46 protein-coding genes and 1 tRNA gene (1 of these 47 only partly in view) are annotated in these 45,000 nt (G+C 64.6%); 27 read left to right on the top strand and 20 right to left on the bottom strand.

Annotation, left to right across the window (positions count from 1 at the left end; translation table 11 throughout):
* From EH240_RS16620 to EH240_RS16640, 5 genes are all read right to left on the bottom strand, one after another.
* On the bottom strand, window positions 1-312 hold a 312-nt coding region (locus EH240_RS16620; protein WP_425374806.1), incomplete at its 3' end, for an electron transfer flavoprotein subunit beta/FixA family protein.
* Window positions 313-488: 176 nt separating this feature from the next.
* Window positions 489-1,298, bottom strand: a complete 810-nt coding sequence (locus tag EH240_RS16625) for a rhomboid family intramembrane serine protease (RefSeq protein WP_125000025.1) — start codon at window positions 1,296-1,298, stop codon at window positions 489-491.
* Between the two features lie 26 nt (window positions 1,299-1,324).
* The gene (locus EH240_RS16630; RefSeq protein WP_125000027.1) at window positions 1,325-1,906 is read right to left on the bottom strand and encodes a cob(I)yrinic acid a,c-diamide adenosyltransferase; all 582 of its coding nucleotides are present in this window, start codon (window positions 1,904-1,906) and stop codon (window positions 1,325-1,327) included.
* A gap of 18 nt (window positions 1,907-1,924) precedes the next feature.
* Window positions 1,925-2,116 (bottom strand): twin transmembrane helix small protein, encoded by a 192-nt coding sequence (locus tag EH240_RS16635; protein ID WP_125000029.1) that lies wholly within the window; start codon window positions 2,114-2,116, stop codon window positions 1,925-1,927.
* Between the two features lie 24 nt (window positions 2,117-2,140).
* Window positions 2,141-3,007, bottom strand: a complete 867-nt coding sequence (locus EH240_RS16640; protein WP_125000031.1) for an SDR family oxidoreductase — start codon at window positions 3,005-3,007, stop codon at window positions 2,141-2,143.
* Window positions 3,008-3,065: 58 nt separating this feature from the next.
* On the opposite strand from EH240_RS16640, the gene EH240_RS16645 reads away from it, so the two are divergent.
* Window positions 3,066-3,917, top strand: coding sequence for a YihY/virulence factor BrkB family protein (locus tag EH240_RS16645; protein WP_125000033.1), 852 nt, complete (start codon window positions 3,066-3,068; stop codon window positions 3,915-3,917).
* Here EH240_RS16645 and EH240_RS16650 read toward each other — a convergent pair.
* A complete protein-coding gene (locus EH240_RS16650) occupies window positions 3,880-4,788 on the bottom strand; it encodes a DMT family transporter (RefSeq protein WP_125000035.1) in 909 nt (302 codons plus the stop codon). The genes EH240_RS16645 and EH240_RS16650 overlap by 38 nt on opposite strands.
* Window positions 4,789-4,948: 160 nt before the next feature.
* On the opposite strand from EH240_RS16650, the gene EH240_RS16655 reads away from it, so the two are divergent.
* Window positions 4,949-5,236, top strand: a complete 288-nt coding sequence (locus EH240_RS16655) for a hypothetical protein (protein WP_125000037.1) — start codon at window positions 4,949-4,951, stop codon at window positions 5,234-5,236.
* A 157-nt stretch (window positions 5,237-5,393) separates the two neighbouring features.
* Here EH240_RS16655 and gluQRS read toward each other — a convergent pair whose 3' ends face one another.
* Window positions 5,394-6,269, bottom strand: coding sequence for a tRNA glutamyl-Q(34) synthetase GluQRS (gluQRS, locus tag EH240_RS16660; protein WP_125000039.1), 876 nt, complete (start codon window positions 6,267-6,269; stop codon window positions 5,394-5,396).
* A 92-nt stretch (window positions 6,270-6,361) separates the two neighbouring features.
* On the opposite strand from gluQRS, the gene EH240_RS16665 reads away from it, so the two are divergent.
* Both EH240_RS16665 and EH240_RS16670 read left to right on the top strand, forming a co-directional pair.
* On the top strand, window positions 6,362-7,021 hold the full coding sequence (locus tag EH240_RS16665; protein WP_125000040.1) for a DNA-3-methyladenine glycosylase family protein: 660 nt from the start codon (window positions 6,362-6,364) through the stop codon (window positions 7,019-7,021).
* 204 nt (window positions 7,022-7,225) lie between these two features.
* Window positions 7,226-7,783, top strand: a complete 558-nt coding sequence (locus EH240_RS16670; RefSeq protein WP_125000194.1) for an HNH endonuclease — start codon at window positions 7,226-7,228, stop codon at window positions 7,781-7,783.
* A 160-nt stretch (window positions 7,784-7,943) separates the two neighbouring features.
* Here EH240_RS16670 and EH240_RS16675 read toward each other — a convergent pair whose 3' ends face one another.
* Together EH240_RS16675 and EH240_RS16680 are read right to left on the bottom strand one after the other, a co-directional pair.
* Entirely contained in the window at window positions 7,944-8,462 is a 519-nt protein-coding gene (locus tag EH240_RS16675; protein ID WP_125000042.1) for a disulfide bond formation protein B, read from the bottom strand.
* 25 nt (window positions 8,463-8,487) lie between these two features.
* The gene (locus EH240_RS16680; RefSeq protein WP_125000044.1) at window positions 8,488-9,078 is read right to left on the bottom strand and encodes a YqaA family protein; all 591 of its coding nucleotides are present in this window, start codon (window positions 9,076-9,078) and stop codon (window positions 8,488-8,490) included.
* 279 nt (window positions 9,079-9,357) lie between these two features.
* On the opposite strand from EH240_RS16680, the gene EH240_RS16685 reads away from it, so the two are divergent.
* Window positions 9,358-9,442 (top strand) — tRNA-Leu (locus EH240_RS16685).
* Window positions 9,443-9,486: 44 nt separating this feature from the next.
* On the opposite strand, the gene EH240_RS16690 is transcribed toward EH240_RS16685, so the two are convergent.
* From EH240_RS16690 to secA, 4 genes are all read right to left on the bottom strand, one after another.
* Entirely contained in the window at window positions 9,487-10,653 is a 1,167-nt protein-coding gene (locus tag EH240_RS16690) for a YncE family protein (RefSeq protein ID WP_125000046.1), read from the bottom strand.
* A 71-nt stretch (window positions 10,654-10,724) separates the two neighbouring features.
* Window positions 10,725-12,005 (bottom strand): GNAT family N-acetyltransferase, encoded by a 1,281-nt coding sequence (locus EH240_RS16695; RefSeq protein WP_125000048.1) that lies wholly within the window; start codon window positions 12,003-12,005, stop codon window positions 10,725-10,727.
* Window positions 12,005-13,408, bottom strand: coding sequence for a lipopolysaccharide biosynthesis protein (locus EH240_RS16700; protein WP_125000050.1), 1,404 nt, complete (start codon window positions 13,406-13,408; stop codon window positions 12,005-12,007). The genes EH240_RS16695 and EH240_RS16700 overlap by 1 nt, the downstream gene beginning before the upstream one ends.
* A 361-nt stretch (window positions 13,409-13,769) precedes the next feature.
* On the bottom strand, window positions 13,770-16,502 hold the full coding sequence (secA, locus tag EH240_RS16705; RefSeq protein WP_125000052.1) for a preprotein translocase subunit SecA: 2,733 nt from the start codon (window positions 16,500-16,502) through the stop codon (window positions 13,770-13,772).
* Between the two features lie 276 nt (window positions 16,503-16,778).
* On the opposite strand from secA, the gene EH240_RS16710 reads away from it, so the two are divergent.
* Window positions 16,779-17,696 carry a peptidylprolyl isomerase gene (locus tag EH240_RS16710; protein ID WP_125000054.1) on the top strand — a complete coding sequence of 306 codons (918 nt, stop codon included), beginning with the start codon at window positions 16,779-16,781 and terminating at the stop codon, window positions 17,694-17,696.
* Between the two features lie 52 nt (window positions 17,697-17,748).
* Here the strand turns inward: EH240_RS16710 and EH240_RS16715 are convergent, their stop codons facing one another.
* The gene (locus EH240_RS16715) at window positions 17,749-18,342 is read right to left on the bottom strand and encodes a TetR/AcrR family transcriptional regulator (protein ID WP_125000056.1); all 594 of its coding nucleotides are present in this window, start codon (window positions 18,340-18,342) and stop codon (window positions 17,749-17,751) included.
* A 113-nt stretch (window positions 18,343-18,455) separates the two neighbouring features.
* Between EH240_RS16715 and EH240_RS16720 the strand changes: the two genes are divergently transcribed.
* From EH240_RS16720 to EH240_RS16745, 6 genes are all read left to right on the top strand, one after another.
* Window positions 18,456-18,695 carry a putative antibiotic biosynthesis monooxygenase gene (locus EH240_RS16720; protein ID WP_125000058.1) on the top strand — a complete coding sequence of 80 codons (240 nt, stop codon included), beginning with the start codon at window positions 18,456-18,458 and terminating at the stop codon, window positions 18,693-18,695.
* Between the two features lie 156 nt (window positions 18,696-18,851).
* The gene (argJ, locus tag EH240_RS16725) at window positions 18,852-20,093 is read left to right on the top strand and encodes a bifunctional glutamate N-acetyltransferase/amino-acid acetyltransferase ArgJ (protein ID WP_125000060.1); all 1,242 of its coding nucleotides are present in this window, start codon (window positions 18,852-18,854) and stop codon (window positions 20,091-20,093) included.
* On the top strand, window positions 20,093-20,872 hold the full coding sequence (locus tag EH240_RS16730; protein WP_206075277.1) for a GNAT family N-acetyltransferase: 780 nt from the start codon (window positions 20,093-20,095) through the stop codon (window positions 20,870-20,872). Before argJ ends, EH240_RS16730 begins: the two co-directional genes overlap by 1 nt.
* Window positions 20,869-21,291 carry a (deoxy)nucleoside triphosphate pyrophosphohydrolase gene (locus tag EH240_RS16735; protein WP_125000062.1) on the top strand — a complete coding sequence of 141 codons (423 nt, stop codon included), beginning with the start codon at window positions 20,869-20,871 and terminating at the stop codon, window positions 21,289-21,291. Before EH240_RS16730 ends, EH240_RS16735 begins: the two co-directional genes overlap by 4 nt.
* 195 nt (window positions 21,292-21,486) lie before the next feature.
* The gene (locus tag EH240_RS16740; RefSeq protein ID WP_125000064.1) at window positions 21,487-21,804 is read left to right on the top strand and encodes a hypothetical protein; all 318 of its coding nucleotides are present in this window, start codon (window positions 21,487-21,489) and stop codon (window positions 21,802-21,804) included.
* 111 nt (window positions 21,805-21,915) lie between these two features.
* Complete coding sequence (locus EH240_RS16745; protein WP_125000066.1) at window positions 21,916-22,098, top strand: Flp family type IVb pilin; 183 nt, start codon at window positions 21,916-21,918, stop codon at window positions 22,096-22,098.
* A gap of 29 nt (window positions 22,099-22,127) precedes the next feature.
* Here the strand turns inward: EH240_RS16745 and EH240_RS16750 are convergent, their stop codons facing one another.
* Window positions 22,128-23,000 (bottom strand): methyltransferase domain-containing protein, encoded by an 873-nt coding sequence (locus EH240_RS16750; protein WP_125000068.1) that lies wholly within the window; start codon window positions 22,998-23,000, stop codon window positions 22,128-22,130.
* Between the two features lie 64 nt (window positions 23,001-23,064).
* On the opposite strand from EH240_RS16750, the gene EH240_RS16755 reads away from it, so the two are divergent.
* The 4 genes from EH240_RS16755 to EH240_RS16770 all read left to right on the top strand — a co-directional run bounded on the left by EH240_RS16755 (window position 23,065) and on the right by EH240_RS16770 (window position 25,496).
* Window positions 23,065-23,865, top strand: a complete 801-nt coding sequence (locus EH240_RS16755; RefSeq protein WP_125000069.1) for a ComF family protein — start codon at window positions 23,065-23,067, stop codon at window positions 23,863-23,865.
* 76 nt (window positions 23,866-23,941) lie between these two features.
* Window positions 23,942-24,211, top strand: coding sequence for a glutaredoxin 3 (gene grxC, locus EH240_RS16760; RefSeq protein ID WP_125000071.1), 270 nt, complete (start codon window positions 23,942-23,944; stop codon window positions 24,209-24,211).
* A 2-nt stretch (window positions 24,212-24,213) separates the two neighbouring features.
* Entirely contained in the window at window positions 24,214-25,074 is an 861-nt protein-coding gene (locus EH240_RS16765) for a carbon-nitrogen hydrolase family protein (RefSeq protein ID WP_125000073.1), read from the top strand.
* Window positions 25,071-25,496: a DUF1178 family protein gene (locus tag EH240_RS16770; protein ID WP_125000075.1), complete on the top strand. Its 426-nt coding sequence runs from the start codon at window positions 25,071-25,073 to the stop codon at window positions 25,494-25,496. Before EH240_RS16765 ends, EH240_RS16770 begins: the two co-directional genes overlap by 4 nt.
* 140 nt (window positions 25,497-25,636) lie before the next feature.
* On the opposite strand, the gene EH240_RS16775 is transcribed toward EH240_RS16770, so the two are convergent.
* Window positions 25,637-26,122, bottom strand: coding sequence for a MarR family winged helix-turn-helix transcriptional regulator (locus EH240_RS16775; RefSeq protein WP_125000077.1), 486 nt, complete (start codon window positions 26,120-26,122; stop codon window positions 25,637-25,639).
* A gap of 102 nt (window positions 26,123-26,224) precedes the next feature.
* Here EH240_RS16775 and EH240_RS16780 point away from each other — a divergent pair, with 102 nt between their 5' ends.
* Complete coding sequence (locus tag EH240_RS16780; protein WP_125000079.1) at window positions 26,225-27,139, top strand: DMT family transporter; 915 nt, start codon at window positions 26,225-26,227, stop codon at window positions 27,137-27,139.
* Window positions 27,140-27,163: 24 nt separating this feature from the next.
* On the opposite strand, the gene ubiG is transcribed toward EH240_RS16780, so the two are convergent.
* The gene (gene ubiG / locus EH240_RS16785) at window positions 27,164-27,913 is read right to left on the bottom strand and encodes a bifunctional 2-polyprenyl-6-hydroxyphenol methylase/3-demethylubiquinol 3-O-methyltransferase UbiG (RefSeq protein ID WP_125000081.1); all 750 of its coding nucleotides are present in this window, start codon (window positions 27,911-27,913) and stop codon (window positions 27,164-27,166) included.
* 213 nt (window positions 27,914-28,126) lie between these two features.
* On the opposite strand from ubiG, the gene EH240_RS16790 reads away from it, so the two are divergent.
* Window positions 28,127-28,690, top strand: a complete 564-nt coding sequence (locus tag EH240_RS16790; RefSeq protein WP_167484045.1) for a putative glycolipid-binding domain-containing protein — start codon at window positions 28,127-28,129, stop codon at window positions 28,688-28,690.
* 25 nt (window positions 28,691-28,715) lie between these two features.
* On the opposite strand, the gene EH240_RS16795 is transcribed toward EH240_RS16790, so the two are convergent.
* Window positions 28,716-29,015 carry an antibiotic biosynthesis monooxygenase family protein gene (locus EH240_RS16795; RefSeq protein WP_125000083.1) on the bottom strand — a complete coding sequence of 100 codons (300 nt, stop codon included), beginning with the start codon at window positions 29,013-29,015 and terminating at the stop codon, window positions 28,716-28,718.
* A 222-nt stretch (window positions 29,016-29,237) separates the two neighbouring features.
* On the opposite strand from EH240_RS16795, the gene EH240_RS16800 reads away from it, so the two are divergent.
* The 8 genes from EH240_RS16800 (at window position 29,238) to EH240_RS16835 (ending at window position 41,270) form a co-directional block, all read left to right on the top strand.
* Window positions 29,238-30,491 (top strand): aspartate kinase, encoded by a 1,254-nt coding sequence (locus tag EH240_RS16800; protein WP_125000085.1) that lies wholly within the window; start codon window positions 29,238-29,240, stop codon window positions 30,489-30,491.
* 83 nt (window positions 30,492-30,574) lie between these two features.
* A complete protein-coding gene (ptsP, locus tag EH240_RS16805; RefSeq protein WP_125000087.1) occupies window positions 30,575-32,845 on the top strand; it encodes a phosphoenolpyruvate--protein phosphotransferase in 2,271 nt (756 codons plus the stop codon).
* Between the two features lie 9 nt (window positions 32,846-32,854).
* A complete protein-coding gene (gene prfA / locus EH240_RS16810; RefSeq protein ID WP_125000089.1) occupies window positions 32,855-33,934 on the top strand; it encodes a peptide chain release factor 1 in 1,080 nt (359 codons plus the stop codon).
* Window positions 33,927-34,796 carry a peptide chain release factor N(5)-glutamine methyltransferase gene (prmC, locus tag EH240_RS16815; RefSeq protein WP_125000091.1) on the top strand — a complete coding sequence of 290 codons (870 nt, stop codon included), beginning with the start codon at window positions 33,927-33,929 and terminating at the stop codon, window positions 34,794-34,796. The genes prfA and prmC overlap by 8 nt, the downstream gene beginning before the upstream one ends.
* A gap of 320 nt (window positions 34,797-35,116) precedes the next feature.
* Window positions 35,117-36,112 (top strand): DUF4167 domain-containing protein, encoded by a 996-nt coding sequence (locus EH240_RS16820; protein ID WP_125000093.1) that lies wholly within the window; start codon window positions 35,117-35,119, stop codon window positions 36,110-36,112.
* A 422-nt stretch (window positions 36,113-36,534) separates the two neighbouring features.
* Window positions 36,535-39,141, top strand: coding sequence for an ATP-dependent chaperone ClpB (gene clpB / locus EH240_RS16825; RefSeq protein ID WP_125000095.1), 2,607 nt, complete (start codon window positions 36,535-36,537; stop codon window positions 39,139-39,141).
* A gap of 120 nt (window positions 39,142-39,261) precedes the next feature.
* Window positions 39,262-39,621, top strand: coding sequence for an MmcQ/YjbR family DNA-binding protein (locus EH240_RS16830; protein WP_125000097.1), 360 nt, complete (start codon window positions 39,262-39,264; stop codon window positions 39,619-39,621).
* A gap of 137 nt (window positions 39,622-39,758) precedes the next feature.
* Window positions 39,759-41,270 (top strand): L,D-transpeptidase family protein, encoded by a 1,512-nt coding sequence (locus EH240_RS16835; protein WP_125000099.1) that lies wholly within the window; start codon window positions 39,759-39,761, stop codon window positions 41,268-41,270.
* A gap of 23 nt (window positions 41,271-41,293) precedes the next feature.
* Here the strand turns inward: EH240_RS16835 and EH240_RS16840 are convergent, their stop codons facing one another.
* Window positions 41,294-41,788, bottom strand: coding sequence for a TMEM175 family protein (locus EH240_RS16840; protein WP_245436119.1), 495 nt, complete (start codon window positions 41,786-41,788; stop codon window positions 41,294-41,296).
* A 249-nt stretch (window positions 41,789-42,037) separates the two neighbouring features.
* Between EH240_RS16840 and EH240_RS16845 the strand changes: the two genes are divergently transcribed.
* Entirely contained in the window at window positions 42,038-43,591 is a 1,554-nt protein-coding gene (locus EH240_RS16845) for an MFS transporter (protein WP_125000101.1), read from the top strand.
* A gap of 56 nt (window positions 43,592-43,647) precedes the next feature.
* Here the strand turns inward: EH240_RS16845 and EH240_RS16850 are convergent, their stop codons facing one another.
* On the bottom strand, window positions 43,648-45,000 hold the 3' portion of the coding sequence (locus tag EH240_RS16850; protein WP_125000202.1) for a M23 family metallopeptidase. Its footprint extends 627 nt past the window's final position; only the last 1,353 of its 1,980 coding nucleotides appear in the window; its start codon lies off the right edge, out of view; it ends in the stop codon at window positions 43,648-43,650.

Genomic DNA, 45,000 nt, shown 5'->3' on the forward strand with positions numbered 1-45,000 from the left:
GACGCCCTTCAGCACCTTGGCGACACCCAGCGGCTCGGTCTGCTCGTCGGTCTTGACCAGGATCGCGCGGTCGGCGCCCATGGCGAGCGCGGTGCGCAGCGTCTCCTGCGCCTGCTGCGGGCCGATCGACACGACGATGATCTCTTCGGCCTTGCCGGCTTCCTTGATCCGGAGCGCTTCCTCGACTGCGATCTCGTCGAACGGGTTCATCGCCATCTTGACGTTGGCAAGCTCCACGCCCAGTCCGTCGGCCTTGACCCGGACCTTGACGTTCGCATCCACAACCCGCTTCACGGGCACAAGGATCTTCATTTTCCTGTCACCTCTCCTGAGATAGTCGGGCGCGCTATAGCAGTGTGCGCCTTGTCAGAGTTGTCGAAAGCCGACATCCCCGGACGGAATATCCGTCCAGTGTGGTGGCGTTTCCGTAGTGGCGGCAATCCGGCGCGTCAATATACCAAGACATACCAAGACGCACTCAAATCGGTTCAGTCCTGCGGCGAAGAGGCTCCGCGACCCCATTGCGGCGCCGGCTGCGCCGCCGTCGCATTGTCCGCGGCAGGTTCGGTCGGAACGGGCACCTGCTGGACATCCGGTGTGGGATCAGGCTCGCCGTCGGCGCCGGCAAGCAGCGGCACGCCGCGGCTGCGCAGCACCAGAACCAGAACGGCGCCGGCGATGATGCCGCCGATATGGCAGGCCCAGGAAACCTGGTCCTCGCCGCCCGCGGCAAACATCACGATCTGGAACAGGATCCAGAGGATGAGCGGGATGAAGGCGGGGATACGGAGCGGGATGCGGGCGAAGGCCAATACCCACACCTTAACCCTCGGATAGAGGATCAGGTAGGCGGCAACGACGCCGGCGATGGCGCCGGAGGCGCCGATCAGCGGCACCTGCGAATCCCAGGCCACCAACCCTTGAAAGAAGGCGCCGGCGACCGCGCAAGCCAGATAGAAGATCAGATAGCGGATATGGCCGAGCGCGTCCTCGACGTTGTCGCCGAACACCCACAGGAACAGCATGTTGCCGCCGAGATGGAAGATGTCGGCGTGCAGGAAGGAATAGGTGAGATAGCTGAGGCTTTCGGGAATGACGACGAATTCGGGCGACAGCTCGACCTTGTCGTGGACGACCGAGGGGATGAAGCCGAGGCCGAGCACCGCGGCGTTGGTGAAGTTCTCGCCGCCGAGCGTGGTCGCGAGATAGATCAGGGCATTCGCAGCGATCAGCCCGATCGTCACATATTGCAGGCGGATGTGGCGCAGCCTGTTGGTGTCGTAGAGCGGGATAAACATCGGACCCTCCCGCCATTACCCGATCGTCAGCGGTTCTTGCCGGGAACCCATAGCACGTCGGCATTTCCGTTGTCATTGACCGCTCGCGCGGCGACGAACAGGAAGTCGGAGACGCGGTTGATGTATTTCAGCGCCTCGCGGTTGACGTGCTCGGCCGGGTCCTGCGCCAGCGCCACCATGAGGCGCTCGGCGCGCCGTGCCACCGTGCGCGCCAGATGCAGGGCTGCCGCTGCCGGCGTGCCGCCATTCAGCACGAAGGACCTCAGCGGCTGCAGATCCTTGTTGAGCAGGTCGATATCCTTTTCGACGCGCTCGGTCTGCGCGGCGACGATGCGCAGCGGCTCGTAGTCGAGCGGCTTGCCCTCGTCCGGCACCGCAAGATCCGCGCCGAGGTCGAAAAAGTCGTTCTGGATGCGGGAAAGCATGGCGTCGATCGCCGGATGATCCTTCCCGGTGTGGAGGCGGGCCATGCCGATGCAGGCATTGGCCTCGTCCACCGTGCCGTAGGCTTCGACACGCAGATCGGACTTCAGCCGCCGCGCGCCGCTGCCGAGACCGGTGGTGCCGTCGTCGCCGGTGCGGGTGTAGATCTTGTTGAGCTTGACCACGCTCTCCTCCCCCGCCCGTTACTTGCGGGTGAAATAGACGGTCAGCATGATCAGCACCAAGGCTATGAACTGCAGCAGCACGCGGGTCTGCATCAGCTTGTTCGAGGTGAAGCCGGAGCCGCCGCGCATCATGTTGATGAGGCCGCGAATCAGCACAATCACGACGCCGGCCATGACGACGATGGCGAGGATGTTGAAGACGGTTGCCATGGGCGGGCTCCAGTTGGGTTTCGGTCAGGCGCGCCTGGCGAGCACGCGGTAGAGCATCGAGGCCGGCAGGATGCGCTTGAGCACCACGCCGATTCTGGCCGGCACCGTTACCACATAGTGCGGGCGCGGGCGCTGTGACAGAAGCGCGTGGCGCAAGGCAACATGGACGACTTCCGGCCCGGGCTTCAGCCGCGAGACGCTGCCGCCGGCCTGCAGCCGTGCAAGCTGCGCCTTGTAGTCGACGCGGTGGACGGAGTTTTCGATGTCGATGTTTTTCAGGAACCACGCCAGGCCGTTGCTGGCGATCTTCGAGGTCACCGGCCCCGGCTCGATCAGCGAGACATGGATGCCGCTGCCTCCGAGTTCCTGGCGCATGCACAGCATCAAGCCTTCGACGGCATGTTTCGACGCCGAATAGGCGCCGCGAAAGCGGACGGGGGCGAGGCCCAGTATCGAGGAGCAATGGACGAGGCGGCCGTGACCCTGGCGTCGCATGACCGGCACGACGCGGCGGCTCAGATCGTGCCAGCCGAAGAAGTTTGCCTCGAACTGCTCGCGCAGCGCCTCCACCGGCAGGTCCTCGACGGCGCCGGGCTGCGCGTAGGCACCATTGTTGAACAGCGCGTCGAGCGTGCCGCCCGTGCGCTCCAGCACGGCATCGACCAGGGCGGCGATGGACTCCGGCTCGCGATAGTCGAGATAGAAGGCCTCGATGCCGTCCGCCTCGAGAGCGGCGATGTCGGCAGCTTTCCGCGCCGTGGCGAGCACGCGCCAGCCTTCCGCCTTCAATGCCCGCGCGCAATAGGCGCCTATGCCGGAAGAGGCGCCGGTGACGATGATGGTGCGCAACTGTTCAGCGGTGGGCAACGTTGTGTGACCCGGGGTTGCCATTTGCCGCAATCACTTCCCATATTCGCGGCGTCGACACAATCGAGCGGAGCGCGGGTCCTTGCTCAGGAATATCGTCGCCGTCAAGCGCGTGCTCTACGATGCGATCGGCCATTTCAACACCGACGACGGCTGGGCCATGGCCAGCCATCTGGCGATCACCTCGCTGATGGCGCTGTTTCCGTTCCTGATCTTCGCCACGACGCTGGCCAGCTTCCTCGGCGCGCGCGCCTTCGCCGACACGGCCGTGCATCTGGTCTTCGACACCTGGCCGGAGCAGATCGCCAAGCCGATCGCGCGCGAGGTGCTGAACGTACTCACGGTCCGGCGCACCGACCTTTTGACCTACGGCGTGCTGCTTGCCGCCTATTTCGCCTCGAACGGCATCGAGGCGCTGCGCACCTCGCTCAACCGCGCGTATCGCGTCACGGAGACGCGCGGCATCATCCACCGCCGGGTGCAGAGCATCATTTTCGTGCTGATCGCGACGGCCTGCTTTCTCGCCGTCAGCGTGCTCCTGGTGTTCGCGCCGCTGCTCGCGCGGCTGGCCGAAGCGCATCTGGAATGGATCAAGCCCTATATGGGCACGATCACGATATGGCGTTACGTGATCGCCTCGACGGTCATCGTCATTGGCCTGTTCGCCGTGCATATCTGGCTGCCAGCCGGCAAGCGCCGCTTCGTCTCGATCATTCCCGGCATCGTCTTCACTCTGGTCGCGTGGCTTGCCGGCTCGACCATCTTCGCCGCCTATCTCGAGCATTTCTCATCCTATGTGACGACCTATGCGGGGCTGGCCTCGATCATGATCGCGGTGGTGTTCCTCTACATCATCTCGGCCATCTTCATCCTCGGCGGCGAGCTCAATGCCGCGATCAGCCGTTATCTCGAGGCGCGCGCCCGCGTCGGCTGAGCTCCGCCCTGACGGCAGTCGCGAGCCCAACTCCCAGCGTGGCGATCGCCATACCGGCGATCTGCAGCGCATTGAGCTGCTCGCCGAACAAGGCCCAGGCGATGACGGCGGTGACGGCCGGCACCAGATAGAACAGCGACGCGACCTTCGACATCTCGCCGTCCCTGATCATCACCATCAACAGGAAGATGGCGCCGACCGACAGCACCAGGACCAGCCATGCGAGTGCGAAGATAAGCTCGCCGTTGACGGTCATGGTGCGCGCCTCAAAAGCGAGCGCTCCGAGGATCGTCACGACGGAGCCGCCGACATATTGCCACATCGTCGCCGAGACGAGGTCGCCGCCGGAGGCGAAGCGCTTTTGCCAGATCGTGCCAGCGGCCATGCCGAGCACCGAGACCAGCGAGGCCGTCAGCGTTGCCGCGGTGACGCCGCCGCCAATCGTGCCGAGCTTCGGCCAAAGCACGATCACGACGCCCAAAAGCCCGACGGCGAGGCCCGCCCAATGGCGCGGCAGGATCGCCTCGCTGAGGAATTTGCCGGCAAGCACCGCCGTGATCAGCGGCTGCAGGCCGACGATCAGCGCCGAAAATCCGGCCGGCATGCCCCGGTGGATCGCCCAGAACACGCCGCCCAGATAGACGCCGTGCATGAGGACGCCGGCCACCGTCGCGTGAAGCGCCTCCTTGCGGGTCGCTCGGCGCGCGCCGATGAGCACGGTCAGCCCCGCAAACAGGACCGCCGCCAGCACGAAACGGATGGCGAGGAAGGTGAAGGGCTCCGCCCACGGCATGGCATAGCGGGCGCCGATGAAGCCGGTCGCCCACAGGACGACGAAAGAGGCGGGGATGAACCGCTTGATGCTGTGCATTGGGAGGGAGTGCCCTGGCTACGGGTGAAACGTTGATGACGGCAATTGCTCTAATGCCGTTCAATTCGGCAAGCAAAACGAAACGGTTGATCCATAAGCTCATTCGAATTCAACAAACGGTGCCAGAGGGGCATGGCGGTAAGGCACGCCATGGGGAGGCATGCTTTTGCATCTCGGTACGACTTGGCTCCTGTTCGCGGTTGCGACCGTCGCCGTGTTCGGTTTCTTCTTCGGCACCGCGCTCGACGCCATCATGAAGGACGACGGTTTCGGTTCGACCGGCAACACGCTGCTGTTCACGCTGGGCTTCTTCGTCGCGGTGATGGTCGCCAACGAGCACGGCATCACCTTCAGGGACCTCAAGCTTGCCGTGGCATGGGGTTTGAGCGGCGCCTTCGTCCTCATCAGCGTGATGGCGCTGATCAAGGCCGGCCTGGCCCGGCTGTAACCAAACCAGTGTGTCGATATTCAGGTGATGCCGGTCTGCAAATGCCAGGCTCCTGCGCTTCCGGTACTCACGTACGTTAAGTACGCTCCGTTCCGGTTCTCGGAGCCCGCCATTTTCGACTCGGCCTGACCTGAATCTCGACACACTGGAAACCGAGCTAAAGCCCAAGCAGCTGCCTGACATCTTGCGGCGACATGCCTGCCTGCCTCAGCGCGGCGAGGCCGGTGTCCTTGAGACTCTTCGACAATTTCCGGCCGTCTGGCCCCAAGATCAGTCGATGATGGAAGGAGCGCGGCGGCTGGAGGCCGAGCAATTCCTGCAACAGGCGCTGCACGCCGGTGGCCGCGTAAAGATCCTGACCGCGCACGACATGGCTGACGCCCTGCAGCGCATCGTCGACAACCACGGCGAGATGGTAGCTGGTCGGGATGTCGCGGCGCGCCACGATGACGTCGCCCCAGGCCTGTGGGTTCGCTTCGATTGTGCGCGTCGCCGCCATGGTCTCATCGGTAAACTCGATCCATGACAAGGCATCTGGAACGCGCGCCACGGCCGCGCCGACGTCGAGCCGCCAGGCGAAAGGCATGCTCTCGGCCATGCGCCGCTTGCGCTCCTTCATCGGCAAGGCCCTATCCAGAGGCGGGTAGAGCGGCACGCCGTCGGGGTCGCGCGGCCAGTCGCGGCCACGTTTACCGGTCTCGGCGATGAAGGCGCGGATCTCGCCGCGGCTCATGAAGGCGGGATAGACGAGCTCCTCGGCGATCAGCCGGTCCAGAACGGCCTTGTACTCGGAAAAATGCTCGGACTGGCGCCGCACAGGCTCTTCCCAGCCGAGCCCCAGCCATTTCAGGTCGCGAAATATGCCGGCCTCGAATTCTGGCGTACAGCGCGTGATGTCGATATCCTCGATGCGCAGCAACAGCCGTCCGCCAGCGCGCGCCGCCATTTGCTGGTTGAGCAGAGCAGAATAGGCATGGCCGAGATGCAATTCGCCATTGGGGCTCGGCGCGAAGCGGAATGTCAGGAGCGTCATCTCTCAGGCGGCATTCGGGTTGAAAGGCGCTTCCGCCGGTTGATAGTTAGCCATCACTTGCCACTTCGCGGGCGCCTAGGGAACAAGCAAACGTGCAACGCATCGCCTCGTTCGACGACATTGCGGCAGGGCTCGACGCGCTCTGCCTGATCGATCCGCGCCTGGAGAAGGTGCGCGGCATGGCGGGCGAGGTGCCGCTGAGGCTCTCGGTGCCGGGCTTCGGGAGCCTCGCGTCCATAATCGTCTCGCAGCAGGTCTCCCGCGCCAGCGCGGATGCCATCTTCGGCCGGCTGACCAGGCTGGTCGATCCGTTGACGCCGGAGGGGATTCTCGCAGCCGGTGAGGATATTTTCCGCGAAGCCGGCCTGTCGCGGCCCAAGCAGCGCGGGCTGCTCGCGGTCGCGCAAGCCGTGGCCGGCGGGCTCGACCTAGACCATCTCTGCTCGCTCGACGCCGGCGAGGCGATCGCGGCGATGACGGCGGTGCCGGGCATCGGCCCCTGGACGGCGGAGTGCTATCTGCTGTTCGCCGCCGGCCATCCCGACGTCTTTCCCGCGCGTGACGTCGCGCTGCAGAGCGCGGTCGGCCATGCGCTCGGCATCGACCCCCGTCCGCCGGAGAAAACGCTGATTCGGCTGGCCGAATCATGGAGCCCGTGGCGAGGGGTCGCGTCGCGGCTTTTTTGGGCCTACTATCGCGAATTGAAGGGCAGGGACGCGGCGCCCCCTGCGGAGATCGCCAAAAAAGTATGAAAATCATGCATTTTTGAGCGTTTCGGCGAGCGACAATCCGCTTCACATCCCTGTCATGTCGGGCTTACAGTATCGGCGCCGTTCGGCTACAGCGCCACGCATCCGGTCGGTATGCTAAAACGCTGTAGGACTTTTGAAGTTGCGCATGATTCCGAAAATCGAATGATTTTCGAGATCATCCGCTGGACCAAGGAGGCCAACAACGTGACGGTTGCCGTATCTCCGGATGGGCTTCCCGCGCTGGTGCTGAATGCGGATTACCGTCCGCTCAGCTATTACCCCTTGTCGCTCTGGTCGTGGCAGGACGCCATCAAGGCTGTTTTCCTCGACCGGGTCAATATCGTCGCCGAATACGAGCACGCCGTCTCCTCGCCGACCTTCTCGATGAAGCTGCCGAGCGTGGTGAGCCTGAAGGCCTATGTGAAGCCGTCGCGGCATCCCGCCTTCACCCGCTTCAACGTCTTCCTGCGCGACCGCTTCCAGTGCCAGTATTGCGGCACGACCGACGACCTCACCTTCGACCATGTCGTCCCGCGCCATCGCGGCGGGGCGACGACCTGGGAGAATGTCGTCGCCGCCTGCTCGCCCTGCAATCTCAGGAAAGGCGGCATGATGCCGGCGCAGGCCAAGATGTGGCCGCTGCAAAAACCCTACCAGCCCACGGTGCACGACCTGCACAACAACGGCCGGCTGTTCCCGCCCAACCATCTGCATGAAAGTTGGATGGATTATCTGTACTGGGATGTCGAACTGGAACCTTAGAGTTCGGCACAAATCCGCCATGCTGGCCGCCCGACGCAGCTTTCTGCGCTTCCGGTGCTCACGTACCTAAGTACGCTCCGCTCCGGTTCGCGAAAATCACTTCATCCGACTCAGCCTGCCGAATTCTTTGAACGATCTCGCGTCGGCGCTTTCGGGCTGCTCAATCGCGCGACAGCGCGCTGCGGAAGGCGACGGCGGCCAGGATGAGGCTGGCGATGGCGTTCCAGCCGGCAAGCGACAGGCCGAGGATGCGAAGCGCGGCCTTGTCGCAGGAGGGCGGCACGAATTTGTCTAGCGCATCGAGCACGCCCTTGCCGCCGGTGTCGACCGGGCCGGCGCCGGCCGTGCAATCGGCCGGGCCCGGCCACCACGCCCATTCGACGCCGGAATGGTAGACGCCGAGATAGAGGCCGTAGAGCATCAACAGGCCGCCGATCGCCAGCAGGCCGCGCGTCACCCAGGCCGGCGCGCGCAGCATCGAGGCGACGGCCGCCACCAGCATCAGCGGCGCGCCGATATAGTAGGGCGTGCGCTGTTCCAGGCAGAGGTGGCAGGGGATGTAGCCGCCAATATACTGGAAGGCAAGCGCCGAGCCGACCGTCGCGGCCATGGCGACGGCAAGGAACAGCGCGGCCCGCGTCCGCTGGCGTCCGGTGTCGGCAGTCATGGTCGCTGTCATCGGTCCTGATCCGTTCGCTTGGCCGTTATCCGTGGGCGTATCTGACCGCGATATAGAGCAAAATAAGGGCAGCAGCGCCGGCGCTGACGATCATACCCAGGCGTTTCTCGATGAACTCCTTGATCGATTCGCCGTAGCGTCGCAGCAGCCAGGCAAGCAGCAGGAAACGGCCGCCGCGCGCCACGATCGCAAGCCCGATGAATAGCAAGAGGTTGACGCCGATGACGCCGGACAGGATCGTCACCACCTTGATCGGCGGCAGATGCGCCGCGCCCGAGGTGATGAGCATCAGGATGATGAAGCCGACGCCGGATGAGATGCGCAGCTGCTCGAACTCGTCATACTTGCCATAGAATTCGAGGATCGGCTTGGCGACCGCCTCATAGGCATAGTGGCCGATGAACCACCCGGCGACGCCGCCGAGCACCGAGGCGACCGTTGCGATCAGCGCGTAGCGATAGGCGCGCTCGGGTTTTGACAGCGCCATCGGCAGATAAAGCACGTCGGCCGGCACCAGGAAGACGGAGCTTTCGACGAAGGCGATGAAGGCCAGCCACCACTCGGCCGATTTCCTTGCCGCCAGCGACAGGGTCCAGTCGTAAAGTCCGCGAAGCATCGGCTCTCCTAATGCGTGCCGCCCGAGGCATAGCGGTTTTGGGCAACGACAGGCAGGAAGACAAGGACCCAAAGCGCCGCAGCCAACGTTCGAGGGCAGGAACGGCGCTTCAACGCATCGTTTGTCTAGAAAGATTTTCCGCGCCGCACAATGGCTGCGCCGTCACGAAACCGAAGGCGGGGGCGCTGGCGCCGGCCGCGCAGGCAAATCGGCAACAGGCCAGTTGACGAAAACCCGTCCACTCGTATAGTCCGCGCCCATCCAGGCTTCCCGGCCTGAGCCCCTATGGCGGAATTGGTAGACGCGCTCGACTCAAAATCGAGTTCCGCAAGGAGTGCTGGTTCGATCCCGGCTAGGGGCACCACCCTTCGCTCTGCGAGCTTTGGGTGGCACGCCATTCGGAGCACCCTACCGCATATTCCCCGTATGCCCCTGCGAATACCGCCCTGGCTGCGGCCACACCGTCAGGCCGTGCGGCTCGGCACCGACGCGGGTCTTCGTCACCGCTCCTGAGGTCGTGTCGATCATGTAGACCTCGCTGTCGAAGCGGCCGGAGAGCCATAGCTGCTTGCCGTCGGCGCTGACATTGCCCATGTCGGGGCTGCCGCCGTCCGGGATCGGCCATTGGGCGACGACCGAGCGCGTGGCGAAGTCGATCACCGTCACGCTGCCCGGCCCCTTGGCCTTGCCCTGTTCCATCTTGTGCGAGCCGCGGTTCGAGACGTAGAGCCGCTTGCCGTCACGGCTGACGACGAAGCCGTGCGCGCCTATTCCCGTCGAGATGAAGCCGATTTCCTTGAAGCTGTCGCCGTCGACCAGGAAGACGCCACCATTCATCATGTCGGCGACGTAGAAGACCTTGCCGTCGGGCGATAGCCTTATGTCTTGCGGCATGCCCATCTTCGAGAAGTCCAGATGGCCGAGCACTTTCTGGTTCTTCAGGTCGATCTTGGCCAGTCCGCCGTCGCCATATTCGCAGGTGAAGATCGCATAGGAGTTGTCGGCCGAAAAATCGGCATGGTTGATGCCGGCGCAGGTCGGCGTCGGGATAATGGATTTCAACGCCATGGTCCGCGGATCGCGCAGGTCGAGCTGCCTCAGGGCCTCGTCGACGATGATGGCGGTGCTGCCGTCCGGCATGAAATACATGTTGTAGGGGTCGTCGACCGGCACCTGCTTGCCGGGCTTGGCGGTCGTCGGGTCGATGGGCGTCAGGCTACCGTTCTTGCCAGTGCCGTTGTTGGCCACCCAGAGCGTCTTCAGGTCCCAGGAAGGAACGACGTGCTGCGGCTTGCTGCCGACCGGAAACCTGTCGACTTCCTTCAGAGTCACCGGATCGATGACGGAAACGCTGTTCGAGGAGCGGTTGGGCACATAGACGCGCGGCAACGCATCTGCCGTCGCCGGGCTCATATGGCCGGCGGTAGTGTGGCTGTAGATGTTGACGGGCGGCGGCGCAGGCTCGGAGCAATCCTCGGGGCAGGAGCCCGCGAAGGCGCTTGTCGGCGGCAGGGTGAGAAACAGGGCAAGCAGCGCGATTGGCAGGCCGGCATGGCGCAGGAATGTTCTGATCATCTGGATTGCTTTGCGAGGAAGGCGGACCGGATCGGCCCGCCGGATGCCATAGCCGGTGTGCAGCCTTTCATCTAGCGCCTTTTCAAGAGGCTCCGCATGCGGTTGCGCAGGATGCGTGCCATATTGCGGGTCTCGCGGTAGAGATGCAGCTGCGAGGCCGCCTGGCGGGCCAGCCGGTCGGCGTCGGGCGTCAGGCCGACCACCAGCGTGCCCGTCGGCTTGCGCTCCATCCACAGGCGGCCCATCACCGGATGGTCAGGCACCGCGCAGGAGTCGGTCATGACGATGTTGGGGTCGTCGAGATGCTGCTTCGTCACCTCGATCATCAGCAGCGTGCCCGGCGAATAGGCGGACAGCGTCTCGTCATAGGCCGTCTTCCAGGTATAGGCGACACCCGCCTCGAGGAAGACCACCAGGCAGGCGATGGTGCGGCCGTCGAGCCTCAGCGAATGGATGCGGCACATGTCGTGCTCGGCGAGCCTGTGCACGGCCTCGCGGGCGAAAGCGGCGCGGTAGCGGTCGATCGCCATGGCCGTGCGTTCGCGGCCTTTCCAGCCGGCGGCCTCCAGCGTCAGGAAGCTCTCGATGGCGTGGCGGATGTCGTCCGGGCCGCGCGCCACGACATGCTCCAATTTGCCGAGGTCGGCGAGCCGCCGCTTCAGGCGGCGGAACTCGCGATAGTGATGCGAGCGCAGCGATGCCTTGAGGTAGTCGTCGCCGTCGGCGTCGCTTTCCAGCACCGGGCGCTCGGCCTTGCCGGTGACGACAAGAGTCAGGCCGCGGCTGTCGGCAAAGGAGGTGAGCAGGCTCGCCACCGGGCCGTCCAGCTTCATGTCGGGCAGCACGAACACTTTCGGCAATTTGAGATGCGGCCTGGACAGCATCGAGAAGAAATCCTCGATGACGCCGACCGGATCGTCGCGGTCGACCAGCGGCGTGCCGAGCGGGCCGAACGGGCTCGACCACGTGCGCATGACCGGGACGCCGAGCGGGATCGCCGGGCGCTCGACCGAGAACGGCACCAGAAGCCGCAGCCGGTTGCGGAACTCGTCGCCGTCGCGGATCACGGCCAGCCGCACCTCGCGGTCCTCGAGCCTCGGCATGGCGGGCGCCAGGAAGCGCGGGTTGAAGAAGACGTTGGGCTCGATCGTGCGGGCGCTGAGATAATCGAGCTCCTCGACGAGGTCGAAGCCGGCCGAGGCCGGATAGATCGCGAGCTTGCGCTCCGGCCGGTTGTTGGCGAAGAGCTCGATATGGGCGGGATCGGCCTCCCTGGCGAGGCCGGCAAGGCCCGACATCATGGCGCCGGCCGGGCCGCCGCTGGTCTCTTCGAGCAACGGAACGGCGGCCATCAGCCGATTTCCCTATTTGCTGGCACGAAAATCGCCATGACGATGCCGAGCTTGCGCCAGACGGTGAAGGACAGCGCGCCGGCCTCAAAAACCATCGCCAGGCTGGTGGCGATCGCCGCGCCCCAGAGGCCGAAGAGCGGGATCAGGACCACGTTGAGACCGATGTTCAGGGCAAGTGTCATGGCATAGACGGCGGCGCAGATATTCTGGTTGCCGCTCATGGTTAGCAGGCTTTCGCAGGGGCCGACGGCGCCGCGCGCGACGACGCCGAAGACCAGCAGGAAAAGCAGCGGATAGCCGGCGGTGAACTCCGGGCCGAACAGCACCAGCATCGGCTCGCCGAGCGCCAGCACCAGCAGCGCCATCGCCAGCGAGGGCCAGAAGGTCCAGGAGACGGTCTCGCGGGCGAAGGCGGCGAGCCTTTCCGGCTCGCCATGGGTGAACTGCGCATAGCGCTGGGCAACGCCCGCCTTGACGGCGAAATAGACGAAATGCACCAGCGCCAGGGTCTTCACGGTGGCGAAATAGACCGCCACGTCATTGGGGTCGAGATAGGCGCCGACCATCAGCACGTCGGCATTGGTGAGCAGGAAGAAGAAGCTCTCGACCAGGAAGATCGGCAGCGAGACGAGGAACCACTGGCCGAAATGCACGATCATCGGTCCGGCCGGGATCTTCTTGTCCATGCGCGAGGTGACGCCCGTCAGCTGGCCGAGCGTCGTGATATAGGTGGCGGCGATCGAGGCGAAGATCGCGGTCTTGGCATCGGGCACGTAGCGCATGGCGAGCATTGCCGCCATGAACACCAGGATCAGCACCGGCCGCACCAGATAGGTAGGCGACAGCGCGAACAGCGCCCATGAATTCGCCCGCGCCAGCCCCTGCAGCAGATCGCCCATCGCAATCATCGGCAGGCAGATGACGCCGAGGATGAAGGGAACGACATAGTAGCTCTCGATCCAGGGCGAGGCGAGCCAGACACCGAGCGCGCCCAGCCCCGCGATCAGCGTCGAGGCGACCAGCACGAACAGCCGGCTCGCCAGCACGATGCCGCGCAGCTCGGCCAGCATGCCGCGCTCGCGATATTCGGGAATGAAGCGGATGACCGAGGTGTGGAAGCCGAGGCAGGCAAGATTGCCGACGATCACCATCGTCACCCAGACCAGCACGAAGATGCCGTATTCGAACGAGCCCATCCAGCGCGCCATCAGCACCTGGCTGATGAAGGCGATGACGGCGCTGACGATGCGGATGGAAAAGGCGATCAGCGACATGCGGCCGGCTTCGCCGCGTTCGTCGGCGGTGAGCAGCACGGCATCGACACGGCCAAGCAGCGGCCGCATGCGCAGCGCCCAGCGCTGCGGCAGAAACTGCCCGGCAGTCGTCGCCGCGGAAAAGCGCACCCCGAATACTCTCCGTTTTCCGCCTGTTTCCAAGGTTTCGGTGTATTCGAAACACATTAAGAAACGGTTGGGTGGGAAGCATGCGGGTCTGGCCGAAGGCCTGTCGCCAGAAGCGAGCGGTGTTCCGCGCACCATCTCGCCGAAGACGGTCGATCATCATGCCTCGGCGGTGTGCTGGAGAAGGTCGAGGCCGTCTCGCGCGGCGAGGCGACAGTGGCGGCGTCGGGGTTGTTGTGAGGCTTCTCGGGTAGGGAAGGGCCTGGAGACGTTTGGCGTTCGCACAATCGCCAGCGCCGGCGCCGCCCCTCATCCGGCCCTGCGGGCCACCTTCTCCCCGTGAACGGGGAGAAGGAAGAGGGCGTCAGGCGAAGGCGCCGTGGCAGTGCTTGTATTTCTTGCCGGAGCCGCAGGGGCAGGCCTCGTTGCGGCCGACCTTGCCCCAGGTCGCCGGGTTCTTGGGATCGCGATTCTCCGGCGCGACGACAGCATTGGATTCCTGGCGAACCAGCAACGCCGTCTCGCCGCCCTGGAAGTCGTCCTCGCCGGTGGTGCCATCGATGTGGCTGCCGAACATGTCGGGCGCTGCCGGCGGCGGCGCTTCGGCCGCCTGGCGAACGAGTTCGACGCGCATCAGCTGCGCGGTGACGGCCTGCCGCAGATTGCCGAGCATGCCTTGGAACAGCTCGAAGGCCTCGCCCTTGTATTCCTGCAGCGGATCGCGCTGGGCATAGCCGCGGAAGCCGACGACCGAGCGCAGGTGGTCGAGGTTGACGATGTGCTCGCGCCACAGGTGATCGAGCGTCTGCAGCACCACCGAACGCTCGACATAGCTCATCACGTCGGGGCCGAAGCGCTCGGCGCGTTCCTTGGCGGCGGCCTCGGCGGCGGCCGAGATGCGCTCGCGGATATCGTCCTCGGCGATGCCCTCTTCCTTGACCCAGTCCTCGATCGGCAGGTCGAGATTGAGGTACTGCGCCACTTCCTCCTTCAGGCCGCCAACGTTCCACTGTTCGGCATAGGCGTTTTCGGGGATGTTCTTGGTGACGATTTCCTCTATGACGCCCTCGCGCATCTCGGTGATCGTCTCCGACAGGCCTTCGCCGTCCATCAGCTCGATACGCTGCTCGAACACGACCTTGCGCTGGTCGTTCGACACGTCGTCATATTTCAACAGGTTCTTGCGGATGTCGAAGTTGCGCGCCTCAACCTTCTTCTGCGCCTTTTCCAGCGCCTTGTTGATCCACGGGTGGATGATCGCCTCGTCTTCCTTGAGGCCGAGCTTCTGCAGCATGCCGTCCATGCGCTCGGAGCCGAAGATGCGCATCAGATCGTCTTGCAGCGACAGGAAGAATTTCGAACGGCCGGGGTCGCCCTGTCTTCCCGAACGACCTCTAAGCTGGTTGTCGATGCGGCGCGATTCATGGCGCTCGGTGGCCAACACGTAGAGGCCGCCGGCGGCGAGAGCCTTTTCCTTCAGGCGGGCGACGTCGTCGCGGACTTCCTTTTCCCTGGCCTCGCGCTCGGGCCCTTCAGGCATGTCGCCAAGCTCCTCGGCGATGCGCATCTCGGCGTTGCCGCCGAGCTGAATGTCGGTGCCGCGGCCGGCCATGTTGGTGGCGATGGTGATGGCGCCGGGCTTGCCGGCCTGGGCGACTATGGCCGCCTCGCGCTCGTGATGGCGGGCGTTCAGCACCTCGAAATTCTTGAGGCCGTCCTTGCGCAGGCGCTCGGCCAGTTGCTCGGACTTCTCGATCGAGGTGGTGCCGACCAGGATCGGCTGGCCCTTGTCGCGCGCCTCCTTGATCTCCTTGACGATCGCCTTGTACTTCTCGTCGACGGTCCGGTAGACCTCGTCGTCCTCGTCCCTGCGGATGACGGGCAGGTTGGTCGGGATCTCGGTGACTTCGAGATTGTAGATGTTGGCGAATTCCTCGGCCTCGGTCAGCGCCGTGCCGGTCATGCCGGCGAGCTTCTTGTAAAGACGGAAATAGTTCTGGAAGGTGACGGAGGCGAGCGTCTGGTTCTCAGGCTGGATCGCCACATGCTCCTTGGCCTCGAGCGCCTGGTGCAGGCCTTCCGAGTAACGGCGCCCGGGCATCATGCGGCCGGTGAACTCGTCGATGATGACGATCTCGCCGTTGCTCACGATGTAGTCCTTGTCCTTCTGGAACAGGAGGTGCGCCTTCAGCGCATTATTGACGTGGTGGACGATGGCGACGTTCTCGACGTCGTAGAGCGCCTCGCCCTTCAAGAGGCCGGCGTCGCGCAGCATGTTTTCCAGCTTCTCGGTGCCGTCCTCGGTGAAGATCGTGGTCTTCTGCTTCTCGTCGACCTCGTAGTCGGCCGGCCCGAGCTTCAGCATGAAGGCGTCGATGGTGTTGTACATTTCCGAGCGGTCTTCGAGCGGACCGGAAATGATCAGCGGCGTGCGCGCTTCGTCGACCAGGATGGAATCGACCTCGTCGACGATCGCGTAGGAATGGCCGCGCTGCACCATCTGCGCGCGCTCGTACTTCATGTTGTCGCGCAGATAGTCGAAGCCGAGCTCGTTGTTGGTGGCATAGGTGACGTCGGCGGCATAGGCGACGCGCCGCTCCTCGTCGGAGAGGCCGTGAACGATGACGCCGACGCTGAGGCCGAGGAACTTGTAGACGCGGCCCATCCATTCGGAGTCGCGGGTGGCAAGATAGTCGTTGACGGTGACGACATGCACACCCTTGCCGGCGAGCGCGTTGAGATAGACCGGCAAGGTGGCGACCAGCGTCTTGCCCTCGCCGGTGCGCATCTCGGCGATGCCGCCGTTGTGCAGCACCATGCCGCCGATCAATTGCACGTCAAAAGGACGCATGCCCAGAACGCGGCGGGCCGCCTCGCGCACCGTGGCGAAGGCCGGTATCAGCAGGTCGTCGAGCGAAGCGCCGTTGGCGAGATCCTGGCGGAATTTTTCCGTGCGGCCGGCAAGCTCGGCATTGGAGAGCGCCCGCATCTCGTTTTCCATGGCGTTGATGGCCTCGACCCGGGGCCGGGTCGACTTGACTCGGCGGTCGTTGGAAGAGCCGAAAACCTTACGCGCGAGAGCGCCGAGACTGACCATCCAATGGTCCTTTCGATAGCAATTTTGGCCGTTTGCGACAGGCGCCTGGCGGGCCCATCAAATCCGCGTGAATGCGGACAAACGCAAAAAGCGCCCGGAAAACGGTTCTGGACGCCAAGTCGTTGGACAGATAAGAGGGGGCTCAACTGATGTCAACGCCGCGTTAGCCCTATGGGCAGCGCCAAATTCCGCCACAATCGGACTGATCTGGCGGACTGATCTGGAACCTTTCCGCTCAAGCGATCCTTATTGGCAATCCCCATTGGAGTTATCTTGATGTCTCTGTCGTTCCGCCGCGCGTCGCTCGCCAGCCTTGGCCTGGCCTTCGGGCTCTCGGCTCTTTCGCTGTCGCCGCTGATGGCGCAGGAAACCAAGCCCGCACAGCCGGAAGCCGCGGCTCCCGCCGCCGCTCCGGTCGACCCGAACGCCGTGGTCGCCACCATCAACGGCGACAAGCTGACCGAGGCCGACCTTGCGCTGGCCGAAGGCGAGCTGTCGCAGCAGTTCGCGCAGCTGCCGCCGGAACAGCGCCGCGCCGCCGCCCTTTCTGCGGCCATCGAGATCCGCGTCATGGCCAAGAAGGCGGTCGACAGCGGCCTCGACAAGGATGCCGATTTCCAGCGCCGCATGGCGTTCCTGCAGCAGCGCGCCCTGCACGGCGAGGTGGTCGAGAAGGAGGTCGTCGGCAAGGTGACGGATGCGGACGTCCGCGCCCGCTACGACCAGGAAATCGCCAACACGCCGCCGGTCAATGAGGTCCATGCCCGTCACATCCTCGTGAAGACGAAGGAAGAGGCCGAGGCGATCATCAAGCAGCTCGACGGCGGCGCCGATTTCCAGAAGCTTGCCAACGAGCACACCAGCGACCCGAGCGGTAAGTCGAATGGCGGCGACCTCGGCTGGTTCGGTCCCGGACAGATGGTGCCGGAGTTCGACAAGGCGGCGTTCGCGCTGGATGTCGGCAAGTACAGCAAGGAGCCGGTGCAGTCGCAGTTCGGCTGGCACGTCATCAAGCTCGAGGACAAGCGCGCCAAGCAGCCGCCGGCCTTCGACGACGTCAAGGACCAGGCCAAGCAGGCCGTGATCCGAGACAAGTATTTCGCCATGGTCAAGGAATTGCGCGGCGCCGCCAAGGTCGAGATCCCGGACGAGAAGCTGAAGGCCGCGGTCAACACGCTGGAGAGCGGCAAGTAATCGGCATGGCTGGGAGTTTTGCAAAGGGCGCCTTCGGGTGCCCTTTCGCATTTCAGGCGAGCGCTATGCCGCGCACCACATAACGCACCGCGGTCCGGATTGTCGCCTCGTCTTCGTCGAGACGGTTGGTCAACAGGTGCGTCCAGGCGAATGAGGCGACTAGGTCGGCCACAAGCTCGGCGTCGACATCGGCCGCCACCTCGCCGCGCGCCTTGGCGCGCTCGACCATCTGGCCGGTTTGCGCGCGGCGTCCCCTGGCATAGTCGGCAAGCGCCGCTGCTGCGGTCTCGTCCGACTGCGCCTCGGCGATCAATGATTTGAACACGCTGCCGGACGACGTCTCGCGCCAATGCGAAAACAGGTTTTTGAGAAAACCGACGAGGTCTTCCTCGAGATTTTCGGTATCGGGCGTGTCGACACGCTTCTGGCGCTGATAGACGTCGAGCAGCAAGGCGGCCTTGCTCGGCCACCAGCGATAGATGGTCGGCTTGCCCGCCCGCGCGCGCCGTGCAACGGCCTCGATCGAGAAGCCGGAATAGCCGGCCTCGCTCAGCACCGCCTCGGCGGCGCCGAGGATGGCCTCGGCGCTTTCGGGGTTGCGCCTGGCGCCGATCGATTTGCGTGCGGCGTCAGCGGCCTCGCTCATCTGCATTTTTCCTCAGTCCACGAATTTCACCGGAGATCATACAGGTGTTCTTGACGAAACGAAACGGTTCGTTTTATATAACGGAACGTTTCGTAACGATAAGGAGAAAACCAATGCCTTCGACCGGTGCCACCACGCGGTTCTCGCGGCCCCGTTTTGCCCTTCTGGTGCTGCTTGGCGTTTATCCGTTGATTACCGCTATTCTGTACGTGATCTTTCCGCTGACGGTGGACTGGCAGATCTGGCAGCGCACGCTGGTGATCGCCCCGCTGATGGTCGCTATCATGATTTGGGGATTGATCCCGGGTGTGCAGAAGATCTTTCGGGAGTTCCTGAACCCAGCCAGCCGGTGATCGACCTCACTTTGAATCGAAGGATCGCCGCCGACGGATTCGTTCACAGGAGCAGCGGTTCGCGAACCTCGCGACAGGCGCGAAAACGCCTTGCGCCAGCGCGTTCTATCGGGCAAACCGGCGTTTCCTTTGCGATTTCCGCCGCCCGAGGTCTCCATGTCCGCAACGATTTCGCCGCTTGCGCCGAAGAAATACCCCAAGATGCCGGTCATCGAGGGCGTGCGCATCGCCACCGCCGAGGCCGGGATCAAATACCGGAATCGCACCGATCTGCTTGCCATGGTCTTCGATCCCGGCACGGCCGTCGCCGGTGTCTTCACCAAGTCGAAATGCCCTTCGGCGCCGGTCGATTACTGCCGCCAGAACCTGCCCGCCGGCAAGGCGCGTGTGCTGGTGGTCAATTCCGGCAATGCCAACGCCTTCACAGGCAGGAAGGGCAAGGCATCGACCGCGCTGACGGGCGAGGCGGCGGCGAAGGCCGCCGGATGCTCGACAAGCGAAGTGTTCCTGGCCTCGACCGGGGTCATCGGCGAGCCGCTCGACACCAACAAATTCAGCCATCTGCTCGCCGGCCTGGTGAAGGACGGCAATCCGGACCTGTGGACCGAGGCGGCCAAGGCCATAATGACCACGGACACCTATCCGAAGGTGGCAACCCAGACGGTGAAGCTCGGCGACGCCGACGTGACCATCAACGGCATTGCCAAGGGCGCCGGCATGATCGCGCCCGACATGGCGACGATGCTCTCCTTCATCGCCACCGACGCGCCGATCGCAGCACCGGTGCTGCAGGATCTGCTGTCGCGCGGCACGGCCAAGACCTTCAACGCCGTCACCGTCGACAGCGACACCTCGACCAGCGACACGCTGCTCATCTTTGCCACAGGCGCAGCCGGCAAGCGCGGCGCTCAGGCGATCAGCGATCCGAAGGATGCGCGGCTCGGTGCCTTCCGCCGCGCGCTCGGCAAGGTGCTGAAGTCGCTGGCGCTGCAAGTGGTGCGCGACGGCGAGGGCGCGCGCAAGCAAGTCGAGGTCACCGTCACCGGCGCCAAGTCGGCCCGATCGGCCAAGCGCATCGCGCTTTCGATCGCCAATTCGCCGCTGGTCAAGACGGCGGTTGCCGGCGAGGACGCCAATTGGGGCCGTGTCGTCATGGCCGTCGGCAAGGCCGGCGAGCCGGCCGACCGCGATCGCCTGTCGATCTGGTTCGGGGACAACCGGCTGGCGCATGAGGGCGAGCGCGATCCGGGCTACTCCGAGGAAGCGACCTCGGCCTACATGAAGCGCGACGATATCCGCATCCGGGCCGACATCGGCATCGGCCGCGGCAAGGCGACGGTGTGGACCTGCGACCTCACCAAGGAATATGTCGCCATCAATGGCGACTACCGGAGTTGATGGCGCCGGTGTCCGGACATCCGGCAAGCGTGCTCGCGATCGTGCGCCGCTACGAGGCGGCGGGTTTTCGCGCCTGGCCGGCGGCGGCCGTCCACTACGACGGGACATGGGTGGTGCGGCTGACGGCCGGCCATCCGGCCAAGCGCCTGAACTCGGTCAATCCGCTCGATCCGGGCGACACCCAGCACGTTGCCGAACGCATCGGCCGCGCCAGCCGCCGCTTCGACGCCTATGGCCGGCCGCTGACCTTTCGCATGTCGCCGCTTTCGGGGCAGGTGCTGTCGAAGCATCTCGACGAGGCGGGCTGGAGCCGGTTCGACGAATCGTTGGTGATGCGGCTGCCGCTCAAGGAAGCGCAACTCGACACCGCGATGGACCAGATCCCGCTGAAGGACATCAGCCGCTTCATCGGCGCGGCGATCAAGACGAACGACTCGGACGTCTCGCTGCGGCCCGGCCTGTCGGAGGTCATCGGCGCCATCCAGCCGGAAGCGGGGCTGTTTGCGCTCGAAGACGGGAACGAGGCGCTGGCGACGCTGGTCTGCGTCCATGACGGCGACCTCGCCGGACTTTTCGAGGTCGCTACCGAAAAGTCGGCGCGCAACAAGGGCCATGGCCGCAACCTCATCCTGTCGGCGCTGAAATGGGCGCGGCTGCGCAGCGCGCGCGAGGCCTGGCTACAGGTCGAGGCCGGCAATGTTGCGGCGCTGTCGCTCTACCGATCGCTCGGCTTCGAGGAAGTCTACCGATACCACTATCGACGGCCGCCGGGCGCATGAGCGAGATCAAGCCAGCCGGAAAGCGCCTGCTGCTCGTCGCTGCCTGCGCGCTGGTCGACGCCGATCGGCGCGTGCTTCTGGCGCAGCGCCCCGAGGGCAAGCAACTTGCCGGCCTTTGGGAGTTTCCGGGCGGCAAGGTCGAGCCCGGCGAGACGCCAGAGGAATGCCTGGTGCGCGAGCTGCATGAGGAGCTCGGCATCGAGACCGAGATCACTTGCCTCGCGCCACTCACCTTCGCCAGCCACAGCTACGATGATTTCCACTTGCTGATGCCGCTTTATGTCTGCCGTCGGTTCCGAGGCATCGCGCAGCCGAAGGAAGGGCAGGGGCTGAAATGGGTCAGGCCGCGCCAGATGCGCGACTACCCGATGCCGCCGGCGGACGCGCCGCTGATCCAGTTCCTCATCGATCTCTTGTGATCGTCAGAGCAATTCAGCGTTTTTTGAATTGCTCCCGTTTCCGGACGGAAAACCGCTGCACACTTTCCCTGAGATTGCTCCAAGCCGTCGTTGCCTCGTCTGATTTATGCAGCGTTAATGGAAGATTTATCTCGACATGGAAGATTGAGGCAAAATCGTCCGCGCGGCGGCATGCCGATTGTTTGGAGCCATTCCATGAGCATCGAGAGAGAGTGGGACTCGATCCGGCCCGATCATAGCTTCCGTGCCGTCGATGCCGGCATGGGCATTTTGCGGATCACCTTGCTTTTCGGGTCGGCCGCGGTGGCGCTAGCGTTGATCGCGACGCCTTTGCTCGACAGCCAGACGCGGTCGCAGAGCGTGGGCGACAGTTGGGCCGGGGGGCTCGACATGACCAGCACCGGCTCGATCGGCCACCGCAACACCTACACGCTGCGGCGCAGCGTGCTGCAGCCGCTGCCAAGTTCCATCTGCGTGATCCGCAACGATGGCAGCCGCCACGGCGACTGCTGATTGGTTAATAAATTCCGCGAGAAGTGGCTATTTCACCCCCCGTTAAGCTTTTGCCGTTAACCTTTCTTAACAGGTAGGCCCTATGGTTCTCGTCAAGAGGGATCGACGACCATGAAAAACCTGCTGCAGCAATTCCTACAGGATGAAACGGGCGCCACAGCCATAGAATATGGCCTGATCGTCGCAGTGCTGTCGCTTGCAATCGTCGGCGGCGTTGGCAGGGCTGCCGATGCGCTCCAGTGGCTGTTCTCCGACAACAACAGCAGACTTGCCAACGCCTTTGCCCAGCACTGACCGCGCCGGTCAGGCCCGGCGCGGACCGCTCAATGCCCCGCCGGATTCTCCAGGATCGTCTTCAGCGAGACTTTGGCCGAGCCAGGCTTAAGCGGCTTTTGCTGTGAGGCGTCAGGCGCCCAGCCGGACATCCACACGATCGAAAAGCTCGCCCGGATGCGGCCGTCCGGATCTGAAAACCGTTCGGCATAAATTTCGGCGGCGCGGGCGAACAGCCGTCTGGTGGCCGGACGCCGGCTGCGGTCGAAAAGCGGGCTGGTCTCGCCCATGGCGCGCAGATCGGCGGCAAGGCCGAACAGCGAATCATAGCGCACCGTGACCGTCTCGACGTCGGCGACCGGCAGCGCCAGGCCGGCACGCTGCAGCAGCGCGCCGGCGTCGCGCACATCGGTGAACGGCAGGACGCGAGGGCTCGCGCCACCATAAAGCTCGGTCTCGGCGGCCAGCAGGCTTTGGCGCAGCTCCGCAAGTGTGCCGGCTCCGGCCAAAGCGCCGAGGAACAGCCCGTCGGGCTTCAGCGCGCGCCGAATCTGCGCCAACATGCCGGGGATGTCGTTCATCGCCTGCAGCGACAGCAGCGAGACGACGAGATCGAGGCTTCCTGCTTCGAACGGCACGGTTTCCGCCGGGGCGACGACGCCAGTTTCGCCGGCAAGGAAGGCGTCATCCGTCTCCACGCGAACGATGTCGGCCACCTTGCCACTGGAGGCGAGCACCCTGGTCGCGGCCGCCGTCTGGCAAAACAGCGCCGCCGCCTTGCCGAACCTGCGCTCGACCGCGCCCAGCCGGTCGGCAAGGTCCTCCGCCGCCCGCCGCATCAGGAAATCGGCGCCGTCGACGGGGTGCATGAGCGCCCGGCGCTTATGCGCAAGCCAGAGCTGCGTGTCGATCAAGGGCTGCAATGGGCTATTCCTGTTGTCTGCGCATGCCGGACCGATGCTATGGTGGCGCGGGGTTTCATCTCACGTGGCCGATCCGGTGCGCAAGATCAAGACCGTTGCGATCAAGGACATGGCGCGGCTGGCGCTGGGCTGGCCGGCGCGCCTGTTGTTTCCGCCGGTCTGCGCCGGCTGCCGGCGTCATGTCTCGCAGCCCGGCGTGCTGTGCGGCGCCTGCTGGCCGAAGCTCCGGCTGCTGGAGAAGCCCTGGTGTCCGGTTATGGGCACGCCTTTCACCCATGACATGGGCGAGGGTTTTCTCTCCGCCGAGGCGATCGCCGATCCGCCGCCTTTCGAGCGGGCGCGGGCAGCGGTCGTCTATTCAGGGGTTGCGCGCCAGATGGTGCAAGGGCTGAAATACCAGGATCGTACGGATCTCGCGCCATGGATGGCGCGCTGGATGATGCGCGCCGGCGCCGAACTGATCGCCGAAGCCGACGTGGTGGTGCCGGTGCCGCTGCACTGGCGGCGGTTCTTGCGCAGACAGTTCAACCAGTCCGCCGAGCTGGCGCGGGCGGTGTCGAAGCTCAGCGGCCTGCCTTTCTCGCCGGCGGCGGTGAGACGCGTGAAGCTCACCCGCCAGCAGGTCGGGCTGGAGCGGCACGAGCGCGAGGAGAATGTGCGCGCCGCTTTCCGTGTCCCGCCCGAGGCCGAAATCGAGATCGCCGGCCGCAGGGTGCTCGTCATCGATGACGTCTTCACCACCGGCGCCACCGTGCGCGCAGTGGCCAAGGCGCTGAAGAAGGGCGGCGCCGGAGCGGTCGACGTGCTGACCTTCGCCCGCGTCCTGCCGGGGGACTTTCGGGCCGATGAGTCCGCGACTATATAGGACTTGATTGTTGTTTTTGGTGCAGGTTGCTTTCGCACAACCATTGGGCGACATGCACAGGCAGGATTGCTGATCGATGGTCGATGTGACGATCTACACCCGGATGATGTGCGGCTATTGTACGGCCGCCAAGCGGCTGCTCGAGCGCAAGGGTGTGGCCTACACCGAGCACGACGCGTCGTTCTCGCCGGAATTGCGCCAGGAGATGATTTCGCGGGCGCATGGGCGAACCACCTTTCCGCAGATATTCATCGGCGACACGCATGTCGGCGGCTGCGACGACCTCCATGAACTGGAGTCGCAGGGCCGGCTGGACGTGCTGCTTGCCAACGGAGCGAGGGTTTGATCATGGGCGTTTTCAAGGCTGCGGCGGTGCAGATGCGTTCGGGGACCAGCCCGGAGCGCAACGCGGCCGACATGGAAAGGCTGGTCCGCGAGGCCGCAAGGCAGGGCGCCACCTATGTCCAGACGCCGGAAATGACCGGCGCGCTCATCCGCGACAAGCAGGCGGGCGCCGCCGCCTTCACCACCGAGGACAAAGACATCGTCGTTTCGACGGCGCGGAAACTGGCCAACGAGCTCGGCATCTATCTGCATGTCGGCTCGACGGCCATCCTGCGCGCCGACGGCAAGCTCGCCAACCGCGCCTTCCTGTTTGCGCCCGATGGCGCCACGATCGCCAATTACGACAAGATCCACATGTTCGATGTTGACCTCGACAGTGGCGAAAGCTGGCGCGAATCCGCCTCCTATGAACCGGGAACAGAGGCCGTCGTCACCTCGATCAATGGCGCGAGGCTGGGCTTTGCCGTTTGCTACGACCTGCGCTTCCCGCAGTTGTTCCGCGCCGAGGCGCTGGCCGGCGCCGACGTGCTGTCGGTGCCCGCCGCCTTTACCCGCCAGACCGGCGAGGCGCACTGGCATGTGCTGCTCAGGGCACGCGCGATCGAGAACGGCGCCTATGTCATCGCTGCCGCGCAAGGCGGCCTGCATGAGGACGGCCGCGAGACCTACGGCCATTCGTTGATCGTCGACCCGTGGGGGCGCATCGTCGCCGAGGCCGCGCATGACGAGCCGGGCGTGATCGTCGCCGAGATCGATCCGGCGCAGTCTTCGGCCGCGCGCCGCAAGATTCCCAATCTCAAGAATGCGCGGGATTTCGCCGTCAATGCCGGCGAGGCGCCGCGCCTCAGGGGTGCAGCCTCTTGATCCGCTTTTCGCTTATCTGTGAGCACGAGCACGAGTTCGAAGCCTGGTTCCGCAGCAACGACGACTTCGACACGCAGAAGAAGCGTGGTTTCGTCGATTGTCCGGCCTGCGGCTCGCACAAGATCGAGAAGGCGCTGATGGCTCCGGCCGTTTCCACCTCGCGCAAGCAGGAAAAGATGGCGCTCGCCATGGGCGAGGCGCAGAAGCAGGCGCTGGCGCAGCTCAAGGCGCTCGCCGACAAGGTGCGCGAGAACGCCGACTATGTCGGCGACAAGTTCGCCGAGGAAGCGCGCAAGATCCATTTTGGCGAGAGCGATCCGCGCGGCATCTATGGCGAGGCGACGCCGGAGGAGGCGCAAAGCCTCGCCGAGGACGGCGTCGAATTCATCCCGATACCGAGCTTTCCGGAGGACCGGAACTAAGGTCGTTGAGATTCACGTGATGCCGGCCTGCAAACGCCGGCCTTCTGCGCTTCCGGTGCTCACAGACCTGAATGTCCGCTCCGCTCCGGTTCTCGAAGGCCACCGTTTTCGGCGCGGCCTGACCTGAATCTCAACACACCTTAGCCCAGGCTTCCGATCAGTTTTTTCAGCAGTGTTGCGAGCATTTTCCGATCCTCTGGCGTCAGGCCGGCGAGGATCTGATGCTCATTGGCGACGTGGGCAGTAAGCGCCTCGTCGACCAGCGCAAGACCTTTGGCTGTGAGCTGAACCACGATGCCACGGCGGTCGCTCGGATGCGGCGCGCGCTGGATCAGGCCGGCCTTTTCCAGCCGGTCGAGCCGGGCGGTCATGGCGCCCGACGTGACCATCGTCGCCTCGTAAAGTTCCGTCGGCGTCAGCGCGTAGGGAGAGCCCGAGCGGCGCAATGTCGCCAGCACGTCGAATTCGCCGGACTGCAGGCCGAAGCGGGCGAAGAGCGGTGCGAGACGGTCGCGCGCGATCAGCGAGGACGCCTCATTCAGGCGGCCGATCACGCCCATCGGCGAGACGTCGAGATCCGGCCGCTCCTTCCGCCATTGCTCGATCGCCCTCGCCGCACGGTCCATGTGCTTCACCGCAAAGTATCTTTACATTAAGAATCTTTGCGTTATCTTACCCCAAGTTAGAGTGGCCGCCAAGCTCGGCCTCGCGGCGACAGGATCACGCGGATGAAATTACTCTGGGATTCGGCACTGGGCCTTCTGATCGTCACCGGTGGCTTGCTCGGCATGACGCTGCCCTTCGGCAAGCTCGCGACCGCCGCCGGCGTGCCGGCCATGGTCTGGGCTTTCGTCATCTCGCTCGGCGCCGGCGGTGTGCTGTTGCTGGCTCTCCTGCTGCGCGGCGAGCGCATTCGGCTGACGGCGCACAAGCTGCGCTATTTCTTTGTCACCGCAGCGGTATCCTACGCCTTTCCTAATCTCTTGATGTTTTCGGCCATCCCGCATCTCGGCGCTGGGTACACCGGCATCATGTTCACGCTTTCGCCGGTCATCACGCTGGTGTTCTCGATCCTGCTCGGCGTCCGGCGTCCCAACCTGCTCGGTGTCGTCGGCATTGCCGTCGGCTTCATCGGTGCGGTCATGGTCGCGCTGACGCGCGGCGAGGCCGGCCAACCGGCCGATTATTTCTGGGTGGCGATCGGGCTGCTGATCCCGGTCAGCCTCGCCGCCGGCAACATCTACCGCACCGTCGACTGGCCGGAGGGCACCGGTCCGATCGAACTCGCCGTCGGCAGCCATCTGGCATCGGCGACCTTGCCTCTCGTCGGCATCCTGACGCTGTTCGGCTGGCAAGCGCTTGCTCCACTCGGCGGTGTGCCGCTAGTGGTCGCCGGGCAGGTGGCGTCGGCTTCGGCGATGTTTGCCTTCTTCTTCCGGCTGCAGGCGGTCGGCGGGCCGGTCTATCTCAGCCAGATCGGCTATGTGGCGGCAGCGGTCGGGCTTTTTGCCGGCACGATCTTCCTCGGCGAGCACTATCAGCTGCTGACCTGGCTGGGCGCCGCCATCATCACCGCCGGCGTGTTCATCACCACCAAGGCGCAGAGCCAGCCAAGCATGAAGATGCAAAGCCAGGCGGCTTAGGCACGAACGCTTCAGGTTGGCCGATCAGACCGAAGCTTTCTCGGCCAGCACCATGTAGTTGACGTCCATGTCCCTGGACTTCTGCCAGCGGTCCGCCAGCGGATGATAGATGACGCCGGTGCGGTCGATGACCGTGAGCCCCGCCGCGCCGAGTGCCTTTGCCAGCTCCTCGGGCCGCACCAGCTTGCCGAACTCATGGGTGCCGCGCGGCAGCCAGCGCAGCACATATTCGGCGCCGATGATGGCAAGGCCAAGCGCCTTCAGCGTGCGGTTGATGGTGGCCACGAACATGATGCCGCCGGGCCGGACCATCTCACTGCATTTGGCGACGAACAGATCGACATCGGCGACATGCTCGACCACTTCCATGTTGAGGATGACGTCGAACGTCTCGCCGGCGTCGGCCAGCGCCTCGGCCGTGGTGGCGCGGTAGTCGACGCTGACGCCGGCCTCCGCCGCGTGCAGCCTGGCGACCTCGATGTTGGTGGCCGACGCATCCGCGCCGACCACCTCGGCGCCAAGCCGCGCCATCGGTTCGCACAAAAGCCCGCCGCCGCAGCCGATGTCGAGGAAGCGCAGGCCCTCGAACGGCCTGGCCGCGCGCGGATCGCGGCCGAAGCGGCTCGCCACCTGGTCGCGGATATAGGCAAGCCGCACGGGGTTGAACTTGTGCAGCGGCCGGAACTTGCCGTTCGGGTTCCACCATTCGGCGGCAAGGGCGGAGAAGCGCTCGACTTCTCCTGCATCGATGGTCGATCGACGGGGCTCAGGCATGGGCGGGTCTCCTCGAACGCTAGGAAGTCGGGTTCTCGGCGAAGAAAGTCAAGGCAGGTTTTTCCACTCCCGGCAGAGAGGAGGCCGGGCGGTGGCGCTTTCCTGACATCGCGGGTTGGTTTGTCAGCATGTGGCGGCTTGATAAGCCCCCTGATGAAACAGGGCCGCCCTTGCGGGCGAAAGACAGGCATCGTTCTTGAAAGGAGCATCACGATGCGAACCGTGGCCTCGATCCTTTGGCGCCGGCTCGACCAGGAAGGTCATGATGGCTGTCTGCTTGCCAAGACAGGCGACGGCTGGAGCCTGAAAGGGCAGGCCGTGTTCCTGCAAGGAGGCGCGCCGTGCGGGATTTCCTATGAGATCCACTGCGATGCCGGATGGCGGACCCGCGCCGCGTGCGTTGCAGGATTTCTTGGCGGCGACGCGCTCCATTATCGGATCGAGAAGCTTGGCGACGGCGGCTGGATGCTCAACGGCCGGGAGCAAACGCAGGTGGCCGACCTTGTCGATCTCGATCTTGGTTTCACACCCGCTTCGAACCTCCTGCCGATCCGACGCCTCGATCGTCGGCCCGGCATTTCGACGCCTGCTCCCGCAGCCTATCTGGCCTTTCCCGAGCTAAGGCTCGAACGTCTCGACCAGACCTACCGCCGCCTCGATGACACCCGCTGCGCCTATGCCGCGCCGAAATTCGGCTACGACGAGGTGTTGGAGATCTCGCCGTCCGTCCTCGTTGCCGACTATCCGGGTCTTTGGAGAGCCGTCGCGCTGAACTGAGCGGCTCCGGCATCGGCCTGCCTCGCTAAGGCATCGACACCGCAACAGCGGCATGGCTCATGGCGACGCTGGCCGGCTCGATCGCCTGCATCGCCTCGCAATCGCCGATCTCGGCCATGATGCGCTCAGCCGCGGCCCGGGCCTGCTCTAGGCTCCGCCAGCGCACGACGTCGATCCAGTTTCCATCCTCGCGCTTGCCGAGATGGCGGCTGAGAAAGCCGGGCTGGCACGCGAGCCAGTCGGTGACGACGCCGTTGTTGGCGACAAAGTCGGCCTCAGCCTCCGGCTTGAGGCGGAAGCTGACGATTTCCAGCGTCTCTGTCATGAAATTCCTCCATGCGGTGCGTTTGCCTCGACCTTATCGCACGAAGGTCGCAGGAATCTGTCAGGAGACCTCGAACCCGGCCGGAGCCCCCTTATCCCGCCATCGCTTGCGAAGCTTGGCTGTTTTGGCTAAGGAGGCCGCGATTTCCGCGGCTCGGCCTTGCCGGGCGCATGTTTTCGTTTCCGGCCCTGAGCCGGCCTCAGTCAAAGGCATCTAGCTTCCATGGCGCGCATCGTGATGAAATTCGGCGGAACCTCGGTCGCCGACATCGCCCGCATCCGCAATGTGGCGCGTCATGTCAAACGCGAGGTCGATGCCGGCCACGACGTCGCCGTGGTGGTTTCGGCCATGGCCGGCAAGACCAATGAGCTGGTCGCCTGGACGCGTGAGGCCTCGCCCATGCACGATGCGCGCGAATACGACGCCGTGGTCGCCTCCGGCGAGCAGATCACGGCCGGCCTGTTGGCGATCGCCCTGCAGAACATGGGCGTCCACGCCCGCTCCTGGCAAGGCTGGCAGATCCCGATCAAGACCGACAACGCCCATGGCGCGGCGCGCATCCTTGACATCGACGGCGCGTTCCTGATCAAGCGCTTCGGCGAAGGCCAGGTGGCGGTCATTGCCGGTTTCCAGGGCATCGGGCCGGACAACCGCATCGCAACGCTCGGCCGCGGCGGTTCCGACACCAGCGCGGTGGCGATCGCGGCCGCGGTCAAGGCCGACCGCTGCGACATCTATACCGATGTCGACGGCGTCTACACGACCGACCCTCGCATCGAGCCGAAAGCGCGGCGGTTGGCCAAGATTTCGTTCGAGGAAATGCTCGAGATGGCCTCGCTCGGCGCCAAGGTGCTGCAGGTGCGGTCGGTCGAGCTTGCCATGGTGCACAGGGTGCGTACCTTTGTGCGGTCGTCCTTCGACGATCCCGACGCGCCCGGAATGGGGGATTTGCTCAATCCGCCCGGAACGCTTATTTGCGACGAGGAAGAGATCGTGGAACAGCAGGTCGTCACCGGAATTGCCTACGCCAAGGACGAAGCGCAGATTTCGCTGCGCCGCGTCGGCGACCGCCCAGGCGTCGCCGCCGGCATCTTCGGCCCGCTGGCCGAGGCCAACATCAATGTCGACATGATCGTCCAGAACATCTCCGAGGACGGCAAGTTCACCGACATGACCTTCACGGTGCCTTCCGGCGACGTCGACAAGGCGCTGGCGGTGCTCGAGCGGCTGAAGGCCGATGTCGGCTACGACGTGGTGCAATCGGAAGCCGGCATGTCGAAGGTCTCGGTCATCGGCATCGGCATGCGAAGCCATGCCGGCGTCGCCGCCACCGCCTTCAAGGCGCTGGCCGACAAGGCGATCAATATCCGGGCGATCACGACGTCCGAGATCAAAATCTCGATACTGATCGACGGTCCCTACACGGAACTTGCAGTTCGTACTTTGCATTCCGTCTACGGGCTCGATAAGCAGTAGCAAGAACTGAGTCAGTTGTTGCGTGAGCGCCGGCCGCGGGAGAAACTGCGGCGGGCAACGTGCCCATTGGAGAAGAAGCCGCGATGCGTGATACGGCCGGCGGCCCGCGCGTTCTGCTGAAACGGCTCCGCGAGCTCATGCAGGAGCCGCTGGAGCCGCAGGAGCGGCTCGACCGTATCGTGCGCGACATCGCCTCTAACATGGTCGCCGAGGTGTGCTCGCTCTATGTGCTGCGCGCCGATTCGGTGCTCGAGCTCTACGCCACCGAAGGCTTGAACCCGAAGGCCGTCCACCTTGCGCAGCTCAGGCTCGGCCAGGGCCTGGTCGGCACGATCGCCGCCAGCGCGCGGCCGCTCAACCTCTCCAACGCGCAGGAACACCCGGCCTTCGCCTACCTGCCGGAGACGGGCGAAGAGATCTACAACTCCTTCCTCGGCGTGCCGGTGCTGAGGGCAGGGCGCACGCTGGGCGTGCTGGTGGTGCAGAACAAGACCATGCGCCACTATCGCGACGACGAGGTCGAGGCGCTGGAAACGACGGCGATGGTGATCGCCGAGATGATCGCCACCGGCGATCTCGCGCGCCTCACCAGGCCGGGGCTCGAGCTCGACCTCAGCCGGCCGGCAAGCTTCACCGGCCTTTCCTTCAACGAGGGCGTCGGGCTCGGCCATGTCGTGCTGCATGAGCCGCGCATCGTCGTCACCAACCTGTTCAACGAGGACAGCGAAGAGGAGGTCCGCCGCCTCGACCGGTCGCTCGGTTCGCTGAGGCTGTCGATCGACGACATGCTGGAGCGCCGCGACGTCGCCTTCGAGGGCGAGCATCGCGAGGTGCTCGAGGCCTATCGCATGTTCGCCAACGACCGCGGCTGGGTGCGCCGACTGGAAGAGGCGATCCGCAACGGCCTGACGGCGGAAGCCGCGGTCGAGAAGGTGCAGAGCGATATGCGCGCGCGCATGCTGCACATGACGGACCCCTATCTGCGCGAGCGGATGAGCGATTTCGACGACCTGGCCAACCGGCTGCTCCGCCAGCTGATGGGGCGCGGGCCGGAGGATGTCGCGGCCTCGCTGCCCAAGGACGCCATCATCGTCGCCCGCTCGATGGGTGCCGCCGAACTGCTCGACTATCCCAGGGACAAGCTGCGCGGCCTGGTGCTGGAGGACGGTGCCGCGACCAGCCATGTCGTCATCGTCGCGCGCGCCATGGGCATCCCGGTCGCAGGCCAGGTCAAGGGAGCCGTCTCCATGGCGGAAAACGGCGACGCCATCATCGTCGACGGCGAGGAAGGCACCATCCATCTGCGGCCGCAGTCCGATCTCGAGGCTGCCTATGCCGAAAAGGTCCGCTTCAGGGCGCGGCGGCAGGAGGTCTACCGCGAGCTGCGCAAGAAGCCGTCGCTGACCAAGGACGGGGTCCCGGTCGATCTCCTGATGAATGCCGGCCTGGCGGTCGATCTGCCGCAGCTTTCGGAATCGGGGGCCGCCGGCATCGGCCTGTTCCGCACCGAATTGCAGTTCATGGTCGCCTCGACCTTCCCGCGCGCCGAGGCGCAGGAGCGGCTCTACCGCGACGTGCTCGAGGCCGCGCGCGGCAAGCCGGTCACCTTCCGCACCATCGATATCGGCGGCGACAAGGTGCTGCCCTATTTCAAGGGCGCGCTGCAGGAGGAGAATCCGGCGCTCGGCTGGCGGGCGATCCGGCTCACGCTTGACCGTCCCGGCTTGCTCAGGACCCAGATCCGCGCGCTGCTCAAGGCCTGCGGCGGACGCGAACTGAAGCTGATGCTGCCGATGGTGACCGAGCTTTCAGAGATCGCGCAGGCGCGCGAGATCATCGACCGCGAAGTCCGGCATCTGTCGCGTTTTGCGCATCATTTGCCGACCAGCCTCAAGCTGGGGGCGATGCTGGAGGTGCCGTCGCTGCTCTTCCAGCTCGACGAATTGATGAAGGCGGTCGACTTCGTCTCGGTCGGTTCCAACGACCTCTTCCAGTTCATCATGGCCGTGGACCGCGGCAACACCCAGCTTGCCGACCGCTTCGACACGCTGTCGGCGCCGTTCCTGCGCGCCTTGAAGCAGATCGCCGATGCCGGCGCGCGCAACCATACGCCGGTGACGCTTTGCGGCGAGCTGGCGGGCAAGCCGATCTCGGCAATGGCGCTCATCGGCCTCGGCTTCCGCTCGATCTCGATGTCGCCGGCCTCGATCGGCCCGGTCAAGGCGATGCTGACCGAGCTGCCGCTGGCGGAGCTGGAAGCCTTCTTCAAGGACAATCTGATGGCGCCCGCCCAAGGGACGCCTATGCGGGCGCTGCTGCAGGCCTTTGCCGACGATCGCTCCATTCCGCTATAGCATTCTGCCATGATCAACCTGCCCCGCGACCGTATGGATCAAGTCGTCAAGCGTTTCGACATGCTCGAGGCGCAGATGTCGGCCGGGCCGTCGGCCGATACCTATGTCAAGATGGCTTCGGAATATGCCGACATCCAGGAGATGGTCGGCAAGATCCGGGCGCTGCGCGCCGCCGAGCAGGAACAGGCCGATCTCGAAGCGATGCTCGCCGACAAGGCCACCGACGCCGACATGCGGGCGCTGGCCGAGGCCGACCTGCCGGAGGTTGAGGAGCGCATCGAGGCGCTGCAGAAGGACATCCAGATCCTGCTTCTGCCCAAGGACGCCGCCGACGACAGGAACGCCATCCTCGAGATCCGCGCCGGCACCGGCGGCGACGAGGCGGCCTTGTTCGCCGGCGATCTGTTTCGCATGTATGAGCGCTATGCCGCCTCGCGCGGCTGGCGTTTCGAGGTCGTTTCGGCCAGTGAAGGCGAGGTCGGCGGCTACAAGGAAGTCATCGCCTCGGTGTCAGGCAAGGGCGTTTTCGCGCATCTGAAATTCGAATCCGGCGTGCACCGCGTGCAGCGCGTGCCGGAAACCGAGGCCGGCGGGCGCATCCATACCTCGGCCGCGACGGTGGCCGTGCTGCCCGAGGCCGAGGAGGTCGATATCGATATCCGGCCCGAGGACATCCGCATCGACACGATGCGCGCCTCCGGCTCCGGCGGCCAGCACGTCAACACCACGGATTCGGCGGTGCGCATCACCCATCTGCCGACCGGCATCATGGTGGTGCAGGCGGAGAAGTCGCAGCACCAGAACCGGGCGCGCGCCATGCAGATTTTACGCGCGCGGCTCTATGATCTGGAGCGTACCCGGGCGGATGATGAGCGCTCGTCGTCGCGAAAATCGCAGGTCGGCTCGGGCGACCGGTCGGAACGCATCCGCACCTATAATTTCCCGCAGGGACGCGTCACCGACCACCGTATCAACCTCACCCTCTACAAGCTCGACCGGGTGATGATGGGCGAGCTTGACGAAGTTATCGACGCACTGATCGCCGACCATCAGTCGAAGCTGCTCGCCGACATGGGCATTGATGGCTGATCTTTTGCCCGCAGCGCTCGGGCCGCTGCTGCGCGCGGCGAGGGAGCGGCTCACCGCCGCCGGCATCGCCGATGCAGTGCTCGATTCCAGGCTGATCGTCGAGCATTTTTCCGGCACGACCCGCGCCGATGCCATCGCCGAGCCCGGTCATCCGGTCGATGCAAAGGCTTTGGCCGCGATCGAGGCGGCCCTGAGACGTCGCGTCGCAGGCGAGCCGGTGCATCGTATCCTTGGGTATCGCGAGTTCTACGGGCTGCGGCTGTCGCTTTCGGCGGACACGCTGGAGCCGCGTCCGGACACCGAGACGCTGGTCGATGCTGTCTTGCCCTTCGCCAAGGCAACGGCCGAAAGACTTGGCGAATGCCGTATCCTCGATCTCGGCACCGGAACCGGCGCCATCGCGCTGGCGCTGCTCAGCGCGGTTCCGGCCGCGACGGCGACCGGCGTCGATATTTCCCCCGGCGCGCTGGCGACCGCCACGCGAAACGCCGAGGATCTAAGGCTCGGCGGGCGCTTCAAAGCCTTGCATTCCAACTGGTTTGAAAAAGTTTCGGGCCGATACCATGTAATTGTTGCGAACCCTCCCTATATACCCACCGGAGACATCGAAAATCTGCAGGCCGAGGTCCGCGATTTCGATCCACGCCGAGCCCTCGATGGCGGTGTGGACGGTCTGATCCCCTACAGGATCATCGCCGGAGAGGCGGAAGGGTTTCTGGAAGCACAGGGCAAGGTAGCAGTCGAGATCGGCTACACGCAGCAAAGCGAGGTCACAGCTATCTTCGCTGGAGCCGGCTACAGGCTGGTGGAGGTGCGGCGCGATCTCGGCGGAAACGACAGGGTTCTGGTGTTCGAGCGTTGAAAGCGTTGAAACGCCTGATGCAGTGCGAAAAAAGCGCTTGGCAACATTAGGGAATGCAGCTAGGTTCCGGCTTGACCGGATGAGACGAAGCAGGCAGTGCTCTTAGCGATTCGGTTTTCCTTGGAAATAGCTGCCTCCTTGCGTAAACGACGCCCATGCTTCGTGCGGGAATCGTCCGGCAAGTGATGTAACCGGAACAGGATGGCACGTGGCGCCAACGCAATCGATGCGGGCGAACGCCGGTGAAAAAACGAAACGGTTGGCCGCATGAGTGCCACCGTTCGCGAAGAGTTTTAGAAAATTCACATGAAGAGAGTCGAATGAGGCCACAACAGCAGAACAGGCGCATGCGCGGTCGCAACAACAATGGCGGCGGTGGCAACAACAACCGCAAGGGACCCAATCCCCTGACGCGCAACTACGAGAGCAACGGTCCGGACGTGAAGATCCGCGGATCGGCTCAGCAGATCGCCGAAAAATACGCCACCCTAGCCCGAGACGCGCAAAGCTCCGGCGACCGGGTGATGGCGGAGAACTATCTCCAGCACGCCGAACACTACAACCGCATCATTGCCGCCGCTCAAGCGCAGATGCCGATCCAGAACGCCCAGCAGAACCGCGACGATTTCGACGACGACCTCGATGAGGATCGCGACGAGTTCGACACCGCCGCCAATGCTGGCGAGGCGCAGGCCGCGGCGAACGGTTCCGGGCCGCAGCCGGTGATCGAAGGCACGCCGGCCGAACTGGCCTACAACCAGGAAAACGGCCGCGACAACAACCGGCGCGACAACAACGGCCGCGACCGGCATCGTGACCGCCGTAATGGCGGCTATGGCCAGCACGGTCAGAGTGGCCAGCGCGGCGACAATGGCCAGCGTGATGGGGGCCAGCGCGGTGAGGGCCAGCGCGGCGAGGGCCAGCGCGGCGAGCATGGCAGCCAGCAGATCGACCAGAACCGCCGCAGCGAGCCGCAGGCACAGCCGGAGGCTTCCGCCGAAGGCGGCTTCTCGGCCGAGCAGGCTCCGCTGTTCGACAGCTTCTCGCCGGCGGGTCTTGCCGCCCAGGCCGAGCGCAACGAAGCGGGCGCGGACAATGGCGGCGGGCGTCGGCAGAGACGTCCGCGTCGTGGTCGCGGCAGTGCCGAGCAGGGCAATGCCGACCAGACGGACAACCCCGCCGGTGACGCCGCGAACGACGGCAGTGATGCGGTCGTCGCCGCCACCGAAAAGGCAAGCGGGACGCCGAGCGAGAGCGGCGCCAGTGAGCCGGCAGGCGGCACCGGCGAGCCGGCTGTCGCAGACGCAAACGACTGATCGGGCCCATTTCCAGGTATTCGAACGGCGGAGAGAAATCTCCGCCGTTTTCGTTTGCGCGCCTAAAGCGCGTCGCGATCTTTCAGGTTCGCTTCTGCGCCAAGCGCTTTGTTTAGGCATGTCTTTATCCCGAAAAACCGGGTCGTACTTTCGGAATACATGCTCCAAAGCGCGTCGCGCTGAAACCGATTCAGGCGACGCGCTTTAAGTCTTGTTTTGACGCATGTCGTTCGCCCAAAACCGCTGCGCACTTTGGATGACATGCGGTAGAATATTCTGTGTCGACCGATATCAAAGCGTCTTGAGAGACTTGGGCCCATGCACCATATCTCGGCTGAACAGGGCCCGGCTCGAATGAGCGGGTCCGTCACCGCAATCTGATCCGGTGCCGCAAAGCGGGCCGGTGATGGAAGGAGACAGATATGAATCTTGAAAAATACTCGGAGCGCGTGCGCGGTTTCATCCAGTCCGCGCAGACCATGGCGCTCTCGCGCAACCACCAGCAATTCACCCCCGAACATATGCTCAAGGTGCTCGTCGACGATGACGAGGGCCTTGCTGCGTCCTTGATCGAGCGCGCCGGCGGCCGTGTCCGCGACGTCAAGCTCGGCGTAGAGGCGGCGCTCGAGGCAATGCCCAGGGTCGAAGGCGGCAACGGCCAGCTCTACCTCGCCCAGCCGCTTGCCAAGGTGTTCTCGACCGCCGAGGAACTGGCCAAGAAGGCCGGCGACAGCTTCGTCACCGTCGAGCGGCTGCTGCAGGCGCTTGCCATGGAGAAGTCGGCCAAGACTGCCGACATCCTGGCCAAGGCCGGCGTGACCGCGCAGGGGTTGAACCAGGTCATCAACGACGTCCGCAAGGGCCGCACCGCCGATTCGGCCAATGCCGAGCAGGGATATGACGCACTGAAGAAATACGCCCGCGACCTGACAGCCGACGCGCGTTCGGGCAGGCTCGATCCGGTCATCGGCCGCGACGACGAGATCCGTCGTACCATCCAGGTGTTGTCGCGGCGCACCAAGAACAATCCCGTGCTGATCGGCGAGCCCGGCGTCGGCAAGACGGCGATCGCCGAAGGCCTGGCGTTGCGCATCGTCAATGGTGACGTGCCGGAATCGCTGAAGGACAAGCAATTGATGGCGCTCGACATGGGCGCGCTGATTGCCGGTGCCAAATATCGCGGCGAGTTCGAGGAGCGGCTGAAGGCCGTGCTGTCGGAAGTCACCTCCGCCGCAGGCGGCATCATTCTGTTCATCGACGAGATGCACACGCTGGTCGGTGCCGGCAAGGCCGACGGCGCGATGGACGCATCGAACCTTCTGAAGCCGGCGCTGGCGCGGGGCGAACTGCACTGCGTCGGCGCGACCACGCTCGACGAATACCGCAAGCATGTCGAGAAGGACGCCGCCCTTGCCCGCCGCTTCCAGCCAGTCTTCGTCGACGAGCCGACAGTCGAGGACACAGTCTCGATCCTGCGCGGCCTGAAGGAGAAATACGAGCAGCACCACAAGGTGCGCATTTCCGACTCGGCGCTGGTGTCGGCCGCGACGCTCTCCAACCGCTACATCGCCGACCGCTTCCTGCCGGACAAGGCGATCGACCTGGTCGACGAGGCCGCGTCGAGGCTGAGGATGCAGGTCGATTCCAAGCCCGACGCGCTGGACGAGATCGACCGCCGCATCATGCAGCTCAAGATCGAGCGCGAGGCGCTGAAGGTCGAGACAGACGAGGCCTCGAAGGATCGGCTTGCAAGGCTGGAGAAGGAACTGGTCGACCTCGAAGAGCAGTCGAGCGAGCTGACCGCGAAGTGGCAGGCCGAAAAGCATAAGCTCGGCCTCGCCGCGGACCTGAAGAAGCAGCTCGACGAGATGCGCAACGAGCTCGCCATCGCCCAGCGCAAGGGCGAGTTCCAGCGCGCCGGCGAGCTTGCCTATGGCAAGATCCCCGAGGTGGAGAAGAGGCTGAAGGAAGCCGAAGCCCAGGACGGCAAGGCCGGCATGGTGGAAGAGGTGGTCACGCCCGATCACGTCGCCTATGTCGTGTCGCGCTGGACCGGCATTCCGGTCGACAGGATGCTTGAGAGCCAGCGCGAGAAGCTGTTGCGCATGGAAGACGAGATCGGCGAGCGCGTCGTCGGCCAGGGCGAGGCGGTGCAGGCGGTCTCCAAGGCGGTGCGGCGCGCACGCGCCGGGCTGCAGGATCCGAACCGGCCGATCGGCTCGTTCATGTTCCTCGGTCCGACCGGCGTCGGCAAGACGGAGCTCACCAAGGCGCTCGCCAGCTTCCTGTTCGACGACGAGAACGCCATGGTGCGCATCGACATGTCGGAGTTCATGGAAAAGCACTCGGTCGCCCGGTTGATCGGCGCGCCTCCCGGCTATGTCGGCTATGAGGAAGGCGGCGCGCTCACCGAAGCGGTGCGGCGCCGGCCATACCAGGTCGTGCTGTTCGACGAGATCGAGAAGGCGCATCCGGACGTGTTCAACGTGCTCCTGCAGGTGCTCGACGATGGCCGGCTCACCGACGGTCAGGGCCGCACCGTCGACTTCCGCAACACGCTGATCGTCATGACGTCGAACCTCGGCGCCGAATATCTGGTCAATCTTCGTGACGACCAGGACGTCGATGCCGTGCGCGACGAGGTGATGGGCGTGGTGAGAGCCTCGTTCCGGCCTGAGTTCCTCAACCGCGTCGACGAGGTGATCCTATTCCACCGGCTGCGCCGCCAGGACATGGACCGCATCGTCGAGATCCAGCTCAAGCGGCTGGAGAACCTGCTTGTCGATCGCAAGATCACGCTGTCGCTGGATCACGACGCGATCGAGTGGCTGGCGGCCAAGGGTTACGATCCGGCCTATGGCGCCAGGCCGCTGAAGCGGGTGATGCAGAAGGAGCTGCAGGACCCGCTGGCGGAGAAGATCCTGCTCGGCGAAATCCTCGACGGCTCGACCGTCAAGGTTACCGCCGGCTCCGATCGCCTGAACTTCCGCTCGAAGCCGACCGTGGTGGCGGCCGAAGCCGCCGCCTGATTTCGAGTAAAACAAAATACCAGCAGCGCGTCGCACCGGCCGGTGCGGCGCGCTCTTGCTTTTCGACAGGGCCTTATTGCAAAACCGACCTTGATCACGGTTCCCGGAAGGCCGATTCCTATGAAGCTCGAGGACTACAACGGCTTCTGCGCCTCGCTGCCCGCCGCGACGCATGTCGTCCAGTGGGGCGGCGCCGATGTCTGGAAGGTCGGGGGCAAGGTGTTCGCGATCGGCGGCCACAACCGGGAGGGCCAAATCTTCGTCACCTTCAAATGCTCCGACATGGCCTTTGACGTGCTGAAGGAACAGCCGGGCTGCCGGCCCGCGCCCTATCTCGCCTCGCGCGGCATGAAATGGATCCAGCGCCAGACAAGCCAGAGCGTGGATGATGCGGCACTAAGGGACTATCTGCGCGAAAGCCACCGCCTGGTTGTGCTGAAGCTGACGAAACTGGCACGCAGCGAACTGGGGTTAGGCTGACATTCGATATCATTGTGAAACGCCGGAAATCCGCCATCTTCATGCCCGGTTCATGTTGGAACCTTAATTTTGGCAACTGGTTTGCTGGCGAAGGATTCGCCCGGCAAGACCTGAGTCGACCGGAGAGCCTGACCCACATGCTGCGCACGATCTTTTCCCTTTCGGCACTCGCGGCCGGGCTGGTGTCTTCCGGTGCGCTCGCGGCGCCGAGTGGAGAAGGTGCGCAGAAGACGGCTCGGCCTGCGCTGCATGGCGCGTTCGTGCTTGCCCAGGACGGCAATATCGACATCTATTACGATGCCAGGGGCAACCGGGTTCTGGTCGATGCCGACACCGGCAAGGTCATCGCCATCCAGCCGCCGCAGACCAGGCTCGACCGCCGGGCGCTTCGCCGGCAATTGCGGATGCAGGAACTTGGGCGCGCGCCCGTCGAGGACGACGACCGCTACTATCTCGACAATCCCGACGACATGGCCCGCTTCCGCCGCAAGCAGTTGGAAGAAGAGGGCAGGGTCATTCCGCCGCCGGTGGACGACCCCTATAACGACAATTCCGTCGACGCCTATCCGCCGGCGCCAAACGATGACGGTTTTGCCACCACCTATCCGGAGGCGCCAAATTCGGACACCATCAAGCGCCAGCCGCTGGACGAAGCATCGATCGAATCGGCGCAGCCAGGTCAGGGCGAAATGCTGCAAATCAATCCCGAGACGCAGGCCGCGCTGCCGCCGGAGATGGGCGGCAAGGCCGCCGTCGACCCGTCGCTGTCGCTCGGCGTGCGTCAGGACGTGGCGGAGCTGCAGGTGCTGCTCGACCGCGGCGGCGCTTCGCCGGGCGTCATCGACGGGCGCTTCGGCTCGAATGTCGACAAGGCCTTGGCCGCCTACAATCAGATCACCAGCAGCAATCTGAAATCGACCGACGCGGTCGGCATAAAGGCGGCGCTCGCCCAGTCGGGCGGCGACGCCTTCGCGTCCTACACGATCACGCCCGAGGACGCGGCCGGCCCCTATGTCGCTTCGATCCCGGAAGACTACAGCCAGAAGGCCAGGCTCGACCGCATGGGCTATACCTCGGTGACCGAGGCGCTGGCCGAACGCTTCCATATGGACGAAGGCTATCTGAAGTCGATCAACAAGGGCCTCGACTTCAATCGGCCCGGCACGATCATCAAGGTCGCCAATTTCGGCAAGCTGGTGTCGACGCCGGTTGCCCGCATCGTCGCCGACAAGGACAAGAAGGAAGTCTTCGCCTATGACGCGAGCGGCAAGCTGGTCGCGGCCTATCCCGCCACCATCGGCTCGGCCGACACGCCGTCGCCCACCGGCATACACACAGTGTCGCGCATCGCGCTCGATCCGAACTACACCTACAACCCTAGCATCAATTTCAAGCAGGGCCAGAACGACAAGATACTGACCATCCCGCCTGGGCCGAACGGTCCGGTCGGCTCGGTCTGGATCGCGCTGGACAAGCCGACCTACGGCATCCACGGAACGCCCGATCCTTCCAAGATCGGCAAGACCGAAAGCCATGGCTGTGTGCGATTGACCAATTGGGACGCGCGCGAGCTCGCCAATCTGGTGTCGCCTGGCGTCACCGTCGAGTTCGTCGGCGGATCGTCAGTCGATGATTTTGCGCAGCAATGAGCCGCGCAGCGCGGCGGCATAGATCAGCTGCACCAGCAGAATGAACCCGATGCTGAGCAACGGGGGTGATGAGGCAAAGCGCGGCGCCGATCGCCCAAAGCAACTGCGCGCTTGACGATGCGCTGATAGACGGTGCGCCGCGTTTGCGCATCGATGTCCTGCGCCAGCATGCCGTTCCTGTTGGCATACCACCAGCTCGCGAACAGCGTCACGCCGAGCATCAGAAGGTTCAGCCAGTAGACGAGCACCGCGACGCGGAATTCGAGGAAATCGGCGAGCAGGTCGGTGGAGAAAGGCAACAGCGCGATGAAGGCGAGAAAGCAGAGATTGAGCGTTGCAAGCCGCCGGTCCGATTTTGCGATCAGCCCATGCTGCGCTTGCTGGCCGAACCAGAAGATGGTCAGCGTCAGGAAGCTCAGCGCATAGGTCAGGAAACGCGGTGCGAGCGCGAGAACCGCCGCAAGCAGCTCACTCTCCGAATGCACCGCTTCATGCGACGGCACCCTGATCTCCAGCACGATCAGGGTGAGCGCGATGGCAAAGACGCCGTCGGTTATGCCGACGATGCGTCCCGCGCCCTTCGGCCGACGGTTCGAGCGGTCGCTTCATGATCTTCCCCTTTCATTGTGCCGGAGACTTAGCACGGCTTCTGCCGTTTGCACTTGGGCCGGCATGATCCTGCCCATCCGGTCAAGTTGAATCTGGTGTCAATGACTGCAACGCTCTGGCTCGTTGTTGCGCGCGCATGGGAGGTCTAAGCAAGGGCCATGAAATCTCCAGGCGAAGCCGCCGCGATTCCCCTGACCGGCTCGATCACGAACGGTACGTTCTGTCCGCAAAAGCGGCGCCGGTTCGTGCTTATCGCGGCGATCCTGGCATCGGCACTCGGCTTCATCGACGGTTCTGTCCTGGCGATCGCCATGCCGGCGCTGCGCGTCGATCTCGGCGCCAGCCTGGCCGAAGCGCAGTGGATCTCCAATGCCTACGCGCTGACATTGTCGGCGCTGATCCTGGCGGGCGGTGCCGCTGGCGACCGATTCGGCCTGCGGCGTGCATTCGTCACCGGCATCGCGCTCTTCATCGCCGCTTCGCTCGCCTGTGCGCTGGCGCCCAATCCGGCGGTGCTGATCGCGTTCCGCGCCATCCAGGGCATCGGCGCCGCCATCATGGTGCCGGGCAGCCTCGCCATCATCGCCAAGGCCTATCCGAAAAAGGAGCGCGGCCGGGCGATCGGCATCTGGGCGGCCGCCTCCGCGCTGACCACTGCGCTTGGGCCGGTGCTGGGCGGCTTCGTGCTGTCGACCTTCGGCAACGGCGTCTGGCGCGCGATCTTTGCCGTCAACCTGCCGCTCGGACTGGTCTCGATCTACCTGCTGCTGGCCAGGGTTCCCGCCGACGAGCCGACCGAAAAGCGCAGCCTCGACCTCGGGGGTGCGGCGCTCGCCACGCTCGCCTTCGGATCGCTGGCCTACGGGCTGACGGCGATGAACGCCGAAGGAGGAGGGATGATGTCCGGGCCGACGATCGTCGCCGGCGTGGTCCTGCTTTTCGTCTTCATCCTTTACGAGCGCCGGCGACGCGAGCCGATGATCGATCTCGGCCTGTTTCGCATCGGCGCTTTCGCCGGCGCCAATCTGGCGACCTTCTTTCTCTATTTCGCGCTGTCGGCGAACCTCTTCTACCTGCCGATGCTCCTGATCGCCGGCTGGGGACTGAACTCGGCCGAAGTCGGCTTCATCTTCCTGCCGTTGTCGGCGCTCATCGCGCTGCTGTCGGGGCCGGTCGGCCAATGGTCCGACCTGATCGGCCCGCGTCTGCCGATCGCCGTCGGCAGCCTCGTTGTCGCCATCGCCTTTGCTGGCATGGCCCTGCTCGCCAATGCCGGCATCCACCATTTCTGGACCGGCATCTTTCCGCTGATGGCCTTGATGGGGCTCGGCATGGCGCTCGTCGTGTCGCCGCTGTCGACGGCGGTCATGACCTCGGTGGAGGACAAGGACACGGGCGCGGCGTCCGGCATCAACAACGCCGTCTCGCGCGTCGGCGGGCTGATCGCGGTGGCGGCGATGGGCTCGCTCGCGGCCTTCGTCTATGCGCGATTGACCGGCAACCCTGCCGGCATCCCCGGTTTCGGAGAGCCGCCGACAACCGGGCTCGCGGCTGATCTCGACGCATTGAGGATTGCGGCGAGCGATTTGGCTTTTGCCGCGGTCGCCGCCGTCACGGCGTTGCTTTGCCTGCTGTCGTCGATCGTCGCCTGGCTCACCGTGCCTGGCCAGGCGCTGCCCTGGCCACGGCGAAGCGACGGTTCGCGCGATTAAAGCGGTTTTTACGCAATTCCGGGCGGAAAACCGCCACACACTTTTCCTGGAATTGCTCAGTTGGGAAGCTGCGACTCAGTCTTGGCGCTGGCGACCTTCAGCGAATTTCCGTCTTCCTGCTTGAGCAGGTCGTCGATGCGCTCGCGCTCGCGCTTGAAGGCGACGAGATCGTCGCCCTTCAGCACCTTGCCGACCGGCAGGCGCACACGCATCGAATCGACCTTGGTGCCGTTGACGATCAACTCGTAGTGAAGATGCGGGCCGGTCGAGAGACCGGTCTGGCCGAGATAGCCGATGATCTGGCCCTGGCGGACATGGACGCCGGGCTCGATGCCTTTGGCAAAAGCGCTCTGGTGATTGTAGGAGGTCTCATAGCCATTGGCATGGCGCAGGATGATCTGCTTGCCGTAGCCGCCGGCCCACCCAGCCTTCTCGACGACGCCATTGCCGGCGGCGATGATCGGCGATCCGATCGGAGCGGCCCAGTCGGTGCCGGTGTGCATGCGGACATAGCCAAGGATCGGATGCCGGCGGGCGCCGAAGCCGGAGGTGAAACGGCCATTTGGCAGTGGGTTGCGCAGCAGGAACTGCCTGGCGCTTGAGCCATTCTCGTCGAAATAGTCGACGCCGCCGTCCTGCATCTGGAAGCGGTAGAAGTTCTTTGTCTGCCCGCCGAAGGTCGCCGAGACATAGAGAAGCTCGGAATTGTCGGAGGTCTGGTCGTCGCCATCAGGCTGCGAGAACAGGACCTCGAGCCGGTCGGACGGCGAAAGCCGCGACTGGAAATCGACGTCCGAGGCAAGAAGCTTGATCAGCTTCTGCGTCATCGATTTCGACATGCCGTAGGAATAGGCGGTACGGTAGATGCCGTCATAGACGTTGGGCAGGTTGCCGCGCACCACCACCGGCTGCGAATCATCGAACGCCGTCAGCAGTTCGGGATTGGGCTCCGGCTCCTGCGCCGGCACGAACTGCCCGCGATCGTCGAGCGCGATGGTGACGATATGCGTGGTGCGGTCATAGACGCTGGTGCGGACCACCTTGGCGATGTCGCCGCGCACTTCTAGGCCGACGCGCAGCACCGTGCCGGCCTTGAGCGCCGTCGCGTTCAAAAGCTTGCCGATCGCCTCCGACATGCCGGTGGCGTCATTGCCGGTGTAGCCCGAATCGGCGAAGGCCTCGGCAATGTCGGTATCCTGGGTGAAAGGGATGATTTCCTCGGCAAAGGCCGGCGTCTGATCTTCGAGTGCAGCGCGCGCCGTCACCGAGACGTTCTCCGGCGTGATCTTGACGTCGTAAGAACCGGCCATGCTCTCGGCGAAGGCGTCGCCGAACCGTTGCGGGTCGACATAATGAAGCGCCGCAACCTGGACGGCGCCGTCGCTGAGAGCATGGCCGGCCTCGCGCAC

Source organism: Mesorhizobium tamadayense (assembly GCF_003863365.1).
GTDB lineage: Bacteria > Pseudomonadota > Alphaproteobacteria > Rhizobiales > Rhizobiaceae > Mesorhizobium > Mesorhizobium tamadayense.

Coding starts and splice junctions, on each gene's coding strand:
- EH240_RS16625 (WP_125000025.1), bottom strand. CDS start 1,298: ATGTTTATCCCGCTCTACGACACCAACAGGCTGCGCCACATCCGCCTG.
- EH240_RS16635 (WP_125000029.1), bottom strand. CDS start 2,116: ATGGCAACCGTCTTCAACATCCTCGCCATCGTCGTCATGGCCGGCGTC.
- EH240_RS16640 (WP_125000031.1), bottom strand. CDS start 3,007: ATGGCAACCCCGGGTCACACAACGTTGCCCACCGCTGAACAGTTGCGC.
- EH240_RS16650 (WP_125000035.1), bottom strand. CDS start 4,788: ATGCACAGCATCAAGCGGTTCATCCCCGCCTCTTTCGTCGTCCTGTGG.
- EH240_RS16655 (WP_125000037.1), top strand. CDS start 4,949: ATGCTTTTGCATCTCGGTACGACTTGGCTCCTGTTCGCGGTTGCGACC.
- gluQRS (WP_125000039.1), bottom strand. CDS start 6,269: ATGACGCTCCTGACATTCCGCTTCGCGCCGAGCCCCAATGGCGAATTG.
- EH240_RS16675 (WP_125000042.1), bottom strand. CDS start 8,462: ATGACAGCGACCATGACTGCCGACACCGGACGCCAGCGGACGCGGGCC.
- EH240_RS16680 (WP_125000044.1), bottom strand. CDS start 9,078: ATGCTTCGCGGACTTTACGACTGGACCCTGTCGCTGGCGGCAAGGAAA.
- EH240_RS16690 (WP_125000046.1), bottom strand. CDS start 10,653: ATGATCAGAACATTCCTGCGCCATGCCGGCCTGCCAATCGCGCTGCTT.
- EH240_RS16695 (WP_125000048.1), bottom strand. CDS start 12,005: ATGGCCGCCGTTCCGTTGCTCGAAGAGACCAGCGGCGGCCCGGCCGGC.
- secA (WP_125000052.1), bottom strand. CDS start 16,502: ATGGTCAGTCTCGGCGCTCTCGCGCGTAAGGTTTTCGGCTCTTCCAAC.
- EH240_RS16710 (WP_125000054.1), top strand. CDS start 16,779: ATGTCTCTGTCGTTCCGCCGCGCGTCGCTCGCCAGCCTTGGCCTGGCC.
- EH240_RS16715 (WP_125000056.1), bottom strand. CDS start 18,342: ATGAGCGAGGCCGCTGACGCCGCACGCAAATCGATCGGCGCCAGGCGC.
- EH240_RS16720 (WP_125000058.1), top strand. CDS start 18,456: ATGCCTTCGACCGGTGCCACCACGCGGTTCTCGCGGCCCCGTTTTGCC.
- argJ (WP_125000060.1), top strand. CDS start 18,852: ATGTCCGCAACGATTTCGCCGCTTGCGCCGAAGAAATACCCCAAGATG.
- EH240_RS16730 (WP_206075277.1), top strand. CDS start 20,093: ATGGCGCCGGTGTCCGGACATCCGGCAAGCGTGCTCGCGATCGTGCGC.
- EH240_RS16735 (WP_125000062.1), top strand. CDS start 20,869: ATGAGCGAGATCAAGCCAGCCGGAAAGCGCCTGCTGCTCGTCGCTGCC.
- EH240_RS16740 (WP_125000064.1), top strand. CDS start 21,487: ATGAGCATCGAGAGAGAGTGGGACTCGATCCGGCCCGATCATAGCTTC.
- EH240_RS16745 (WP_125000066.1), top strand. CDS start 21,916: ATGAAAAACCTGCTGCAGCAATTCCTACAGGATGAAACGGGCGCCACA.
- grxC (WP_125000071.1), top strand. CDS start 23,942: ATGGTCGATGTGACGATCTACACCCGGATGATGTGCGGCTATTGTACG.
- EH240_RS16765 (WP_125000073.1), top strand. CDS start 24,214: ATGGGCGTTTTCAAGGCTGCGGCGGTGCAGATGCGTTCGGGGACCAGC.
- EH240_RS16775 (WP_125000077.1), bottom strand. CDS start 26,122: ATGGACCGTGCGGCGAGGGCGATCGAGCAATGGCGGAAGGAGCGGCCG.
- EH240_RS16780 (WP_125000079.1), top strand. CDS start 26,225: ATGAAATTACTCTGGGATTCGGCACTGGGCCTTCTGATCGTCACCGGT.
- ubiG (WP_125000081.1), bottom strand. CDS start 27,913: ATGCCTGAGCCCCGTCGATCGACCATCGATGCAGGAGAAGTCGAGCGC.
- EH240_RS16790 (WP_167484045.1), top strand. CDS start 28,127: ATGCGAACCGTGGCCTCGATCCTTTGGCGCCGGCTCGACCAGGAAGGT.
- EH240_RS16795 (WP_125000083.1), bottom strand. CDS start 29,015: ATGACAGAGACGCTGGAAATCGTCAGCTTCCGCCTCAAGCCGGAGGCT.
- EH240_RS16800 (WP_125000085.1), top strand. CDS start 29,238: ATGGCGCGCATCGTGATGAAATTCGGCGGAACCTCGGTCGCCGACATC.
- ptsP (WP_125000087.1), top strand. CDS start 30,575: ATGCGTGATACGGCCGGCGGCCCGCGCGTTCTGCTGAAACGGCTCCGC.
- prfA (WP_125000089.1), top strand. CDS start 32,855: ATGATCAACCTGCCCCGCGACCGTATGGATCAAGTCGTCAAGCGTTTC.
- prmC (WP_125000091.1), top strand. CDS start 33,927: ATGGCTGATCTTTTGCCCGCAGCGCTCGGGCCGCTGCTGCGCGCGGCG.
- EH240_RS16820 (WP_125000093.1), top strand. CDS start 35,117: ATGAGGCCACAACAGCAGAACAGGCGCATGCGCGGTCGCAACAACAAT.
- clpB (WP_125000095.1), top strand. CDS start 36,535: ATGAATCTTGAAAAATACTCGGAGCGCGTGCGCGGTTTCATCCAGTCC.
- EH240_RS16830 (WP_125000097.1), top strand. CDS start 39,262: ATGAAGCTCGAGGACTACAACGGCTTCTGCGCCTCGCTGCCCGCCGCG.
- EH240_RS16835 (WP_125000099.1), top strand. CDS start 39,759: ATGCTGCGCACGATCTTTTCCCTTTCGGCACTCGCGGCCGGGCTGGTG.
- EH240_RS16845 (WP_125000101.1), top strand. CDS start 42,038: ATGAAATCTCCAGGCGAAGCCGCCGCGATTCCCCTGACCGGCTCGATC.